This window comes from Kitasatospora sp. NPDC032121, assembly GCF_055580145.1.
In genome coordinates this window covers 173,015-230,685 of sequence record NZ_JBVILX010000013.1, presented here as the reverse complement: position 1 = coordinate 230,685, position 57,671 = coordinate 173,015, and the positions used below count along the sequence as shown (strand labels likewise).

General features: G+C 71.4%; 36 protein-coding genes, 1 tRNA gene, 1 pseudogene and 1 CRISPR repeat array (2 of these 39 running past the window's edge). Of the genes and pseudogenes, 27 read left to right on the top strand and 11 right to left on the bottom strand.

Going from position 1 to position 57,671, the window contains the following annotated elements; genetic code table 11:
- The 8 genes from ACZ5OX_RS27750 to ACZ5OX_RS27715 form a co-directional block, all read left to right on the top strand.
- Nucleotides 1-1,172, top strand: the 3' portion of a protein-coding gene (locus tag ACZ5OX_RS27750; protein WP_465633826.1) for an AAA family ATPase. 1,108 nt of this gene lie to the left of the window's left edge; only the last 1,172 of its 2,280 coding nucleotides appear in the window; its start codon lies off the left edge, out of view; it ends in the stop codon at nucleotides 1,170-1,172.
- Between the two features lie 261 nt (nucleotides 1,173-1,433).
- The gene (gene ald / locus ACZ5OX_RS27745; protein ID WP_392882756.1) at nucleotides 1,434-2,549 is read left to right on the top strand and encodes an alanine dehydrogenase; all 1,116 of its coding nucleotides are present in this window, start codon (nucleotides 1,434-1,436) and stop codon (nucleotides 2,547-2,549) included.
- A gap of 425 nt (nucleotides 2,550-2,974) precedes the next feature.
- Nucleotides 2,975-4,042, top strand: coding sequence for a ParA family protein (locus tag ACZ5OX_RS27740; protein ID WP_030245868.1), 1,068 nt, complete (start codon nucleotides 2,975-2,977; stop codon nucleotides 4,040-4,042).
- Nucleotides 4,043-4,083: 41 nt separating this feature from the next.
- The gene (locus tag ACZ5OX_RS27735; RefSeq protein WP_465633825.1) at nucleotides 4,084-4,704 is read left to right on the top strand and encodes a hypothetical protein; all 621 of its coding nucleotides are present in this window, start codon (nucleotides 4,084-4,086) and stop codon (nucleotides 4,702-4,704) included.
- Nucleotides 4,705-5,236: 532 nt separating this feature from the next.
- On the top strand, nucleotides 5,237-6,115 hold the full coding sequence (locus ACZ5OX_RS27730) for a segregation and condensation protein A (protein ID WP_465633823.1): 879 nt from the start codon (nucleotides 5,237-5,239) through the stop codon (nucleotides 6,113-6,115).
- A gap of 374 nt (nucleotides 6,116-6,489) precedes the next feature.
- Nucleotides 6,490-7,083, top strand: coding sequence for an SMC-Scp complex subunit ScpB (scpB, locus tag ACZ5OX_RS27725; RefSeq protein WP_465633847.1), 594 nt, complete (start codon nucleotides 6,490-6,492; stop codon nucleotides 7,081-7,083).
- 62 nt (nucleotides 7,084-7,145) lie between these two features.
- Nucleotides 7,146-8,417: a pseudouridine synthase gene (locus ACZ5OX_RS27720; protein ID WP_465633822.1), complete on the top strand. Its 1,272-nt coding sequence runs from the start codon at nucleotides 7,146-7,148 to the stop codon at nucleotides 8,415-8,417.
- A 424-nt stretch (nucleotides 8,418-8,841) separates the two neighbouring features.
- The gene (locus ACZ5OX_RS27715) at nucleotides 8,842-9,849 is read left to right on the top strand and encodes a helix-turn-helix domain-containing protein (protein ID WP_465633820.1); all 1,008 of its coding nucleotides are present in this window, start codon (nucleotides 8,842-8,844) and stop codon (nucleotides 9,847-9,849) included.
- Between the two features lie 237 nt (nucleotides 9,850-10,086).
- On the opposite strand, the gene ACZ5OX_RS27710 is transcribed toward ACZ5OX_RS27715, so the two are convergent.
- The 3 genes from ACZ5OX_RS27710 to ACZ5OX_RS27700 form a co-directional block, all read right to left on the bottom strand.
- A complete protein-coding gene (locus tag ACZ5OX_RS27710) occupies nucleotides 10,087-10,449 on the bottom strand; it encodes a DUF952 domain-containing protein (RefSeq protein ID WP_224284232.1) in 363 nt (120 codons plus the stop codon).
- Nucleotides 10,450-10,535: 86 nt separating this feature from the next.
- Nucleotides 10,536-12,083: a mucoidy inhibitor MuiA family protein gene (locus ACZ5OX_RS27705; protein ID WP_465633819.1), complete on the bottom strand. Its 1,548-nt coding sequence runs from the start codon at nucleotides 12,081-12,083 to the stop codon at nucleotides 10,536-10,538.
- A 3-nt stretch (nucleotides 12,084-12,086) separates the two neighbouring features.
- Nucleotides 12,087-14,288, bottom strand: a complete 2,202-nt coding sequence (locus ACZ5OX_RS27700) for a DUF4139 domain-containing protein (protein WP_465633818.1) — start codon at nucleotides 14,286-14,288, stop codon at nucleotides 12,087-12,089.
- Between the two features lie 422 nt (nucleotides 14,289-14,710).
- Here ACZ5OX_RS27700 and ACZ5OX_RS27695 point away from each other — a divergent pair, with 422 nt between their 5' ends.
- From ACZ5OX_RS27695 to der, 4 genes are all read left to right on the top strand, one after another.
- A complete protein-coding gene (locus ACZ5OX_RS27695) occupies nucleotides 14,711-15,796 on the top strand; it encodes a prephenate dehydrogenase (protein WP_402414644.1) in 1,086 nt (361 codons plus the stop codon).
- A 117-nt stretch (nucleotides 15,797-15,913) separates the two neighbouring features.
- Complete coding sequence (locus ACZ5OX_RS27690; RefSeq protein ID WP_465633816.1) at nucleotides 15,914-17,011, top strand: DUF4419 domain-containing protein; 1,098 nt, start codon at nucleotides 15,914-15,916, stop codon at nucleotides 17,009-17,011.
- A gap of 245 nt (nucleotides 17,012-17,256) precedes the next feature.
- Complete coding sequence (gene cmk, locus ACZ5OX_RS27685; protein ID WP_465633815.1) at nucleotides 17,257-17,970, top strand: (d)CMP kinase; 714 nt, start codon at nucleotides 17,257-17,259, stop codon at nucleotides 17,968-17,970.
- Nucleotides 17,971-18,158: 188 nt separating this feature from the next.
- On the top strand, nucleotides 18,159-19,613 hold the full coding sequence (gene der / locus ACZ5OX_RS27680; protein WP_465633814.1) for a ribosome biogenesis GTPase Der: 1,455 nt from the start codon (nucleotides 18,159-18,161) through the stop codon (nucleotides 19,611-19,613).
- A 292-nt stretch (nucleotides 19,614-19,905) separates the two neighbouring features.
- On the opposite strand, the gene ACZ5OX_RS27675 is transcribed toward der, so the two are convergent.
- Both ACZ5OX_RS27675 and ACZ5OX_RS27670 read right to left on the bottom strand, forming a co-directional pair.
- A complete protein-coding gene (locus ACZ5OX_RS27675; protein WP_465633812.1) occupies nucleotides 19,906-20,844 on the bottom strand; it encodes a hypothetical protein in 939 nt (312 codons plus the stop codon).
- Between the two features lie 193 nt (nucleotides 20,845-21,037).
- Nucleotides 21,038-21,883, bottom strand: coding sequence for a hypothetical protein (locus ACZ5OX_RS27670; RefSeq protein ID WP_465633846.1), 846 nt, complete (start codon nucleotides 21,881-21,883; stop codon nucleotides 21,038-21,040).
- 600 nt (nucleotides 21,884-22,483) lie between these two features.
- Here ACZ5OX_RS27670 and ACZ5OX_RS27665 point away from each other — a divergent pair.
- The 6 genes from ACZ5OX_RS27665 (at nucleotide 22,484) to ACZ5OX_RS27640 (ending at nucleotide 28,179) form a co-directional block, all read left to right on the top strand.
- Complete coding sequence (locus ACZ5OX_RS27665) at nucleotides 22,484-23,257, top strand: transglycosylase family protein (RefSeq protein ID WP_465633811.1); 774 nt, start codon at nucleotides 22,484-22,486, stop codon at nucleotides 23,255-23,257.
- A gap of 420 nt (nucleotides 23,258-23,677) precedes the next feature.
- A complete protein-coding gene (locus tag ACZ5OX_RS27660) occupies nucleotides 23,678-24,367 on the top strand; it encodes an alpha-ketoglutarate-dependent dioxygenase AlkB family protein (protein WP_465633845.1) in 690 nt (229 codons plus the stop codon).
- A 257-nt stretch (nucleotides 24,368-24,624) separates the two neighbouring features.
- The gene (locus ACZ5OX_RS27655) at nucleotides 24,625-25,494 is read left to right on the top strand and encodes an acyl-CoA thioesterase (RefSeq protein WP_449807993.1); all 870 of its coding nucleotides are present in this window, start codon (nucleotides 24,625-24,627) and stop codon (nucleotides 25,492-25,494) included.
- Between the two features lie 231 nt (nucleotides 25,495-25,725).
- Nucleotides 25,726-26,517, top strand: coding sequence for a DUF1684 domain-containing protein (locus tag ACZ5OX_RS27650; protein WP_465633810.1), 792 nt, complete (start codon nucleotides 25,726-25,728; stop codon nucleotides 26,515-26,517).
- Between the two features lie 208 nt (nucleotides 26,518-26,725).
- Nucleotides 26,726-27,970, top strand: coding sequence for an MFS transporter (locus ACZ5OX_RS27645; protein ID WP_465633808.1), 1,245 nt, complete (start codon nucleotides 26,726-26,728; stop codon nucleotides 27,968-27,970).
- A 135-nt stretch (nucleotides 27,971-28,105) separates the two neighbouring features.
- Nucleotides 28,106-28,179, top strand: a tRNA-Pro gene (locus ACZ5OX_RS27640).
- A 388-nt stretch (nucleotides 28,180-28,567) separates the two neighbouring features.
- On the opposite strand, the gene ACZ5OX_RS27635 is transcribed toward ACZ5OX_RS27640, so the two are convergent.
- From ACZ5OX_RS27635 to ACZ5OX_RS27625, 3 genes are all read right to left on the bottom strand, one after another.
- On the bottom strand, nucleotides 28,568-30,664 hold the full coding sequence (locus ACZ5OX_RS27635) for a hypothetical protein (protein ID WP_465633807.1): 2,097 nt from the start codon (nucleotides 30,662-30,664) through the stop codon (nucleotides 28,568-28,570).
- Nucleotides 30,665-30,698: 34 nt separating this feature from the next.
- On the bottom strand, nucleotides 30,699-32,672 hold the full coding sequence (locus tag ACZ5OX_RS27630; RefSeq protein ID WP_465633805.1) for a hypothetical protein: 1,974 nt from the start codon (nucleotides 32,670-32,672) through the stop codon (nucleotides 30,699-30,701).
- Nucleotides 32,673-32,857: 185 nt separating this feature from the next.
- Nucleotides 32,858-34,225: a tyrosine-type recombinase/integrase gene (locus ACZ5OX_RS27625; RefSeq protein ID WP_465633804.1), complete on the bottom strand. Its 1,368-nt coding sequence runs from the start codon at nucleotides 34,223-34,225 to the stop codon at nucleotides 32,858-32,860.
- A 261-nt stretch (nucleotides 34,226-34,486) separates the two neighbouring features.
- Here ACZ5OX_RS27625 and ACZ5OX_RS27620 point away from each other — a divergent pair, with 261 nt between their 5' ends.
- From ACZ5OX_RS27620 to ACZ5OX_RS27605, 4 genes and pseudogenes are all read left to right on the top strand, one after another.
- Nucleotides 34,487-37,768 (top strand): AAA domain-containing protein, encoded by a 3,282-nt coding sequence (locus ACZ5OX_RS27620; RefSeq protein WP_465633803.1) that lies wholly within the window; start codon nucleotides 34,487-34,489, stop codon nucleotides 37,766-37,768.
- Nucleotides 37,769-38,088: 320 nt separating this feature from the next.
- Nucleotides 38,089-38,766, top strand: coding sequence for a hypothetical protein (locus ACZ5OX_RS27615; protein ID WP_117490318.1), 678 nt, complete (start codon nucleotides 38,089-38,091; stop codon nucleotides 38,764-38,766).
- 38 nt (nucleotides 38,767-38,804) lie between these two features.
- On the top strand, nucleotides 38,805-39,902 hold the full coding sequence (locus ACZ5OX_RS27610) for a helix-turn-helix domain-containing protein (protein ID WP_465633802.1): 1,098 nt from the start codon (nucleotides 38,805-38,807) through the stop codon (nucleotides 39,900-39,902).
- A gap of 185 nt (nucleotides 39,903-40,087) precedes the next feature.
- Nucleotides 40,088-41,016: pseudogene (locus tag ACZ5OX_RS27605) on the top strand (phosphorothioated DNA-binding restriction endonuclease).
- A gap of 125 nt (nucleotides 41,017-41,141) precedes the next feature.
- Here ACZ5OX_RS27605 and ACZ5OX_RS27600 read toward each other — a convergent pair.
- Nucleotides 41,142-43,043 carry a DNA/RNA helicase domain-containing protein gene (locus tag ACZ5OX_RS27600; protein WP_465633801.1) on the bottom strand — a complete coding sequence of 634 codons (1,902 nt, stop codon included), beginning with the start codon at nucleotides 43,041-43,043 and terminating at the stop codon, nucleotides 41,142-41,144.
- Nucleotides 43,044-43,447: 404 nt separating this feature from the next.
- Here ACZ5OX_RS27600 and cas7g point away from each other — a divergent pair, with 404 nt between their 5' ends.
- The 4 genes from cas7g to ACZ5OX_RS27580 are packed head-to-tail and all read left to right on the top strand — an operon-like array spanning nucleotide 43,448 to nucleotide 50,303.
- Complete coding sequence (gene cas7g, locus ACZ5OX_RS27595; RefSeq protein WP_465633799.1) at nucleotides 43,448-44,638, top strand: type I-G CRISPR-associated RAMP protein Csb1/Cas7g; 1,191 nt, start codon at nucleotides 43,448-43,450, stop codon at nucleotides 44,636-44,638.
- Nucleotides 44,639-44,644: 6 nt separating this feature from the next.
- The gene (gene csb2, locus ACZ5OX_RS27590; protein WP_465633798.1) at nucleotides 44,645-46,117 is read left to right on the top strand and encodes a type I-G CRISPR-associated protein Csb2; all 1,473 of its coding nucleotides are present in this window, start codon (nucleotides 44,645-44,647) and stop codon (nucleotides 46,115-46,117) included.
- A complete protein-coding gene (gene cas3g, locus ACZ5OX_RS27585) occupies nucleotides 46,114-49,191 on the top strand; it encodes a type I-G CRISPR-associated helicase/endonuclease Cas3g (RefSeq protein WP_465633797.1) in 3,078 nt (1,025 codons plus the stop codon). The genes csb2 and cas3g overlap by 4 nt, the downstream gene beginning before the upstream one ends.
- Nucleotides 49,192-49,193: 2 nt before the next feature.
- Nucleotides 49,194-50,303: a type I-G CRISPR-associated protein, Cas3-extension family gene (locus tag ACZ5OX_RS27580; protein ID WP_465633795.1), complete on the top strand. Its 1,110-nt coding sequence runs from the start codon at nucleotides 49,194-49,196 to the stop codon at nucleotides 50,301-50,303.
- A 215-nt stretch (nucleotides 50,304-50,518) separates the two neighbouring features.
- Nucleotides 50,519-51,212: direct repeats of the CRISPR family, unit length 37 nt; unit sequence GTCGCTCCGCACCATCCCGGTGCGGCACCATCGCAGC.
- 2,358 nt (nucleotides 51,213-53,570) lie between these two features.
- Here the strand turns inward: ACZ5OX_RS27580 and ACZ5OX_RS27575 are convergent.
- Nucleotides 53,571-53,969, bottom strand: coding sequence for a hypothetical protein (locus ACZ5OX_RS27575; RefSeq protein ID WP_465633794.1), 399 nt, complete (start codon nucleotides 53,967-53,969; stop codon nucleotides 53,571-53,573).
- Nucleotides 53,966-54,820: an IS5 family transposase gene (locus ACZ5OX_RS27570; RefSeq protein ID WP_465633793.1), complete on the bottom strand. Its 855-nt coding sequence runs from the start codon at nucleotides 54,818-54,820 to the stop codon at nucleotides 53,966-53,968. Before ACZ5OX_RS27570 ends, ACZ5OX_RS27575 begins: the two co-directional genes overlap by 4 nt.
- Before the next feature lie 1,471 nt (nucleotides 54,821-56,291).
- Here ACZ5OX_RS27570 and ACZ5OX_RS27565 point away from each other — a divergent pair.
- Nucleotides 56,292-57,671, top strand: the 5' portion of a protein-coding gene (locus ACZ5OX_RS27565; protein WP_465633791.1) for a TIGR02677 family protein. 258 nt of this gene lie beyond the right edge of the window; 1,380 of the gene's 1,638 nt are visible here — the first part of the coding sequence; it begins with the start codon at nucleotides 56,292-56,294; its stop codon lies beyond the right edge, outside the window.

Below are 57,671 nucleotides of genomic sequence, written 5' to 3'. Positions count from 1 at the left end.
GGGCCGGTGAGCCCGTCGTGGCGGCCGCCGGCGCGGTGACCGAGTCGGCCGGTGACCCGGCGGCCTGGGTGAAGCCCGGTCCGGGGCCGGCCGAGCCGGTGCCCGTCCCCGACAACGACCCGCTGCTCGGTGCGTTCACCCTGGTGTACCGCGGACTGCCGGCCGCCCAGGCGCGGATGCTGCGCACCCTCACCCTGGCCCCGGCCCAGACCGCCGACCCGCGCACCGCCTCCGCCCTGGTCGGCTGCCCGGTGCCGGACGCCGCCGTGACGCTCGCCACGCTGGCCGAGCGGGAGCTGCTCGGCGAGGAGGCGCCCGCCGCCGACGGCACACCGCGCTACCGGGTGCCCGGGCGGCTCTACCCCCGGCTGGTCCGGCTGCGTGAGCAGGAGGACCGGCCCGCCGAGACCGAGCTGGCCCGGGCCCGGCTGCTGGAGCGGCTGGTCCGGCTCACCGAGTCGGCCCGCGCGCTGCTGGACCCGGCGGCCGGCCCCGCTCCGGAGCCGCTGCCCGCCCCGCTGCGGCTGCGCTCGGCGGCGCACGCCCGCGAGTGGTTGCTCGGCGAACGGGAGCTGCTGCTCGGGGCGGTCGCCGACGCGATCGGCCAGGGGGACCTGGACGGTTCGGCCGGGCGGCTGGTCACCGCGCTGCTGCGGACACTGCCGCTGACCGGGGCCGCCGCCCCCATCGACCTGTACCGGCTGCACGAGCTGGTGCTGACCGTCGCCGAGCGCAACGGCCGCCCGCGCCGGGCCTCGGCCGCGCTGCTGAACCTGGGCGACCTCCAGGCTTCGGCCGGCCGCTGGTCCCCGGCCGCCGTCCACTACCGGGCCGCTCTGGAGCACGCCCGCAGGGCCGACGACGAACCACTGTGCGCCCGGGCCCTGGAGAGCGCCGCCAACTGCCACCGGGCGCTCGGCGACGCGGTGCGGGCCGCGGACTGGTACGGCCGGGCGCTCGGCCTGCGGCAGGCCCTCGGGGACCACGCCTCCGAGGGCCGGCTGCTCGCCCGGGTGGCCGAGGCGCACACCGCGCAGCGCCGCTTCGACGAGGCGGACCGGGAGTACCGGGCCGCGCTCGCGGTGCTGCGCCGGGTGGGCGACGAGCGGGCCCTGGAGGCCGTCGGGGCTGCCCTCGCGGACCTGCGGGAACGCGCGGACGCCGCGTGGTGATGGGCGTTTCGGAGGTATTGTCGAAGATGCCCGGTTAAGACCCCTTCGGTGGGTAAGTCGTAGGGGAAGCCTACGAACCTGCCAATGCGCGCGGGAAAATTATTCACTTTGGAAGGCTGACACGCCGACTGGGCTTCATTACACTCGAACTCAGTCGCGCAGCGATCCCCGCCCCGGGCTGCCCCGGAGGCTTCCCCACGTGCGCGTCGCCCACCGGTCTTCTCCGGTCGGGACCCCCATGGCAAGAGGACGTGTTTAGCCGTGAAGGTCGGCATCCCCCGCGAGGTCAAGAACCACGAGTACCGCGTGGCCATCACGCCCGCCGGCGTGCATGAGCTGGTCCGCAACGGACACGAGGTCTACATCGAGGACAACGCCGGTGTCGGCTCCTCGATCCCGAACGAGGAGTACGTGGCCGCCGGCGCCACCATCCTCCCCACCGCCGACGAGGTGTGGGCCACCGCCGACCTGCTGCTGAAGGTCAAGGAGCCCATCGCCTCGGAGTACCACCGGCTGCGTAAGGGCCAGACCCTCTTCACGTACCTGCACCTGGCGGCCGACCGGGCCGGCACCGACGCGCTGATCGCCTCGGGCACCACCGCCATCGCGTACGAGACCGTGCAGCTGTCGAACGGCGCGCTGCCGCTGCTCGCCCCGATGTCCGAGGTCGCGGGCCGCCTGGCCCCGCAGGTCGGCTCGTACCACCTGATGCGCCCGGCCGGCGGCCGCGGCACCCTGCCGGGCGGCGTTCCCGGCACCCACCCGGCCAAGGCCGTCGTCATCGGCGGTGGCGTCTCCGGCTGGCACGCGGCCACCATCGCCGTCGGCATGGGTTACGAGGTGACCCTGCTGGACCGCGACATCAACAAGCTGCGCGAGGCCGACCGCATCTTCGGCACCAAGGTCAAGACCATCGTGTCGAACGCCTTCGAGCTGGAGAAGGCCGTCCTGGAGGCCGACCTGGTCGTCGGTGCCGTGCTGATCCCGGGCGCCAAGGCCCCGAAGCTGGTCACCAACGAGCTGGTCTCCCGCATGAAGCCGGGCTCCGTGCTGGTCGACATCGCCATCGACCAGGGCGGCTGCTTCGAGGACTCGCACGCCACCACGCACGACGAGCCGACCTTCAAGGTCCACAACTCGGTCTTCTACTGCGTGGCCAACATGCCGGGCGCGGTCCCGAACACCTCCACCTACGCGCTGACCAACGCCACCATGCCGTACGTGCTGGAGCTGGCCAACCGTGGTTGGAAGGACGCGCTGCGCCGCGACGCCGCGCTCGCCAAGGGCCTGAACGTGCACGAGGGCCAGATCACCTTCCCGGCCGTGGCCGAGGCCTTCGGCCTGGAGTCGGTCTCCCTGGAGAGCGTGCTCGCCTGAACACCCTGACCGCCCGGCGGTCGTTCGCCCCCGACCCGATCCCTTCGGGCCGGGGGCTTCGCCGTGCCCGTGATCAGCGGGTCGGCCGGCAACGTCGCTCTGTCGTCAATATCCGTCGGTCATGTCACCCGCCCGCAGAAACGTTGGGGCTGGTGACCCTCTCATCCCTTGACAGCGGCCCGCTCGATAGTCGACACATCCTGCCCACTACCGTGGATTGTGTTGCTGCGAACGCCTTGAACGGCCTAGAGTCGCAAACCGTCGGCATGCTGCCACGCTGACGAATCGACATAGAGTCCTGGATGCCCAAGGAGGTAAGACGACTTGTGAATGAGTCGACAATTGCTCCCGGGGGTGGTCAGCCAGGACTGGCGGAACTCACCGCCGGCCAGCCGAGTGAGGAGCCCGGGGCCCGGCAGCCCTCCGTGGGCTCGGCCGAGGTCGGCTCGGTCGCACTCCGTACTTTCGAAGCACGCCAGAACACAGCACAGGTGACCACGGTGACCGATCACGACGCCGACCTGGCGGCCTACGGCCTGGCCTACGGCGAGTTCGCCTACGGCGCCTACGACGACCCGGACGCCGAGTACGAGCCGGACCCGGAGTACGCCGCCACGCTGGCCCCCGACGCCGCGCGCCAGCGCCGCGAGCGGGTCGGCCCGACCGGCCGCCCGCTGCCGTACTTCCCGATCCCCGCGCCGGTCGCCGAGCACGGCCCCGCCCAGATCATCGCCATGTGCAACCAGAAGGGCGGCGTCGGCAAGACCACGTCGACCATCAATCTGGGCGCGGCGCTGGCCGAGTACGGCCGCCGGGTGCTGCTCGTCGACTTCGACCCGCAGGGCGCGCTCTCGGTCGGCCTCGGCGTCAACCCGATGGAGCTCGACGTCACCGTCTACAACCTGCTCATGGAGCGGGGCCTGACGGCCGATGAAGTGCTGCTGAAGACGGCGGTCCCGGGGATGGACCTGCTGCCGTCCAACATCGACCTCTCCGCCGCCGAGGTGCAGCTGGTCAGCGAGGTGGCCCGGGAGTCCGCGCTGGCGCGCGCCCTGAAGCCGCTGCTGCCCGACTACGACTACGTCATCATCGACTGCCAGCCCTCGCTGGGCCTGCTGACGGTCAATGCGCTGACGGCCGCTCACAGCGTGATCGTCCCGCTGGAGTGCGAGTTCTTCGCGCTGCGCGGTGTCGCGCTGCTGACGGAGACCATCGAGAAGGTGTGCGAGCGGCTCAACCCCGAGCTGCGCCTGGACGGCATCCTGGCCACCATGTACGACTCGCGCACCGTGCACAGCCGTGAGGTGCTGGCGCGCGTCGTCGAGGCGTTCGGCGAGCACGTCTTCCACACCGTCATCGGGCGGACCGTGCGCTTCCCGGAGACCACCGTCGCCGGCGAGCCCATCACGACGTACGCGACCAACTCGGTCGGTGCCGCCGCCTACCGCCAGCTCGCCAGGGAGGTGCTCGACCGGTGCCGCCCCGCCGAGTGAGTCTCCCGGGTGCCGACGAGCTGTTCCGGACCACGGGAGGGATGGCGCTGTCGCCCTCCCTCGCGCCGCGTCCGGCCGCCGAGGCATCCAGACCGGAGACCGCGCGGACCGTCAACGGCCAACCGGACGGCGCGGAGGGCGCCGAGTCCGCCCAGGGCACCCAGGGTGTACAGGGCGACCGGGGCGACCGGCAGGTGACGCCGGAGCAGCAGGCGGCCGGCGGGGTGCCGGTGGCCGCGCAGCCGCCCGTCCAGCGCTCCGGCCCGGCCGGGCCCGTGTCCACTGCGGGCACCGTGGGTGCGGCGGGCGCCGCCGCAGCCGGGAAGGGCGTCTCGGGCGGTCGCGGTGCCGGTTCCGCCCCGGGGCCCCGGACGCACCAGGGCGCCGCCGAGGAGCAGCCCGGTGCCGCCGGACGTGCCCGGCCGCGTGGCCGCGCGCCGCGCCGGCCCAGCGGGCGCGAGCGGCACGACGAGAAGATCACGGTGTACGTGTCCGCCGAGGAGCTCATGGACCTGGAGCACACCCGGCTGGTGCTGCGCGGGGAGCACGGCCTGGCCGTGGACCGCGGGCGGATCGTCCGGGAGGCCATCGCGGTCGTCCTGGCGGACCTGGAGCAGCGTGGCGAGGCCTCGATCCTGGTTCGGCGGCTGCGCGGCCGGTAGGCGGCCGGCGCCGCGTGGTGCGTTGTGTGCTGAGCGGTGCGCGCTGAGCGGTGCGTGCTGAGCGTCAGGCGCTGAGTGGTACGCGGTGTGGAGGGCGGTCGGCGGGTTCGCGTCGGGCGTCGAGGGGGGCCGCGGGCCCGGCGTGGGGAGGCCGCCGGTCGAGCGGTGGGGCGCCGGGTGTCGGCGGCAGCGGCGGACGCTGGAGGGGTCGGCGAGAGGCCTCAGGGGTGCGGGGCGGGGCCGGGATGGGCCTCAGGGCACCGGAGGACGTGTCGGGCGCCGCGGGGCCGTTCCTGGGGGCGTGGGGGGGCTTTTGGAGGGGTCTGCGGTCGGACGGTCCGTCCGTGGGGTAGTCGGCCCGTCGTCCAGTCGGACGGTCGGTTGGTCGGACAGTCGGGGCAGGCACGCGTGGCGAGGGCCCCGTACGGGCCCGTGGGTACCGGGTTGGACGTCCGGTCCGGGCCCGGCGGGACGGCGTGTCGGGTGGCCCCGGGGCGGGGCCGGCGGCCGGGACGGGTGAAGATGGACCGCCATGCCCAGTACCGCCATGCCCAGCACCGCCGAACCAGCCGCCACTGCCGTGAGATCGACCGAGGACGAGTCGCGGGGCGGCTTCCGGGTACGACTGGGCAACTTCGAGGGCCCCTTCGACCTGCTGCTCAGCCTGATCGCCAAGCACAAGCTGGACGTCACCGAAGTGGCGTTGGCCACGGTGACGGACGAGTTCATGGCGCACATCCGGGCGATGGGCCCGGACTGGGACCTGGACGCGACGACCGAGTTCCTGGTGGTGGCCGCCACCCTGCTCGACCTCAAGGCCGCCCGGCTGCTGCCCGTGGCCGAGGTCGAGGACGAGGCGGACATCGCCCTGCTGGAGGCCCGTGACCTGCTGTTCGCGCGACTGCTCCAGTACCGGGCGTACAAGCGGGCGGCGGCCCTCTTCGGCGAGCGCTGGGCGGCCGAGCTGCTGCGCCGGCCCCGGACGGCCGCCCTGGAACCCCGGCACGCCGAGCTGCTGCCCGAGGTCGTGCTCACCGTCGGGCCGCAGGGGCTCGCCGAACTGGCGGCCAAGGCGATGGAGCCCAGGCCCGCGCCGGTCGTGTACGTGGACCACATCCACACCCCGCCGGTGAGCGTGCGCGAGCAGGCCGGGCTGGTCGTGGGGCTGCTCACCGAGCTGGGCGAGGCCTCGTTCCAGCGGCTGGTCGAGGACGCGCCGGACGACCTGGTGGTGGTCGCCCGCTTCCTGGCGCTGCTGGAGCTGTACCGGGAGCGGGTGCTCGCCTTCGAGCAGCCGGAGGCGCTCGGCGAGCTGCTGGTGCGCTGGGTGGCCGAGGAGGGCCGGGTGGCGGTCGAGGTGACGGACGAGTTCGACCGGCCGGCCGGCGAGGTCAAGGAGGAGGAGCGGTGACGAGCGGCGGGAACGAGGGCGGGCGGCCGGTGCGGCGCCCGCTGGGGCTGCCGGGGCGGCCGCGGGCCGACGAGTGGCTGGAGCCGGTCTTCGAGCTGTTGCCGGAGCCGGTGGAGGCCGTGGGGGCGGCGGGGGTGATGGAGCCCGGGGTACGGGTGGGGCCCGGGGAGCCGGTGGGGCCCGGGGATCCCGGGGAGCCGGTGGGGCCCGGGGTGCGAGTGGAGCCGGTGGGGTCGGTCGGGTCGGCGGAGTCCGTGGAGGCGGCCGGAGTCGGGGCGGAGGTGTGTGTCGTGCACCAGAAGTCGGCCCCGTCGACTTCCGGTGCCGGGGGCCCCGCCGACGCAGGGCTGCGGGCCGACCTGGAGGCCATCCTGATGGTCGTCGACGAGCCGGTGGCGGAGGAGCGGCTGGCCGGGGTGCTGGAACGGCCCCGGGCCGAGGTTGCCGCGGCGCTGCGCGAGCTGTCCGCCGAGTACGCGGCCCAGGGTCGCGGCTTCGACCTGCGGCTGATCGCGGGCGGCTGGCGGTTCTACAGCCGTGACACCTGCTCCGCGGCCGTCGACCGGTTCCTCCTGGACGGCCAGCAGGCCCGGCTCAGCCAGGCCGCACTGGAGACCCTCGCGGTGGTCGCCTACCGGCAGCCGGTGTCCAGATCGCGGGTTTCCGCAGTCCGCGGTGTGAACTGTGACGGCGTGATGCGTACCCTGGTACAGCGAGGACTGGTGGAAGAGGCCGGATCCGAGCCCGAAACAGGTGCGATCCTGTATCGGACGACGAACTACTTCCTGGAACGGATGGGGCTCCGCGGCCTGGACGAGCTGCCGGAACTCGCTCCCTTCCTGCCCGAGGTCGACGACGTGGAAGCGGAGTCCCTGGAGGGCACGATGATCGCGGAGGCGGTCGCCGCCGCTGCCGCGCAGGCCGCGGACGGCAGTGGCGAGGCCGGTCGGGCCGGGCCCGATCGGTAGGGGGCGGTGAGGTCGGCCGAAACGACCGCACATCCCAGACGGAACGACGTACGGACACTTTGATGCGTAGCAGTGGCAACGGCAGGAACAGCAGCGGCGGCGGGAGCGGCCGCGGCGGACAGGGCGGGGGCCGGGGCGGCAGCTCCTACGGCGGCGGCAGCGGCAGCGGCCGCGGCGGCTCGGGCGCGCGCGGGGGTTCGTACGGCGGCGGGAGCGGCCGTGGCGGCTCGGGCGCGCGCGGAGGTTCCTACGGTGGTGGGAGCGGCCGTGGCGGCTCGGGTTCGGGCTCGTACGGTCGTGACGACCGGCGCGAGGGGCGCCGGGACGACCGTCGCGACGACCGGCGCTACCCGGACCGCCCGCTGCGGCCCGAGGAGCGCAAGTACGACCGCCCCGAGTACGGCGGCGGCCCCAACGCCACCCCGGCCCGTGGCGGCTACGCCGGCCGGCGCCCCGGCCCGGCCCCGCGTCCGCGTCGCGAGGGCCAGGGTGCCCCGGGCGACCCGCGCCGTCAGCCGCAGCGATCCCGCGAGCTCCAGGCCAAGATCGAGGACGCCGTCCTCGCCCGGCACGACAAGCCCGCCGTCAAGCTGCCCAAGACCTTCGGCGAGCCCGAGGGCGAGCGCCTCCAGAAGGTGCTGGCCCGGGCTGGCGTCGGCAGCCGCCGCGCCTGCGAGGAGCTGATCGAGCAGGGCCGGGTCGAGGTCAACGGCAAGCGCGTCACCGAGCAGGGCAAGCGGGTCGACCCGCAGAAGGACGAGATCAAGGTGGACGGCCTGACCGTCGCCACCCAGTCCTACCTGTTCTTCGCGCTGAACAAGCCGGCCGGCGTGGTCTCCACCATGGAGGACCCGGACGGCCGCCAGTGCCTGGGCGACTACGTGACCAACCGGGAGACCCGGCTGTTCCACGTGGGCCGCCTGGACACCGAGACCGAGGGCATCATCCTGCTCACCAACCACGGCGAGCTGGCCCACCGTCTGACCCACCCGCGCTACGGCGTGACCAAGACCTACCTGGCCGCGATCCAGGGCCCGATCCCGCGCGACCTGGGCAAGCAGCTCGCCCAGGGCGTGGAGCTGGAGGACGGCTACGCGCGTGCCGACAGCTTCAAGGTGATCTCCAACGTCGGCAAGAACTACCTGGTCGAGGTGACCCTGCACGAGGGCCGCAAGCACATCGTCCGCCGGATGCTGGCCGAGGTCGGCTTCCCGGTCGAGAAGCTGGTGCGGACCCACTTCGGCCCGATCGCCCTGGGCGACCAGAAGTCGGGCTGGCTGCGCCGGCTGACCAACCCGGAGGTCGGACAGCTGATGCACGAGGTCGGCCTGTAGGCCCTTCCGCTCCACCGGAGCCCCCGGACGCACGCGCTGCGGCCGGGGGCTCCGGCGTTGTCGGGGGGCGGGGTGTGGGGCGGGTGTGGGAGCCGCGGTGGGGTGGTGTGGGCCGGGGTGGGAGTGGCGCGCGGGCGTTCGGGAGCGGATGTCCACGTTTCGGACGAGTCGTGTGAGCCGGGACGCAACCGCTGGTCACGGCCTTGTCAGCGTCATGATCCGTGGCCGAGGATGGCCACCGGAGCACCACTCCGCCGTGTGGCGGGACTGCGCCAGTACGGGACCGCGTCGGCACGGGACCGCGTCGGTACGGGGCGGCGTCGGTACGGGGCGGCGTCGGTACGAGGCGGCGCGCGGGGTCGGGGTGGGGCCGGGCCGGCTAGACAGGGCCAACGGGAACGGGTGAGCAGGGGGAGAGGGCGTCGTGTCCGATGCAGCACTGGGACGGGCCGGCGGACAGGCCCTCGGCGCGCTGGGACTGGCGGAGCCGGACGGGCAGGTCTACGCGGCGCTGGTGGCCAACCCGCAGTCCACGGCGGAGGAACTGGCGGAGAGCTGCGGGCTGACGTTCCAGCAGAGCGTGCGCGCACTGGACCGGTTGGCGCAGCAGGGCATGGCCACCCGGGCGCCGGTGGACCGGCACCGCTACCTGCCGGTGCCGCCGGACGTCGCGATCGGCACCCTGATCGGCCACCGGGAGTCGGAACTGCGCTACGCCCGGGCCGAGATGCACCGGCTGATGGACGCCTTCCGGGAGGCCTCGCGGTACACCGACCCGGCGCACTCGGTGGAGGTGCTGACGGGCGGCGAGGCGATCGCGCAGAGGCTGGAGCACATCACCGAGACCAGCCAGTACCAGGTGCGCGGCTTCGACCGCCCGCCGTACATCCAGGACCCGGTGGCGCCGATGCCCCTGCAGCGGCGGCGGTTGCGCGAGGGTGTGAAGTTCCGGACGGTCTACGACCGGGAGGCGGTGGCCTGGCCGGGGCGGCTGGAGAAGAACATCCTGGTCGGCGTCGCGGACGGCGAGGAGGCGCGGGTCCGGCCGACGCTGCCGATGAAGATGATCATTTCGGATGACCGGATGGCGATCATTCCGATCAGCGTCGGCGACAGCGTGCTGGACGCCGCGTACGTGATCCACCCTTCGGCGCTGCTCCAGGCGCTGGACACGCTGTTCGAGGCGGAGTGGGAGCGGGCCGTGCGGTTGCAGGCGGAGACCGGCACCGGGGACGCCCCGTCGGGGCCGGAGGCCGACCACCGCAAGCTGCTGGGCCTGCTGGCGGCAGGGCTCACCGACGAGTCGATCGCACGGTCGCTCGGCTGGAGCGCCCGGACCACCCAGCGCCGGCTCCAGAGCCTGATGCGCTCGCTGGGCGCCACCACCCGCTTCCAGGCCGGGATGGCGGCCCGGGAGCGGGGGTGGCTGTAGGGAATGTTGTGACAATTCCTGGCGTCGCGACGGGTGCGGGGGCGTGGTTGTCCGCGGTGTTGCGACGGTCCGTGTGTTCGGCGGGAGCTGACGGAACCACGGGATCCTCGTGAAAAGTCATAACTTTTCCCGGGGGTTGTGGCCGTTCGCGGAGCCGTGGCGGTCCGTGTGTGCGGCGGAAGCCGCCGGAACCACGGGAACCTCGAGAAAAGTCATAACTTTCCCGGCCGCGCCCCGTCAGCTCCAGGGGCTGAGCGAGGCCCAGCGGCCGTCCGGGCCGCGCTCGACCTTCTCCAGGCCGACCACGGCGGTGCGGTTCAGCCGCCCGTAGATGTGCGGGAACAGCACGCCGGGAGTGGCCCCGGGCGGCGGGGCGCCGTGCGGGGCCTCCCACTTCACCATCGGCTCCACCAGTGATTCCTCGATCAGCAGCACCATCAGTGGGTCGGGGGTGTCGGCGAAGAAGGCGTTGGCCACCGCGAGCGCCGTCTGCTCGTCCGCCGAGCAGTGGATGAACCCGTCGGTGAGCAGCGACGCGGTGGCGTACGGGCGACCGGGGTCGGCCAGCCAGTCGTCCAGGGGAGCAAGGTGGAGGATCATGCTTCCTTTTCTACCCGTTGTCTCCGGTTTGGTCCTGAGCGGCCCTCATCGCCACGGCGTTGTCCGCCACCGACCGGCCGCAGCGGTCAGAGCCCGGCCACCTTGGCCGAGGCGGACACCTCGTACACCAGGGTGAGGGTGCGCCGGGCGCCGGGGGCGAGTGGGACGTCCCAGCGGACGATGCCCTCGGAGTCGAAGGAGTTCGGTGCCGGGGAGCAGTCCTCCTTGCGCAGCCGTACCTCGACCGCCGACACCTCGGAGACCGGAACCCGCTCGCGCACCGTGACGACCCGCTCGTCGCGCTCCTCCGGGCCGGAGAAACGGGACAGGTGCAGCCGGACCGTCCGGGTGGTGGTCTGGCGGCCGGTGAGGCCGCCGGTGGCCTGGCGCTCCTCGGTCTCCCGGATCACCCGGTAGCCGTCCGAGCTGCCGAAGGACAGTTCGGCCTCGGCGCCGGCGGCGGTGAAGCGCAGCTCCCCGCGGCCGGTGAAGCCGCTGCCGCGGACCAGCTCGACCGGGCCGGAAAGCAGCGGGTGTCCGGCCGCGTTGCGGAACCGGACCACCTGGGTGACCAGCGGGGACAGCTCCGGGGCGCAGGCGTACTCGCCGGTCGCCGGGCCGGTGAAGGAGCCCAGCGGCACCCGGTGCGCGCGGCCGTCGGCGGGCACCGTCGCGGGCGCGGGGGCGGGCAGCACCCGGACCTCGCCGCCGTCGTCCACGCCCGGCACCCCGGAGGCCGGGCCCAGGGTGGCGACCGCCTCCTCGCGCAGCTCGACCTCGACCGTACGGCGCTCCTCGTCGGTGCGTTCGCGTAGCACCAGGACGTCCTCGGCGACCGCGGGCGGGGCGGCGGCGAGGGCGGAGCGGGCGGTGGAGAAGGTGAGCCGGGCGTTCGTCCAGTCCTCGCCGGTGCGCTGCCAGACCACCGCCTCCGACTCCAGGCGCAGCTCGCCGTCGTCCAGGGTCGCCCGGTAGGAGGGACGCCACAGTGCGCAGGGCACCAGGTGGGAGACGGTCAGCTCGGCGGGGCCGGGCCGCGCCGCCTCGACGGTGAGCTCCAGGTGGGCGGTCAGCTCGACCGGTTCCTCCTCGGCCTCGTCCAGAGCGGTCAGGGCCTGCGAGCGTTCCTGCTCCAGGCGACGCAGGCGGGAGTGGGTGGCGCGCAGTTCCTCGCCGTAGCGCTCCCGCTCGGCGTCCACCCGGCCGAGCTCCCTGGCCCAGCGGTTGGGTTCGAGCTCGCCGAGGCCGGCGCCCTCGCCGATCTCGCGCAGGAGATCGGCGGACAGCTGGGCGAGCAGGGCCAACCGGGCCTCCAGCCGGGCCCGGGTCTGGTCGGCCAGCCGGGTCTCGGCGTCCAGCCGGTGCAGCCGGTGGCGCAGTTCCGAGTCCTCCGGGCCGGGCGGCAGCGGGGCGCGCGGGGCCCAGCTGCGCACCAGCCGGGTGTCCAGCACGCGGACGCCGTCGGTGGCGGACTCGGCGCGCAGGGTGCGGTCGACGGCGAGGGCGGTGAGCGGGCCGAGGCGCAGCCGCTGCACGCCCGCGGCGAGCCCGACCGTCCTGACGCGCTCGACCTGGCTGCGGTCCTCCAGGCAGGTCACGGCGGTGACGGGGAGGGGAAGGGTCTCGACGGTCATCGCTCAGTTCCTCCGGTTTCCGCCGACGATGGCCTTTCCGGCCGGGATCTTGATCAGGTAGCCGCCGTCCAGTTCGGTGCGGCCGCCCGGCGGCAGGTCGACCCGCCAGAGCCGGGTGCTGGGCGGGCAGTCCGGGGTGGAGACGGTCGGGGCGTGCCAGTCGGCCCGTTCCTCGATCCGGATCTCGGCGTCGGAGGTGACCGGCACCCGTTCGCGGACCTCCACCGTGACGGCGCGTCCGAGCCGGTTCGCCAGCAGGACGTGCACCCGGTGGTCGAGGACGGTGCTGTTGCCCTTCAGCATGCCGGTGGTGGACTCGTGCAGCTCGGTGCGGCGCGCCACCTCGATGCTCTCGGTGACGCCGATGCCCAGCCGCCGGGTACCGCCGGGCGCCAGGGTGGGCAGGGCGGCGGTCAGCAGGAACTCGTCGTCCACGGTGACCTCGGCCGGGCCGGCCAGGACGGCCTGGTCGGTGCGGTTGGCGAGCACCAGGGTCGCGTACACCTTCTCCTCGACGGCGGGGACGGTGACGTACTCGGGCCGGACGGCGAGCGGGATCTCGCCGACGGTGACGGTGTGCCAGGTGCCGTCGGACGGGATGTCGGCGGGGGCGGCGGCGTCGAAGCGGTGGTCGAAGGAGCCGGCCGACTCGCGGGGCGGGACGGCGTGCCGGGGCAGGGCGAGGTCACGGAGCCGGCTGGTGCCGCCGGCGCCGGGCGGTGTCCAGAACGCCTCCGCGCGCTCGGTCCGCTCGGCGCGGGGATGCAGGGTGCCGCGCCGGCCGGCGGGCTCCTCGGGGCCGGCCAGGACGAGGTCGGGGTAGTCGAGCAGGGCGGCGTCCGGGGCGAGGCCGGCCTCCGTGGGCGGGGGGCCGCCCGGGGCCTTCGGCAGCGGCGCCGAGGGGGCGCCCGGGGCCGGGGGCGGTGGCGGGGCGCCGTAGCCGGCGAAGCCGCCGGGGGCGCCCGGGGGCGCGGGCATCGGCTGGTCGGCGCTCAGCAGGCCGCCGCCGTACGGTCCGGCGGCGGGGGCGATCTGCTCGTCGGCCGCGAAGGCCTCGGCCCGGGGACCGCCCGGACGGGCGCCGCCGAGACGGGCGGAGCGGGCGGTGGCCGGGACGGGGGAAGGGGTCGGGGCCACGGCGGCGGCTGCGATCGGGCGGTACAGGTCGAGATGGGGCGCGCGGCGCGGCGCGGGGCGGTCGGAGCCGGCCGCGTCGTAGCCGGTGAAGAGGTCGGTCAGGCCGGCCGGGGGCTCCCGCCAGCCGGAGGGCGGCGGGGCGGGCTGGCTGCGGCCGATCCGCAGCGAGGCGAGCCGGGGCAGGTCGGTGCGGCGGTCGAGGTCGGCGGTGGACAGGGCGAGGCGCACGCCCGTCCAGTCCTCGCCGGTGCGCTGGGCGACGGCGGCGCGCAGGACCAGGTGGGCGGTGTCGGAGCCGGTCCGGTAGGACAGCCGGTAGGCGGGCACCCAGCGGGCGGCGGGGACGCCGTACTCCAGTTCCAGGTCGAGGTGGTCGCTGCCGGGGGCGGCGCCTTCGGTGGTGTCCGCCGTGGTGGCGTCGGAGGTGCCTGCGGTGGTGAGGGTGAGCAGGACGGTGGTGCTTGTCCCGACCGCGTCGGCCCGATCGGCCGTGGACGCCCGCTCCAGCCGGTCGGCGGCCAGGTCGCGTTCGTGGTCGGCGAGTTCCAGCTCCTGGGTGAGCTCTTCGGCGCGCTCCTGCAGCCGGGCCAGCCGCTCGTCGACGAAGTCGGCGAGCTCCAGCCAGGCGTCGGCGGGCGTGCGGCGCAGCGGTTCGTCGCGTCGGCGCTGCGGCGGGACGGCGCGCAGCGCGGCCGTCTCGGCGATCGCGGCCAGGACCAGTCGGAGGCGCTCGGCGAGCGCGCTGCGACGCTCGGCGGCCTCGTCCAGGGCCCGCTGCAGTTCCGGTAGTTCGTTCGGTTCGCGGAGTTCGGCGAGTCGTTCCAGCCGGGCCTCGGTGACCGCGGCGCCGGCCGGTCCGGCGAGCACCCGGGCGCGCAGCGAGCGGCCGTCCAGGGCGGCGGGCAGGCCGGTCAGCCGCAGCCGGCCGTCGGGCGGGAGCGGGGCGGTGGTCCGTCGGCGGCACACCGCGCCCTCGGCGTACACCACGACGGAGTCCAGGACCGACGGGTGGGCCGGTACGGCCGGCGGTTTCGACTGCCCGCTCCGGCCGCTGTGCTGATCGTCCATGCGCAACCCCTTCGTTCGCGTGTCGCCCGCCGCGTGGCGCTCGTCGTTCGTCGCTTGTCGCTTGTCGCTCGTGCGTGCCGTTTGTTACTCATCGCTTGCCGCTTGCCGCTTGCCGCTTGCCGCTTGACGCTGGCCGCTGGTCGTGCCGCGCGGGTTCGGGCCTGTCCGTTGCCTTCCCCCGGGCGGCCAGTCTGCCCGGCTCGGGGGCGGGCGTCGCAGGATTTCCGGTGCGGCATGAGTGCACTGTGTGGGACGGGGGCGGGCCCGTCGCGGTTGCCAGTGCCGGAAGCTGCCGGACCGTCGTCCCGGTTGCCGGGCGCCGGGTGGGGACTTCGGCGCGGTTGATGAGGGAGGATGGGGCGCGGGTGCTCCCGGACGGTTCCGGCACCTGTCGAGAATCGTGATGAGGAGAGCGACCCGCCATGCGCACTGCCGTCGTCGTCGGCACCGGACTGATCGGCACCTCCGCCGCGCTCGCCCTGACCGCTCGCGGGCTGACCGTCCATCTGGAGGACGCGGACCCCGACGCGGCCCGCACCGCCGAGTCGCTCGGCGCCGGCACCACCGACCCGGTCGACGGCCCGGTCGACCTGGCGATCATCGCCGTCCCGCCCGCGCTGGTCGGCAGCGTGCTCGCCGACTGCCAGCGCCGCAACCTGGCGCACTGGTACACCGACGTCGCCAGTGTGAAGGCCGGACCGCGCAGCGAGATCGCCGAGTTGGGCTGCGACACCGTCCACTACATCGGTAGTCACCCGATGGCCGGCCGCGAGCGCTCCGGTCCGTTGGCCGCGCGCGCCGACATCTTCGAGGGCCGCCCCTGGGTGCTCACCCCGACCGCGGACACCGACACCGAGACGCTCAACGCCGCGCTGGAACTGGTCGCGCTCTGCGGAGCGGTGCCGATCGTGATGGACGCGGCCGAGCACGACCGGGCGGTCGCCCTGGTCTCGCACGCCCCGCAGCTGGTCTCCTCGCTGGTCGCGGCCCGGCTGGAGAACGCCGACGAGACCGCCATAAGGCTCTCCGGCCAGGGCGTGCGCGACGTCACCAGGATCGCCGCCTCCAACCCCGGCATGTGGGTCGACATCCTCTCCGCCAACGCGGGCGCGGTCGCGGACGTCCTGGAGGGGGTCGCCCGCGACCTCGGCGAGACGGTCACCGCGCTGCGCGCGATGGAGGCGGTCGAGGAGAGCGAGCGCCAGGCGGGCGCGGCCGGGATCGAGGCGGTCATGCGGCGCGGCAACACCGGCCAGGCCCGCATCCCCGGCAAGCACGGCGCGCCGCCGACCCGGTACGAGACCGTGGCGGTCGTACTGGGCGACCAGCCGGGCGAGCTGGGCCGGCTGTTCGGGGAGGTCGGCGACGCCGGGGTCAACATCGAGGACGTCGTCATCGAGCACTCGACCGGGCAGCAGGTCGGCTTCGTCCAGCTGTCGGTGGCGCCGACGGCGGTGAAGCGGCTGACCAAGGCGTTGCGGGCGAGCGGCTGGAGCGTCCGGGACTGAGTCGCCGAGCCCGGGGCGGACGTGTCCGGGGCAGACGTTTCCGCGGTGGGGCGTTCCGGGGTGGGGCGTTCCGGAGAGGAGCGTTCCAGGGAGGGGCGTTCCGGGGAGGGAGCGGGTGTGATCATCGACTTGCCGTTGGGGGAGACCAGGCACAGGTTCGCCGGAGACCTGGTGGACCTCGGGAACGAGCGGTTCCTGCGGGCCGTGCTGGGCGGAGGGCACCTGATCCGCCACCGCAGCGTCGAGGTGATGTACGAGCGGCTCCGGCCCGTACCGCCGTACCCGGACTTCGCCGAGCCGGAGCCGACCTTCAGCCTGCTGCTGCGGGCCGCCCACGCCGCGTTCGCCGAGCACCTGCCGCTGAGCCTGTCCCCGGACGTGCTCTGGTACGCGGTGGTGCACGAGGTCGCGGTGCACGTACGGATGTACCCGCCGCGCTACCGGGCGCTGTTCGGCGCCGTCGGCGGGCGGCGGGGCCCGATCGTGGTGCGGGACGACACCCTGGCTGGGCCGACGGCGGGTTGGTCGGAGCCGGACTGGTCGCGATCGGTCCGACTGGTGCGGGAGCCGCTCGCGGCGGCCGTCGGCGCGGAACTGGTGGATCTGTTCCGGCCGGACTTCTCCACCACGACGCCGGACGACGCCTCCTCGGCGCTGGTGGCGCTGATGGACGTGGTCAGTCCGTACTACGACTTCCGCTGGGAGACCCGCTGCGGGATCCCGCGGGTGCGGCTGGAGGGCACGGCCGGGGACTGGGCGCGGCTGGCGGCCGGGGTGGGCGCGCTGGCGCGACGCTTCGGCTGGCTGGCGCCGTGGTTCGCGCAGCTGCGGCCGGTGGTGGACGAGATCGCCGCGACGGCGGCCGGCGGTCCGGTGGACGAGGAGTTCTGGCGCTCGCTGTTCAAGTGGCGAGAGATGTCCGGAGGGCCCCGGGTGACCGGTTGGCTCACCGCCTTCCTCGCCCACACCCAGACGCCTGACGGGCCCAGGCTGCGGCGCTCCTTCGACTGGCGGGAGGCGGCGGGTCGCGAGTACCACCAGGGGGCGTTCGAGGTGAACGACTTCCCGTCGCACCTGTCGAGCGTGCCGTTCGTGTGGGAGGTGCTGGGGCGGGAGGTGCCGATGGTGCTGGTCGGCGGGGTCCTCGGGGTCGAACGGGACGGGGAGTACCTGCGGCCGCGACTGGGGACGGCGGTGCTGGAGGCGGCGGGGTAGCGGCCGGGGATGGTGGGTACCGACTGGTCGGGATGGACTGATCAGGGACGACTGGTCGGTGCGGGACTGATCAGGGTCGATTGGTCGGGGCGGGTCGACTGGTCGGGGTCGGGGGCCGGGTCGACCGGTCGGGCCGGACGGCGCGGAATGGGTCACGTCGGCGGTCCATTAACCTTGAGTGGAGACAATCCCGGCCGTCAGCCTGCCCAGGCTCCGGTTCCCATGCTCAGAGAGAGGTTCGCCCCGTGGACACTGCCGACCGAGCGCACGCCCCGGTCGTCGTCGCCATCGACGGACCCTCCGGCTCCGGCAAGTCGACCGTCTCGCGGGTGGTCGCCGCCAGGCTGGGCCTGAGCTTCCTGGACACCGGCGCCATGTACCGGGCGATGACCTGGTGGATGCTGGCCAACGACGTCGACGTCGACGACCCGGAGGCCGTGGCCGTCGCGTGCGGCAAGCCGGTGATCGTCTCGGGCACCGACGCCGACGGCCCCACCATCACGGTGGACGGCCAGGACGTGTCCGGCCCGATCCGCGGCCCCGAGGTGACCGCCAAGGTCAGCGCCGTGTCCGCGGTGCCGGCCGTACGGTCCCGGCTGGTGGAGCTCCAGCGCGGCTGCGCCGAGGTCGCCGAGCGCGGCATCGTCGCCGAGGGTCGGGACATGGGGAGCGTGGTGTTCCCGGACGCCACCGTCAAGGTCTTCCTGACCGCCTCCGAGGGGGCACGGGCCGCCCGCCGGGCGGCCGAGCTGCGCGCCAAGGGCGTGGACGAGGCGACCATCACCGCGATGGCCGCCGACCTCGCCCGCCGCGACGCCGCCGACTCCTCGCGGAAGACGGCCCCGCTGACCCAGGCCGCGGACGCGGTCCTGGTGGACACCAGCGACCTCACCCTGGAGCAGGTGATCGACCGGATCGCCGGGCTGGTGGAGGAGCGGGCCGGACTGTCCGCGGTCTGACCGGCTGCCGCCGGTCCGATCAGGACCGGTCCGACCGGCCTTCGGGCCTTCGGGCCTTCGGGTCGAACAACGAGTGAACCGCGGGCCGTCGAGGCGCCGCGGAGACAACCAACGCGCTGCCCCGAGCGGGGCAGGTACGCACGGCACGCCCCTGGGAAGGGCCGGGCCGGGAAACGGAACAGACGAACATGACCGCAGAGCACGCCGCCACCGGCCACGGTGAGCTGGACGCCGCCGACTACGCCGAGTTCATGGCGCTCGCCGCCGAGGAGGGCTTCGACCTCGACGGCTTCGACGCCGTGGACGGTGCCGAGCACGTCCGACTGCCGGTGCTGGCCGTGGTCGGCCGCCCGAACGTCGGCAAGTCGACCCTGGTGAACCGCATCATCGGCCGCCGCGAGGCCGTCGTCGAGGACAAGCCGGGCGTCACCCGCGACCGGGTCACCTACGAGGCCAGCTGGAACGGCCGCCGCTTCAAGGTCGTCGACACCGGCGGCTGGGAGATCGACGTCCTCGGCATCGACGCCATGGTGGCCGCGCAGGCCGAGCTGGGCATCGAGCAGGCCGACGCGGTGCTGTTCGTGGTGGACGCCACCGTCGGTGCCACCGACACCGACGAGGCGCTGATCAAGATCATCCGGCGGGCGGGCAAGCCGACCGTCCTGTGCGCCAACAAGGTCGACGGCCCCTCCACCGAGGCCGAGGCGGCCTACCTGTGGTCGCTCGGCCTCGGCGAGCCGTACCCGGTCTCCGCCCTGCACGGCCGCGGCTCCGGCGACCTGCTGGACGCCGTCATGAACGCCCTGCCCGAGGCCCCGCCGCAGACCTTCGGCGACGCTGCCCCCGGCGGCCCACGCCGCATCGCGCTGATCGGCCGGCCCAACGTCGGCAAGTCCAGCCTGCTGAACAAGGTCGCCGGCGAGGAGCGCGTCGTCGTCAACGAGCTGGCCGGCACCACCCGCGACCCGGTCGACGAGATGATCGAGCTCGGCGGCAAGACCTGGAAGTTCGTGGACACCGCCGGTATCCGCCGCCGGGTCCACCTGACCGCCGGCGCCGACTTCTACGCCTCGCTGCGCACCGCCTCCGCGCTGGAGAAGGCCGAGGTCGCGGTCGTCCTGATCGACGCCAGCGAGACCCTCGCCGAGCAGGACACCCGGATCATCTCGATGGCCGTCGAGGCCGGGCGCGCCGTCGTCATCGCCTACAACAAGTGGGACCAGCTGGACGAGGAGCGCCGCTACTACCTGGAGCGCGAGATCGAGCGCGACCTCGTCCAGGTGCAGTGGGCCCCGCGCGTCAACGTCTCGGCCAAGACCGGCCGGCACATGGAGAAGCTCGTCCCGGCGGTCGAGACCGCGCTGGAGGGCTGGGAGACCCGCGTCCCGACCGCGCGCCTGAACGCCTTCCTCGGCGAGCTGGTCGCCGCCCACCCGCACCCGATCCGGGGTGGCAAGCAGCCGCGCATCCTGTTCGGCACCCAGGCGGGCATCCGTCCGCCGCGCTTCGTGCTGTTCGCCTCGGGCTTCCTGGAGGCCGGCTACCGGCGCTTCATCGAGCGCCGGCTGCGCGAGGAGTTCGGGTTCGTGGGGACCCCGATCTCGATCTCGGTGCGGGTCCGGGAGAAGCGCAAGAAGAAGTAGTGGAGCAGGAGCGGTCGGTCCGCTGATCGACCGACCGCCGGCCGGAGGGCCTCGCCACGGTGGTGGCGGGGCCCTCCGGCGTTTCCGGGCTCGGCCGGGGTGCCCTCGTGCGGCTCCCGTCCGGGTCTCCAGGGTTCCCGCTGGCGGTTCCTGTCCATGGTCCCTGCTCGGGGTTCCCGTTCGCGGCTCCTGCTCGGGGTGCGGGCCGGGCGTCAGCGGTGTTCGGCTCCTGCTTGGGGTGCGGGCCGGGCGTCAGCGGTGTTCGGCTCCTGCTCGGGGTGCGGGCCGGGCGTCAGCGGTGTTCGGCGGTGGGGCCCGGGGGCAGGGAGAGCATCTGGCGGTGGCGACCGCCGCCGCCGGGCGAGGAGGGGGCGGGGGCGAGGCCGGTGGCCGTGCCCATCACCGGGGCGGGCGCGGGTGGCGTCGGCGGTACGGGTGCCGGCACCGGCAGCGAGTGCGGGGCCGCGCCCAGGTAGCCGGCCGCCACCCATCCCTGACCGTTGGTGAACTGGGCAGCAGGGACGGCGGGTTGGGCCTGGACGGGTGCCGAGGTGGTGTGGCCGAGGCCGTCGCTGGTGGGGGCGGTGGGCTCGGGACGGCCGGCGGAGTGGCCGTGGCGGTGGTGGCCGGTGCTGTGGCTTCCGATGTGGCTTTCAGCGGTGTGACCGCCGGTGTGACTGCCAGGGTGACTGCCGGGGTGGGGGTTGGTGTGGGTGCCGGTGTGACCGCCGGGGTGGGGGTTGCTGTGGGCGCCGGTATGACTGCCGGGGTGGGGGTTGGCGTGGGCGCCGGTGTGACCGCCGGAGTGGCCGTGTTGCTGGGCGCTGGTGTGACTGCTGGTGTGCCCCCGGTCGTGCCCACCGGTATGACCGGGCTGCTGGCCGCCGGTGGGGCCCGAGCCGTGGCTCTGGGGGCCCGGAACGAACTGGGGCAGGCCCGGCACCTGGCCCGCGAGGGTGTGGAACGCCTGCTGCTGGGGCGGGTACGAGCGCTGTTCGCCGAGCAGCGGGTAACCGTCGCGGACCGCGAAGCCGGTGAACTTCAGGTCCTCCTCGCCCGAGCGGTCGCCGGGAAGGGCACGGAAGAGGCGCCGGTACTCGGAGTACAGCTCGTCGTAGATCGGCGTGGCGGAGTGCGGGTGCTCGGCGTCGTACGAGGGGCGCATGCCCGGGATCGAGCGCGAGGCGGTGGCGGACCGGCCGGGGGACGCGGAGACGTCGTAGCTGTACACGTAGGGGCCAACGAGCGAGAGGGGCGGGGGATGCGGGGCGCGGGAGTGCGGGCGCACTCACACGCCGGGGCGTGGAGGGGGCGGGTGCGCCGGGCGGAGTGCAGGCACGCCGGGGCGCGGCGGGCACGCGCCCGCCGGAAGGCGGCCGTGGGGGTGGGCGGCCGCCTTCCGGCGGGTCGGGCGCGGAGGCGGATCAGGTACCGGCGAGCGGGAGGGAGGCGGCCACCACCTGACCCAGCGCCACCGCCCGCTCCAGCGCCTGGCGCAGCAGGTCCTCACGGGGCTGCCGGCCGACCATGCCGGCCGGCACGGCGTACATCGTCACCTCGGAGAGCTGGCTGGCGGCCATCCGCCAGGCGTCGGGGACCTGGAGCGGCTGGTGGGCCTGCCACCAGCCGGTGCTGCCGCCGGCCGCGGCGGGCTGGAGGACCGCGTGCAGCTTGCCCATCGCGACCAGGACGGACCAGCCGGGCAGCTGTTCCGGGGTCTCGTCCAGGTCCGTGACCGGCTGGAAGCCCGCGTCCTGGAGCAGGTCGAGGAACTCGTCCTCGCCCGAGGTGCTGCCGGGGCGGCCGACCGGGCCGGTCGGCTCGACCACCAGCGAGGCGTGACCGACCTTGCCGTGCAGGACCAGTCCGCAGGTGATGCCGAGGATGGCGGCCTGGCCGGGGGCGCTCGGCTGGGTCGGGGCCGGACCGGCGGGCGGGGCCGGGGCCGGGGCGGGGGCTTGCGGTACGCCGGCGGGGACGGCGAGGTCCGGGCCGCCGGGCTGGGACTGGCTGATGCTGCGGACGGCACCGGCCAGCTGCTCCTCGGAGACCGGTACGACCTGGGAGGGGATGCAGCGGGCGTGTGCGAAGGCGAGGACGGCCGTCTCGTCGCCGACGAACAGCACGGTGCTGGTGGGTTCCACGTGCGTGTCGCCGGGGGTCCGGCAGGAGGTGCACTCGTAGCTGTCGGGGGCGCGGTCGCCGCCTAGCAGGCGGTCGGCCTCGTCGTCGCCGATCTCGGACCGGACCTCGTCGCTGACGTCGAGCATGCGCGGCACAGGGTCTCCTCGGGTGGGTGTGGATGGGGTTCGGGGGCGGACACGGGGAGGTCGTCATGCCCAACGGGCCCTTGTGTCAGGCGTCACGGGTGCCCGTCAAGGCTGACGGGAATTGCGTCGGATCCGACCGCACGGCGTGTTCTCGTGGTCGCAATCTGTCGATGTCGGTGTCAGGACTGCCGGAATCAAACAGTGAGGTGAGTCACGCGGCCTGGATGTTTGATCTAGGAATCGATGGCTAAAGCGGACATTTCGGGCATGATTGCCTGGTTGTTACCCTCGGTAACCGTTGGCTGAGCTGGGCAGACCGCCGAGGTTTTGGTTTCCGCACCGACCGGCTCGTAGCTTCTTCGTCGGCGCAACGAGCGCCACCCGGGTTCACCCCCGACGCACGGCTCCCCGGTTCGCCGGGCGTGGCTGGTGCCCGCCGACGCGATCGCTCGAACAGGTCGCTCGGCGAGCGGCTGGGTGGCCGGGGCGGCAGCGGCACGTCCGACACGTGCACGGCCGTCCGACGGACGCGGCAAGCGATCGCGGCCCTCCCCAGGGCCTGGTTCCGCATGCCCGCCCGGGGCTGTCGAGAGGAACCCCATGACCTTCCGTAACGAGACCGCCGCTGCCACCACCTCCGCCGCCACCAAGCGCAACCGCGTTCGGATGGCCGTCGTGGCGGGTGCCGCTGTCGCGGCCCTGCCGGTGGCCGGCCTCGTCACGGCCACCTCGGCCTCCGCCGCCTCCGTCGCCACCTGGGACGCCGTCGCCCAGTGCGAGAGCGGCGGCAACTGGGCCATCAACACCGGCAACGGTTTCTACGGCGGTCTGCAGTTCACCTCCAGCACCTGGGCCGCGTTCGGTGGCACCGCCTACGCCCCGCAGGCCAACCTGGCCACCAAGGCGCAGCAGATCGCCGTCGCCGAGAAGGTCCTCGCCTCCCAGGGCCCGGGTGCCTGGCCCGTCTGCTCCGTCAAGGCTGGTCTGACCAAGGGCGGCGCCCCGGCCGCCGTCGACACCTCGGCGGGCTCGACCGCCGCCAAGCCGGCGCAGGCCCCGAAGGCCGCCGCCAAGCCGGCCGAGGCCCCGAAGGCCGCCCCCAAGGCCCAGGCCGCGCCGAAGAACGACGCTGCCGCGCCGAAGACCGACGCCCAGAAGCCCGCGCCGAAGGCCGACCAGGGTGCCAAGTCCTGGAACAGCTCGAACGACGCCAAGCCGGCCGACAAGGGCAGCTACACCGTCAAGGCCGGTGACACCCTGAGCTCCATCGCCGCCGCGCAGGGCCTGGACTGGCACGACCTGTACAAGAACAACGCCAAGGTCATCGGCGGCAACCCGGACCTGATCTTCCCGGGCCAGGCCCTCAGCATCTGAGGTCTCGCCCAGCACTCGAGGCCCCGTGCGTAGCCGGTATCGGCTGCTCGGGTTTCACGGTGCCGGTGCCCGGTCGGGCGCCACTGTGTCGACGTGTCGATGTGCCGAGGCGTTCGGCTCCCACGGCCGCTTCTCCACCGTGCGGGTTCCCCCGCGGGTCGGGGGAGCGGCCGTCGGCGTTTCGCGGCTTCCCGCGATGCTTCGCGGCGTCTCGTGGTGTTCGGCGATGCTTCGCGGTGTTCGGTGCTGCTCTGCGGTGCTCGGCGTGGTGCCCGGGTGCCCGGCGCCCGAGTGCCCGGGTGTCACCGTGGCGGCGTCGCCGGCCTTCCTGCGGGCTGGAGTTGGGACTCCCGGGGTGTGCCCGCCGTCGGGTAGTGGGGCTGGGCCCGGGCGGTCGCGGTGCGGGAGGATGGTGGGGTGATCCAGGGCGAGTTGTTCAGCGACCCGGACGGGTTCCCGGGCGGGCGCGATCGTTCCGAGCCGGCCCCCGGCGCCGTTCTGCTCCCCGGTTGGCTGGACCTCGACGCGCAGCGCCGGCTGGTCGGTGCCTGCCGGGAGTGGGCCCGTCCGCCGGCCGGCCTGCACGCCGTGCGGATGCCCACCGGCGGGATGATGTCCGTCCGGATGGTGAGCCTCGGCCTGCACTGGTACCCGTACGGGTACCGGCGGGTCGCCGAGGACGGCGCGCCCGTCAAGCCGTTCCCGTCGCTGCTCGGGGACCTGGCGCGCAGGGCCGTCGCCGAGGCGTACGGGGCCGCGGTGGGGGAGATCGCGGGCGCGGCGACGTACGCGCCGGACATCGCGATCGTCAACCACTACGCGCACGGCGCGAAGATGGGCCTCCACCAGGACCGCGACGAGCGGGCCGACGCGCCGGTGGTGTCGCTCTCGCTGGGCGACGGCTGCGTCTTCCGGCTCGGGAACACCGAGACCAGGACCCGGCCGTGGACGGACCTGGAACTGCGCAGCGGGGACCTGCTGGTGTTCGGCGGCCCGGTCCGGTTCGCGTACCACGGGGTCGTGCGGACGCTGCCGGGGACGGCCGATCCGGCGCTGGGGCTGACCGGGCGGCTCAACATCACGGTGCGGGAGTCGGGGCTGGGGGAGTAGCCGAGGAGGGTTTCCCTGGGGGCGCGAGGTCGTCCCGTCCGCCACTGGTTCGCCGGTTCACCGACTTGCCAGTTCGCCGACTCACTGACTCAGTGACTCGCCGACTCGCGGACTCGCGGACTCGCCGACTCGTTTACTCGTCTACTCGTTCGAGTGAACTGGGGGTTCCGGGCCGCTGTGCGGGAATGACCAGGGTCGCCGGAGAATTCGAGTGAGCTGGAGAATTCGTTCGGAGTCAGGAGAGGAAGCGTGCGCGCATGAGTACCCCCGTCGACGATCTTGTCGATCTGCTCGACCTCGAGCAGATCGAACTCAACATCTTCCGTGGGCGCAGCCCCGAGGAGGCGCTGCAGCGGACGTTCGGCGGTCAGGTCGCCGGGCAGGCGCTGGTCGCGGCAGGGCGCACGGTGGATGACGAGCGCCCGGTCCACTCGCTGCACGCCTACTTCCTGCGCCCCGGTGTCCCCGGTGTGCCGATCGTCTACCAGGTCGACCGGATCAGGGACGGCCGCTCCTTCACCACCCGCCGGGTGCTCGGCATCCAGGGCGGCCGGTCGATCTTCGCGCTCACGGCCGACTTCCACAGACCCGAGGAAGCGGGCATCGAGCACCAGTACCCGATGCCGGCCGTCGCCGCCCCCGAGGGCCTGCCGAGCGCGCTGGACGAGGTCGGCTCCCGGCTCGGCGAGCTGCCCCCGTTCATCAGCCGCCGCCAGCCCTTCGACATCCGGTACGTCGACCGGCTGCGGTGGAGCAAGGAGGAGCTGGCGGGAGTCGAGGCGCGCAGCGGCGTCTGGCTGCGCACCAACGGCCCGCTGCCGGACGACCCGCTGATACACGTCTGCGCCCTCACCTACGCCAGTGACATGACGCTGCTGGACGCCGTCCGGGCCCCGGTCGAGCCATTGTGGGGCGAGCGGAACTTCGACATGGCCTCGCTCGACCACGCGATGTGGTTCCACCAGCCGTTCCGGACGGACGACTGGCTGCTGTACCAGCAGGAGTCCCCGATCGCGCACGGCGCGCGCGGCCTGGCACGTGGGCAGATCTTCGACCGGCACGGCCGTCTGGTGGTGTCCGTGGTGCAGGAAGGGCTGTTCCGTCCGCTGAAGCGTCACGACGGGTAGGTGATGCCCGTGGCCGGTGTCGCCGTGCCCGGTGCTGGTGTGCCTGGTGTTGTCGGGCCCTGTGTCGTGCCGACGTGTGTTGTGCCCCGTTTCGGTGCGTTGCCGCCGTGTTGCGGTTTCGGCGGTTTCGAGCCGACGGGAATGATCCGTCCGCGTGGACGGTGTTGTGGATGACCGAGACGGACGGCCCGAACGGCGGGCCGTCCACGGACAGACCGGGAGGGTGGACCGATGACGGCGACGGCCGCGGAGGACTGGAAGCACTGGAGCGACGGTCGGGCGGCGTCGGTGAGCGCGCCGCACGGCCAGCTCGCACTCACCGGCACGCACTGGCTGGAGCCGGAGCCCGCCGAGATCCCCGGCCTGCCCGGGCGCTGGTGGGCCGACGCCGAGGGCGTCCGGGTGCGGGCGGAGGCGACCGACGGCATCACGGTCGACGGCGCCGGCGCACCGGTGGACGGCGACGTGCTGCTCCGCCCGGACAGCGACCCGGCCGCCGACACCGCCACCCTGGGCGCCCTGCTGCTCGTCCCGATCGAACGCGAGGGCGAGCTGGCCCTTCGGGTCTTCGACCCGGCGGCACCTCGGCGGACCGCGTTCGCGGGCATCGCCGCCTACCCGTACGCGCCCGAGTGGGCGGTGCCCGCCGTCTTCACCCCGTTCGAGGACGGTGACGCGCAGTCGGTCGTGGTCCCGAACGCCGACGGGCGGGAGCGCCCGCTGGCCGTCTCCGGGCAGATCGCCTTCACCGTGGCGGGCGAGCACCGCACCCTGACCGTCAGCAGGTCGGGCGAGCGGCTCAGCGGTGTGATCGCCGACGCGACCAGCGGCATCGACACCTACCGCTTCCGCTTCATCACCCTGCCGGCACCCGACGCCGAGGGCCGTACCGTCCTCGACCTCAACCGGGCCTACCTGCCGCCGTGCGCCTTCTCGGACCACTTCATCTGCCCGTTCCCGCCGCCGGGCAACCGGCTGGACTTCGCGGTGGAGGCGGGGGAGAAGCAGGTGCTGAGCCGGTAGCGAGCGGGGGCGGGGCCCTGCTCGCGGCGGGGCCCGGTGCGAGGGCGTCCGGGGGCGGAGCGGAGCATGGGGGATTATGTCGAACAATCAACATTCCACCCCGTCCTCCTCTCCCTCGCCCGCTTCGCCCCCTCCGTCGTCCGTCGCGGAGCCCGAACCCGAACCCCAACCCGATCCCGGGCCGGGGGACGGCCCCGGGCCGGAGGCAGTGGCCGGTGCGCCCTGGTACCGGCGGGCGTTCGCCGACCTCAGCCCGCTGCGCGACCACCCGGACTACCGCCGCGTCTGGGCCGGACAGGCCATCTCCTCCATAGGCCAGCAGATGACGGCCGTCGCCGTCTCCGTCCAGGTCTACGACCTGACCGGCTCCGCCTTCGCGACCGGGCTCGTCGGCATCTTCTCCCTCGTCCCGCTGGTCGCCTTCGGCCTCTACGGAGGCGCCATCGCCGACACCGTCGACCGGCGGCGGCTGGGCCTGATCGGCTCGACGGGCCTGGCAGTCGTCTCCGCGGTCCTGGCCGCGCAGGCGCTCGCCGGCCTCGGCCTGGTCGCCGTCCTGTACGCCGCCGTCGCCGTCCAAGCCGGCTTCTTCGCGATCAGCTCGCCCGCCCGCTCCGCGATGATCCCCCGCCTGGTGCCCAGCCACCAGCTCCCGGCGGCGAACGCCCTGAACACCGTCAGCATGAACCTCGGCCTCACCGTCGGCCCGATGCTCGGAGGCGTCCTGATCGGCGCGTACGGCGCCCAGGCCGCCTACCTGATCGACACCGTCGCCTTCACCGCCACCCTCTACGCGATGTGGCGCCTGCCCGCCATGCGGCCGCTCGGCGAGCGCAAGGGCCGCGCCTCCGTCCTCGACGGCCTGCGCTTCCTGCGTGAGCAGCCCAACCTGCGCACCAGCTTCCTCGCCGACCTGGCCGCGATGGTCTTCGGCATGCCGCGCGCCCTCTTCCCGGCCATCGCGATCACCTTCTACGGCGGCGACGCCGGCACCGTCGGCCTGCTGGTCTCCGCCCCGGCCGTCGGCGCCCTGGTCGGCGCGCTCTTCTCCGGCTGGGTCGGCCGCGTGCGCCGCCAGGGCCTCGCCGTCCTCGCCGCCGTCGCCGCCTGGGGCCTGGCCATCGCGGCCTTCGGCGCCCTCCACAACCTCTGGCTCGGCCTCCTGCTGCTCGCGGTCGCGGGCTGCGCCGACACCATCAGCATGATCTTCCGCAACACGATGATGCAGGTCGCAGTCCCGGACGAGATGCGCGGCCGCCTCCAGGGCATCTTCATCGTCGTCGTGGCCGGCGGCCCCCGCCTCGGCGACTTCGAGTCCGGCACCGTCGCCGCCCTCACCAGCCCCGCCACCTCCGTGATCACCGGCGGCCTCGCCTGCGTCGCCGCCGTCCTCCTCCTCGCCGCCCGCCGCCCCGCCTTCCTCGCCTACGACGCCCGCCACCCCACCCCCTGAACCACCCAACCCCGAACCTGGCAGCGAGCACCCCCCGACGTGCTGTATTGTTTTCCACGTCGCCGGGACAACCGGAGACAAGGTCGAGAAGCCCGCAGCAGAGCCCCCCAGGCCCCGCTGAAGGCGCCGAGACTACGGGACGTGGCGCAGCTTGGTAGCGCACTTGACTGGGGGTCAAGGGGTCGCAGGTTCAAATCCTGTCGTCCCGACAGTGATGTCGGAAGGCCGTTGGCCGGGAGAAATCCCAGGTCAGCGGCTTTTTGCATGATGCATCGTCAGTGAAGTGAGTCACTGCGAACACCCCTAAACGATCTTGCTGGGGACCAGTTGGGGACCGGCGCTCGCCGGTGGTGATCGGGGAGTCGCTCCCGAGGGCCGGTATCCCCAAGACCCGCCTTGGGCGAATGGGGGTACTCGGGTGCGTTTTTGGTCGTGATCATTCTGGGAAGTCACCCTCGCCGCATGGTCTGACTCGGCAGGACGTACCCGGTGATGCGAAGGCAACGTCCTTAAGTGGATTGCGTGTTCAACGAACCACACCTGTCGATCGGCGAGCATAGGCTTGGCGGACTCGGCGAGTCCAAGATCTTCGGGGTCCTACGAGAAGTCGCTCGGCGTGTACCGGTTGCCGGTAACCACGGCGGCCACCACCGCGCGGTCGACCGTGGCCTTCGGCGGGCGGTGCTTGGCCACCCAGGTCACCTCGTCGATGCGCGGCGTTCCCACCTTCTCCTTCTCGGTGAGGTCGAGGACCAGGAGCTGACCGAAGGGGACGTTGGTGTTGCTGTACTCGGCGGCCTGCGCAAGGTAGTGCCGCTCCAGGTAGGCGCGTTCATTGTTGTTGTGGTTCTTCTTGATCTCCGTCAGATACCGGCGCGATCCGAAGTGGACGAGGACATCGGCGCGGCCCAGCGCGGAGTTGATCGGCTCGACCTGGACGAGGTTGCTGATCTGGCTGCTGAGGAGCCAGTAGTGGAAGTGCTGCTGCAGGTCCTCCTCCAGCGGCACGAGGTCGCCCTGGGACTTGTCGAAGCGGCGCCGGTAGTCGCGGATCTTGACCTTCTTCCCGTTGGCGTCGTACCGGCCGTCGCCGAAGGCGGTGGAAGTGTCGAGGTCGGCCGCGGCCTTCAGGAACAGAAGCGTCTGCTCGACGAGGACCCCAAAGGTTCGGCGGGTCTCCCCGATGAAGTCCGGGAAGGCGCTCAGCTCCTCCATCACCTTCCCGAGCAGGGGAACGACCAGCGGGTCCGACTGTCGAAGCCGGGTGAGGTCGTCCATGTAGGCGAGGCCGTCGATCGTTTTCAGCTCGTCGTCGCTGACCTTTGCTGCGAGGCCGGACGTGAAGCCGATCCCGAGTTTCCTCACTGCAGTGGGCGCGAACCTGTGGGCGCGCTCTTGGTCGGCCTCTGCGTCCTCGCCGGAGCTGCCCGAGGAATCCGTTCCGCTCTCCCGCCGTGCCCGTGCGCAGGATGCGGCCACCTGCTGGTCGACGCGTGCGAGCAGGCTGGAGGCGGTCGCGTGGTCCAGCCTTGCACCCGGGTGCCGCTCCGGACTCGCCACCGCGCGGCGCAACTGGCAGAGCAGTGCCTGCTGCCGCAGGAACGCGTCCTCAACAGCCGGCTCGACGAGCATCGCCAGGCCGCTGCCGTCGCGGGCTCCGACGGGGCAGACCGTGCGGGCCGACTGGTAGGCGCTCAGCACATGGTCGAGGGCCTCCCACGGTTCCATCCACACGTCGTCCTGGAGGAGTTCGGCTGCCCGCTGCAGTTGCAGGACCAGATGCCCCCACGCCACGTCTGCTGCCGCCTGGGGTTTCATCCAGGCAGGCTGGTGCATTCCCCAGTTCCATGCGCTCTGCTGTTCCAGAGCGGATTCCAGGCGGTCAGAGGCCCCGCGAAGGTCCTCGGTCCGCCCCGCGGTGAAGGCCAGAAGGGATTCGCACACCGCCGCGTACGCCTGCGCGTCGTGGCGGGCTTCCTCGGCCGCGTCGGCCGTCTGGAACCAAGTGAGGGCGGCTTCCACGTTCTGGCTCACGTCGGCGACGGTTCGGGAGCTCAGCGCCGAACGCAGCCTGTCGTAGCCGAGTTCGACGAAGGCATCGACGTCTCCCGCCCCGCCTTCGGCCAGCCTCTTCAGGAGGCCGCGAAGGGTCTCAGTGATGGCTTGCTCGTCTTTCGACCAGCGGTCCAGCCCCAGGCCGATGATGCGGGGAAGACGCTCTGCGAAGTCCTCGGGGGTGTCGGAGCCGTCGAGGTCCTCAAGGGCGCCCCACACCTTGATCGGACTGACGGCGTCGGACACCGCGAGGCGGACTGCCCCTTCCAGTCGCGCCGCGGCGACCATGGGCCGCGAGTTCACCAACTGGTCCAGACCGGCCAGCAGGGCGCCGTTGAGGGACTTGGCGAGCCCTTGGATGGCCGCGGTGCTGTTGAAGAGCTGTTCCAGGGCCGCGATCGTATGCAGAAAGCTCGGCTGCCTGGCAAACCCGATCGGGAACTGCGCGACGGCCTCCGCCCAGCCCTGCTCGCCGTGGTCGAAGACGTGGGTGATGGCCTCGGCAAGCAACGGCGCCTGGGGGCTGGCAGCGACATCCGCGACCTCGGCGAGTACGACCTCGTTGGAAAGCCCGATGCTGTCGAAGCTGATCTCGTGGCCCGAGGCCGCAAGATCGTTCAGCCGGTCCGCAAGTTGCATGGCTCCTCTCCCTTCGATGGACATCGTCGCCTGGTCACCACATGGGCCTGCCTTCGGGGGCCTCGATGATGTGCCCGTCGTCGTTCAGCACGTCGTGGACGAGGTCGGAGTCGACGGTCGTGATCAGAACTTGGAGGTGGTTCTCCTCCGCCAGCGCGGCCAGTTCCTGGAGGAGGGTGTGGGCGTCGAGGTCCTGCACTTCCTCGGCCTTGGGGCTGTCAATCATCAGGAGGCCAGGGTGTGTCGAGATGCCGTGGGCCACACCCACCCGCAGGAGGGCGATCACCACGGCGATGCGCAGGCGGAGCCGCTCGCCGGGGCTCTGCTTGCTGAAGTAGTCCGACACTCCGCCGTCCTTGATGACCTTCAGCCGGGCTGCGCGGTTGATCTCCACGGCTTCCAGTGAGGTGATGCCGAAGCGGCGCCCCAGTTGGGCGATCTCGTTGTTGACGTCCTGGAAGAGCCTGCTGGCCGCGGCCTTGGTCTCGGCTTCGAGGACCTCGGTGCCGGCCTTGAGGACCTTGATCGTCCTGCTCTCGTCCGGATCGTCCACGATGCCGGGCGGTTCGGGGAGCACGGACAGGGCCCCCTCCAGACGCAGGACCGCCTCCTGTGCCGTCAGGCGCTGTGGAAGCAGCGCCACGGACTGGGCGCCTCGCAGGCGCTCCTCCACGGCCTCGAGGGCAGCCGTGAGCCGGGCAAGTTCACTCTCGGCCTTCTCGAGGGCCTCGCGCGCCCCGGTCTCCGCGTCCTTGGCGTCGGCGAGCCGCTGCTGCGCCTCCGCCGTGACCTCTTCTGGGCTGTCGTCGTCTCCGGTGACCGGCCTCGCGCACACAGCGCAGGAGTGGTTGTCGCGCTCCTCGAGGCGCCGGTCCTCGGCGATCGCCTGGTCGCACCGCGGGCACGCCTTGGGGTCCAGCCCGTGGAACAGGAGCCGGGCCGTGACGCTCTCGGCCACATCGTTGAGGCGCTTCTCCTCACGCTGCCTGTGGCCGCGGCTCCTCCGGTGCACGCGCATGAGCTCTTCCCAGGTCTCCTGGGCATCGGCGACAGCACGCGCGAGCCGGGCGGCCTCGGCGGCCAGTTCGGTGAGGGACTCCTGCTCGTCCAGCGGCGGGAGCGCCCTGAGCCGGCCGCGAGCGGCGGCGAGATCGGCCTCGACCTGCTCCCGTTCCGCTTTGCGGGCGCTGTATGCGCTCTCCTCGCTGGAGCGGCGGCGCTTGGCGGCACCGTCCCTGAGGTCGTAGGCGGTCTTGACCCGCGTCAGCGCTGCGGCAGCCGGCAGATCGAGGAACACCTGGAGCAGACGGCCGGCCAGCCCGCCGAACGTCTGGTCTCCGAGGAGCACCTTGTCACCGCCGGCGGGCACGTAGATGGCGCCGTAGTACGACGACCACCCGTGGGTCTGGGTACTGGTCTCGTTGTGGCTGTTGACCAGGGGCTGGAGGTCGAGTCTGCCCATCATGAACGCCTGGACCTGCTCGGCGAAGCTGTCCGCGCCGCCCGCCCGGATGAGCGGTGTCACATCGCGCGCCGGATCGGGACGGCGCACCGAGCTGAGGCTCCTCACGTCGGGGCCGGTCAGGATCAGTCCGGAGACGACTTCACCGTTGGTGATGTCCAGACGGAAACCCACCGGCTGGCCTGCCACGACGGCGTCGAGGTCCAGTTCTCGGATCCACTGGCGCACGCCGCTCTGCAGATCGCGCGGCGTCCCTCTCAGGCACCAGGTGATCAGCTCCAGGACGCTCGTCTTGCCCTTCAGGTTCGAGGCGACCAGGGCCGTGAGTCCTGCGGGGAAGGGGAGCGTGGTGTCGAAGGGGCCGGGTTCCAGGGAGCCCGTTCGAACGCCGGCGATCCTCAGCCGGTGGACTCGCAGCCCTCGCGGCCGGGCCGGCGTGTGGGTGAGTGGGAGCGCGTAGGTGCCGAATACGTCCCGGACCTTCTCCACAGTCTCATCTGCGGCTGCCGCGATCCTCACATCAAGGGCCGTCTCGGCGTTCGTCACTGGTCCCCCCTTTTAATCCGTAGGCCTGCCGATTTCGTTCGGGGCCCGTTTTCCGGTCCGCCACCCTTCATGACCTGGCCTTTCTGTTGCCTGTTGAGGTATGGCTGGGAGGTTGGTCTGTCGTTGATGGGTCGCGGGTGGGGCGCGCGTGGGGCGTCCGAATCAGGTGGCTGACCGTCAAAGCATCACACTGAGCGACGTGTTCCTGGGTCAGACGAGACTCTCGGTCGGGCCGTCGTGTGCCGTCTGCGCGGCGTGGGCTGGTATCGGATGCCCCGGGAGAGTTTTCGGGCGGCGTCGATGACCACGCGGGCCGTCGCCTCGGCGCTGAGATGGGCCGTCACGGGAAGTACTGACGTGTACGTGTCGGCGGTGGTCATGATCGTAGAGTGCCCCAACTGGGCCTGGACGACCTTGAGATCGGACCCGCCGGTCAAGGCGAGACTCGCCGCACCATGGCGCAGGTCGTGCAGCCGGACGGGCGGCAGGCCGCTCTTGCGCACCATGTTCTGGAAGACGTGGCCGATGTAGTCCGGGCGCAGCGGACGTCCGTAGGTGTCTGTGAATATGTAATCGGACTCATTCCAGTCAATTCCCGCTGCGATTCTTTCCTCCTTCTGCTGGTTACGGTGTGTGTTCAGCGCGTGGATGGTGCTTCTGTCGAGCGCGATCGTTCGCTCGCCAGCCCGTGTCTTGACCGGGCAGACTTCGAGCCGTCCGTTCTCCCGCTGCTGTAGTTGCCGGGCGACCGTGAGCGTGTGGCCCGAGGCGTCGAAGTCCGACCAGTGGAGCCCAGCTCCTTCACCGCGGCGGAGGCCGCGTAGGGCGTACAGGTGGTAGAGGGCGTACAGCCGATGATCACTCGCGAACGCGAGGAACGCGGCGGTCTGGACGGGTGTCCACACGGCAACGGGCGGGCGCTCGCCTGTCCGTCTCCACTCCGCGACGCGGTTGTCCGTCCAGACGACCGGGTGTGGTCGGGGTGCCCTCGGCAAGTCCATGTGGCGAGCCGGGTTGGTGGTCAGCAGCTCGCTGCGCACCGCGAGGTTCAGGGCGGCACGCAGTGTCGCCTGCACGCGGCGCAGCGTGCTCGCGCTGACCAGTCGGCCTGTGCTCTGGCGCCGGCGGACGATGGTGCTGAAAGCCTGCTGGACGGTGTCGGTGGTCAGCTCGCACAGCAGCTCGCGGCCGAGCAGCGGTATGAGGTACTGCTCCAAGTGCTGTCGGTAGCCGCGGGCGGTCGACGGTCGCAGATGCGGTTCGACGATGACGTACCAGCGCTGCAGCCACTGCCCGGTCGTGAGCAGCCCACCATCGTGGACGTGATCGTGGTCTTGCAGGCGCTTGAGCGCGCGTTCGGCATCAGCCCGTGTGCGATAGCCGCCTCGACGCAGCCGGGACCGGTGATCGTCGACGGCAGCTCTCCTCGGCATTGCGAGGTACCAGGATCCGTGGCCACGGTGGGGAAGGTCTGGGCAGAGGCTTCCGAGTTGCCTGCCGGTGTGAGGATTCCGGCATCCGCATCGCTTGTAGATGGTTCCGGTGCCATGCATGACGTCCTCCTTCGGGAGTGCAGGTGAACGCATGGCCAGTGTGGACCCGCGTGCCGATAGGGTGGTCGGCGCTTGGGCCTTGATCAGCGGGCTTCGCCAATCTGTGCGGATCTGGTTGGCTCAGTGGCGTGCACGGCCCCGCCCGTGGAAGTGGAGGGCCGGGAATCTTCGCAATGCTCCTATGACGAACCGTCCTCGGTGGTAGGACATAGGCGATCGAGGACGTGCTCTGGGGGGACTGTGGGCTGGCGCGAGGAAGCGGTGACGGCGGTCGATTCCTGGCTCGCTATGGAGGGCGGCACCGGTCGGAAGCCCTACTGGCGGGTTCTGGGTCGTGCCGTCGCCGCCGGCCCGGGCGAGTACGCCGTCGATATCCGCGGCCTCACCATCAACGCCGACCAGCTCCAAGCCGACAGCCTCCGACTTGCAGAACCGGACGAGAACACGATCGAGGACGGCCACTCCGTCCTGGACGTTACCCACGACGGCACCGCCCTGCGCATCCGCGTGCCCGACTTCGCCGACCTCGAAGATCCGTGCCTCTGGCTTCACCAGCAACCTGCGACGTTCCTCATCAAGTCCCTGCGCGATGGCATCGCAGGCATCACCGACGACGGCCTGGCCGGCCTGCTCGCCCGCAGTGAACCCGGCGGGCGACTCTCACCGCACGGATTGCCCGCTGGCACCCTCCTTCCGGCCCAGGACCTCGCCTACCGTGCCTGCGTCGGTACCGGCCTGTGGCTCGTCTGGGGGCCGCCCGGCACGGGCAAGACCTCGGTCCTCAAGCGCGCCATCAGTGACCTGATCGTCGCCGGAAAGCGCGTGCTCCTGGTGTCGGCGACGAACATCGCCGTCGACAACGCTCTCCTCGGCGTGGTGAAGGAACAGCGCCACTCTCCCGGGCAGCTCGTCCGCGTCGGCCCACCCCACCTGAAGCAGATCGCCGACGACCCCCAGGTCTGCCTTCCCCTCATGGTGCGGGCGAAGCTCACCGCCATCGACGAGCAGCGCGAAGCCGTCGCCGCCGAACTCAGTGCCCAACAGCAGCGGGCCCAGCACCTCGCAGCGCTCACCCTCCGCCTCGCCGGCTTCGACGCCGATCACTACACCCGGCAGCGTCGGCGCCTGGACGACCCGGCCCACGCGGTGGAGCACCTCACCGCGCAACTCGCCGCGTGCTCTGATCAGCATCGTGACCTGCAGCCCGTGCTCGCGCAGGCCGAGGACCGAGCCGAACAAGCCCGGCACCAGCGAGACAACGCCGCCGGACATCGCGCCGCCTGGGCCGAGATCGACGCGCTGGAAGCCGAGGCCACCGAGGTCGAAGCGGCCGCCACCAGCGCTGAAGCCCGCGCACTCCTCGCATACCAGGAACTGGCCGAGGCGCAGCAGGCTCTCGACGACCTCGAAGCCAAGAAGGGTCTGGCCAAACTTGCGGCACGCGCCGCCATCGCCGCCGCCGAGAAGCACCGTGACGCCACTCTCGCACGCCATCAAGGCACCTTCGATACGGCCCGGCAAGCCCGTGCCCTCGCCGACCGCCACCGCCTCCAGACCCACGCCACCGTCACCCGGCTCAGCCGGCAGATCCCGCTCACCCGCGACGACCTCGCCGCCATCGACACCGAGCTGCACCTGGCCGACGCCTCCCTCCGCCAGACCCGTGACGCGGAGGAGGACGCGGCCGCCCGGATCGTCCACCTCGACGAACAACTGCGCCTCACCCGCGCTGCCTCCGAGGACGTCAAGAAGGCCGAACGCCGAGGACACCCGGCCACCCACCGCGAAGCCCAGGCCCTGCGGCCCCAGGTCGCCGCCGACGCCACCCGCCACCCCGTGCTGATCAAGCAGCACCGCGAACTCCACGAACAGTACGAACGCCTGGCCCGCGACGCGCAAGGCCAGATCATCCGCGAGGCCCGCCTCGTCGCCACCACCCTCGCCAGATTCCGCACCAACCCGACCGTCTTCGAAGGCCCCTACGACGTCGTCCTCGTCGACGAGGTCGGCGCCGCCACCCTGCCCGAAGTCCTCCTCGCCGTCGCCAAGGCCAAGACCACCGCGGTCCTCCTCGGCGACTTCATGCAGCTCGGCCCCGTGCTCCCCGAAGCCCTCAAAAGCAGCCAGCGCCCCGACATCCGACGCTGGCTCCTCACCGAGGTGTTCGACCACTGCCGCATCGACACCCCAGCCGCCGCCCGCGCCAACCCCGGATGCATCAGCCTCGACGTCCAGCACCGCTTCGGCCCGGACGTCATGCGCCTGGCCAACACCCTCGCCTACGACGGCCTGCTCACCGGCGGTCCCACCGTCCACGCCCGAGCACGCGCCAAGGCGCAGGACGACGCGGAAATCGTCATCGTCGACACCGACGGACTCGGAGGCCTCGCGCAGATCCACCGCCTCGGCCCCTCCAGCGGATGGTGGCCTGCAGGCCTCCTCCTCGCCCGCACCCTCGTGGAACTCCACCGCGCCGACGGAGACACCACCGGCATCGTCACCCCCTACGGGGCACAAGCGGAAGCCACACTCGCAGCCTTGCGGGACATCGAAGGCGACTCCGGGCTCCTCGCCGAAGTCGGCACCGCCCACCGCTTCCAAGGCCGTGAATTCCCCGTCGTCATCTTCGACCTCGTCGAGGAGCAACACAGCCGCGGCATGTGGATGGCCCAGGCCTCACGCCGCCCAGGCAGCGGAGACTGGGCCAACAACGGCGTCCGCCTGTTCAACGTCGCCACCACCCGCGTGCAGAACCGCCTGTACCTCATCGGCAGCCGCAGCCGCATCCTGGCCGCACCCCACGACACAGCCCTCGGCGCTGTCCGAGGGCTCGTCGAGGCTGGCGCAGTCCGCACCATCCGAGCCACCAGCCTCGTCACCCCACTCGCAGCCGAGGCGCCCGGGCTCGGCCCGGTCGGTGCCCGCCTCGCGGACATCCTCAGCCGGCACGTCGAAATCGCTGACGTCCAGGACGAGGTCGCCTTCTACAAGAACTTCGCCGACCGCCTCGCCGCGGCCAAGCACTCCCTCTGGATCTGGACCCCATGGGTCGCAAAACGCGTACGGAGCCTTCTGCCCGTCCTGGAGGACGCCGTACGACGAGGCGTGCAGGTCACCGTATTCGTCCGGGACCAGAGCGACCAGAACCAGCAGAGGTTCACCGAGTACCTGGACGAGCTCAAGGCCGTCACCCCCTCGGTGATCCCCGTCAACGTCATGCACCAGAAGATCGTCGTCATCGACGAGCAGACCGTGCTCCTCGGCAGCCTGAACGCCCTCTCCCAGAGCCACTCCCGCGAGATCATGCTGACCGTGCGAGGCGCCCACTTCGCCCGCAAGATCCTTGAGCACGAGCACGCCGAGGACTTCGCCCGCCCTCCGAGATGCGTCGGCTGCCAGGGAGACCAGCTCGACCTCAGGCGAGGCAAGGCCGGCTGGTACTGGCGTTGCTACGACAGGACCTGTCCCGCCCGCAAGGGTGACCGAGGGTGGACCATCCCAGTCCAGTTCACGACGTCCAGATCCAAGCGCGGAAATCGCTGAACGGAAGCGCCAGCCCTCCATGGCCTCCCCGGCGCGGTCCCGGAAGTCGCAACCGTTCGACGTTGGCGCTGTTCATCGAACGAGCCTCGAGCCAGCCAGGGACCTGGTCGCCCTCAGGCCCAGGGACCCGAGGGCGACCACTGCTGCCCGAGCGTGGGCCGTCTCGGCTGACTCTTCGACAACTGCGCAGGTCAGCTCGCTTGATCCGCGATGTGTGACAACAGCCGATCTTGCGAAGCCACTTGAGTCAGAGTCACGCGCTACTCTTATAAAAACTCGCCCGCATGTGTGGTGCGATTCTTATAAGACTCGGAGGGTTCGTGCTCCTCAACGCTGCTCTCGGCAACCCGGACGACAGCACACGACTGCTCGCCGACATGGGCCTGCGCCCTGAGTACTTCGACCGTGCTGTCCGCATGGGGGAGCGGTCCCGCGAACAATGCACCAGCGACGACCCGAAGAACGCCCGTGGAACCCAGGACTACCTGGCCCGCGTACGGGAGCTCCGCTTCCAGCTCCGCACCGAACTGGGCTGGAAGCGATACGACCCGCAGCAAGCGCCACTGATCGTCAACCCCGAGAAGACCATCTGCATCGGAGTCCTGCTGGGAGATGCCCGCACCGGCCTTCCGGGCAACCCGCAGCCCCGCAGCCATCGTCCCGCTGGCGTCACCAAGGAAGCCGCCATCACCCGCAACCAGCACCTGCAGCAGCTCTCCCTGTTCACCCCCGCTGCCGGACCCGACGAAGTCCACCTGGACGACGACGAGTACGCCAACCTCGCCACCTGGTACCTCCTGACCCGCCGCATCGAGGGCCGTAAATCGAACATCGTGGAGATTCGCAGCGAGCTCTCACTCCCGGACAGGGTGGGGCCAAAGGGGCGAATCGACAGCTGGAGGGCCCGAATCCTCCTTCCCGCCGTTCGAATCAAAAAGATCCAGGACTACACTGGCGATCAAGCCGCAAGCTACGTGGTAGACGTCCAAGAGCGGTGACAGCGAGCACATCGACCAGCTAAGGATGACGAGGAGCGATGATCAATTCCTCGCGCATCGTCGTCGCCCGCAAGCGGCGCGGCTACACCCTCAACGACCTCGCAACTCGTGCGGGAATCAGCCTCCAAAGCTTGTCGAACTACGAGCGTGGGCGGACCGAACCAACTGCCGAAAGCCTCGCGCAACTGGCGGCCGCCCTCGACTTTCCCGAGTCCTTCTTCTATCAGCCGGACCTGGACCCCATCCCACTCGAAGCCGTCTCCTTCAGAGCCCGCAGCAAGCTCGCCGCCGGCCCACGCGAAGGAGCGCTCGCGGCGAGCCGGCTCGCCCTCGAACTCCACGACTGGATCGAAGACCGGTTCAGGCTCCCCGCCGCGGACGTACCGACACTGGGAAAGCCGGACCCCGAGACCGCAGCCGAGATGGTCCGCGCCCGCTGGGGCCTAGGCCACACCCCAGCCGGCAACATGGTCCACCTGCTCGAATCCCACGGCATCCGCGTCTTCTCCCTGCCCCCCGAATACACGGACGTGGACGCTTTCGCTACATGGCGACACGGCGTCCCGTTCGTCTTCCTGAGCACACTCAAGACGCCAGAACGCGGTCGCTTCGACGCCGCGCACGAGCTTGGCCACCTGGTCCTGCACGGCGAAGACCGTTCACTCGTCGGCCCCCAGGCCGAACAGGAAGCCAACGCCTTCGCCAGCGCGTTCCTCATGCCACGCACCAGCGTGCTCGACCACATGCCCCGCTCGCCCCTCGTCTCACAGATCCTCCAGGCCAAGCCGATCTGGAACGTGTCCGCCCTCTCCCTCACCTACCGCCTGCACGACTTGGGCCTCCTCACCGACTGGCAATACCGCCGAACCGTCATCGACCTCGGAGAACGCGGCTACCGTACCGGCGAACCCAACGGCATGCCCGTCCGTGAAAGCTCTCAGCTCCTGGACAAGGTCTTCGCGAACCTGAAAGCCAAGGGTTGTGGGCTATCGGACGTTGCTAGAGAGCTTCACGTCACGCCCAAGGAACTGAGTAGCTGGGTGTTCGGTCTCATCGTGACCAGCAGGAGCGGCAGCAACGAGCGGCCAGCCAGAGAAGGTGGCGGCACCCGCCCGAAGCTGACCCTCGTGCGCTGAGACCAGTGACCGACTTGAACGTCCGGTGAACGGGCCAGTGATGTTGGCGCCGGTAAGGCCGGGGCGGACGTCCTGGTCGAGCGCGGGCTGTCTACCAGGTGCATAATTCGGGCGGGGCTCGGGCAGCGCCCTGTGGGGGCTTGCGGCTGTGGTCGTGTCCGGGTTCCGGAATACGCTGTGCGGTCATGGACTGGCTGGAGCGGGTGGCGAAGCTGAGACGGTGGACGAACAACGACGTTCGGGCGCCACACAAACCGTTGCTCTGCTGTACGCGCTGGGCAGCTTCCAACGCAATGCCGACGGCGAACTGAGGTACAGCGCCGTCGAGGAGGAGCTGAAGCGACTGCTCGAGGAGTACGGGCCCGCCCATCCGACAACGCCCGCGTACCCGTTCCATCATCTGGTCAGTGACGGCGTCTGGGAGGTCAGGACCGACCAGGGGCTCGGGAGCCCGGGAAGTGGAGTGCGGGTTCTCCGCTCGAGCGGCGCGACCGGCAGGCTCGCGCCCGAGTTGCGAACGGCTCTGCGGAAGGAGCCGGCGCTCCTGGGCCGTCTGGCGCGGGTGCTCCTGGACTTCCACTTCCCGCCGTCACTGCACGCCGACCTGTGCGAAGCCGTCGGCCTCGACCTGGACCCGGTCGACACCGAGGGCGTGTCCGGCACCCTGGGCGGAACAGAGCGGGTGGCGCGACGGCAGCGAGACCGGCGCATGCGTGAACTCGTCCTGACTGCCTATGAGTTCCAGTGCGCCTTCTGCGGCTACGACGGCATGCTGGGCGCGAGCTCGGTCGGCCTGGAGGCGGCGCACGTGCGCTGGTGGTCGTACGACGGGCCGGACGAGGTCGACAACGGCCTGTGCCTGTGCTCGCTGCACCACAAGCTCTTCGACAAGGGCGTCCTGGGCCTGGGGGAGGGCCGTCGCATACTCGTCTCGCGGGGCTTCGTCGGGCGCAGCGAGGCCAGCAGGCAGCATGTGCTCGCCTTGACCGGACGGCCGGTCATCGGCCCGCAGGCAGGGATTCCATCGGTCGCGGGCCGACACCGGCAGTGGCACGCCGAACAGGTCTTTCGGGGCGAGGCTAGGGAGCCCCTGACCCCGGCGCATACGGGCTGACAGCGGTGCACGGTCGCCGATCCATCAGCGACCGTGTGCTATCTGACTCCGTTCCGGGCGGCCCGTTCCCGACCGTGCAGACCGGACGACACCCGTGCGCCTCGCCAGGAATTAGCGAGTGGTCATCAGCCGTGGCGGCCGTGCCCCACCGCGATCCGTCCTGCCGTCTGCCCGGCGACCAGCTCCCGCAACTTGGTGCGCGTCTCCGGATCCGTCGAGTACACGACCGTGCCGATCATTCCTCGCGTCAGCAGCACCTTGTAGGTGTTACGGATCAGCCGGTCGATGTCGGTGTCGGAGGTGGACTTGCGGAAAACAGGGTCCTTGGACGCCGTCCGGTCGGTGACCCAGCGGTCGGTGCGCCAGATGAGGTCCGGCCCGAGGATCACGCCGCTCCAGTCGTACTCGAAGCCCTGGGCGGTGTACACGCAGCCCACCTGGCCGAAGCCGGCCGGGTCGGTGGCCCACAGCGCGGCGGGCGGGGCACCGGCGATCGAGCGGTCGCCGTACACGTTCCACGGCCGGGCCCAGTCACCGATGTGCACGTCGAGAGGGAGCGGGTCCCCCGGGGTGACCTTCGTGGTCCACTTCCAGCAGTACCCGGCCGACATACGGGCGCCGTACCCCTCCGCGCGCCGGGCGTCGAGGAACGCCTCCAGCTCCTGAGGGCTGTCGACGACCTCCAGGGCGACCTTGCCGTCGGGTTCCCAGCCAACAGGGCCACCGGGCTCGAGACCCAGGAGGCGCACCACCCAGTGCAGGTAGGCGTCGCTGCCTCCGCAGCGGAACTGGCTGTCCAGTTCGACCACCTGGCAGTCCAGGCCCTTCACGGCGGCGGCAGCCCGGATCTGGGCCACGGTGCCCATCTCGCCTGGCCGGACGACCTGGTGCTCGTCCAGCAGGAACACCGGCACCCGGGCGGCGTCGATCAGCTCCTCGATCTGGGGCTTGCCGGTGCGCTGCGCGGCCCGGGTGTAGCGGTTCGCCGACGTCTCCCGAATCCGGTGGGCCTCGTCGCAGATCAGCACGTCCAGGCCGTTGCGTTCGGCGGTCATGAAGCTGTTGAAGTACTTGAACAGGTCCTGCACCTGCTTCTTCCGCGCCCCGGCCATTCGACGCATGGTGGTGGTGAACGAGCTGGAGCCGGTCGCGTGGAGGGCCGTGACGCCACGCCGGTACAGATCACCCAGGAGGGACAGCGCGATCACGCTCTTCCCGGTGCCCGGGCCGCCTGTGATGACGACGACCTCCTTGTGATCGGACCGCTGCGCCTGGCGGACCGCGCGCAGCACCAGCTCGTAGGCGACCCGCTGCTCGTCCAGCAGGACGAACTGCTCGCGCTCGCGGACCTCTTCGGCGGCCACCGCCATCAGCTGCTTGGACGGGGCAACCTTGCCCGCAAGCAACTGGTCCGCAGCCTCGGCGCCGGAGACCGGCTTCAACTTCGAGCGGAGGTACTGGACGAACTCCCCGCGGCGCTCGGTGGTGAAGAGCCGGCCGCGCTCGTCCTGCGGCACCTCGTACAGGCCCTGGACGCCGAACTCCGTCGCATTGTGGAGGAAGGCCACACCGGACAGCCGCTCGGGATGCGCGGCGAGCGCACCGTTGAAGGAGATCAGGTAGTCGCAGTAGCCGCGAACCTGCTCGATCGGGTTCAGCACCGGCCGGGTGTACGCGTCCACCCGGCACAGCAGCGGCTCGCCATCCTCCGGAAGCGCACTGCTCCACTGCTTGAGCTCGACCACCACGTACGACGGCTCGCCCGTGGCCGGGTGGATGCCGGCGAGTATGGCATCCGCCCGCTTGCTGTTCAGCGGCAGCGAATACTCGAGGAGCACCTCCACCATGCCGAGACCGGCGTCCAGCAGCGCGTTGGTCAGGACCGGGATGCTCCGCTCCCAGGAGCGCACCTCGGACGGGCTGGGCTTGTGGCCGTGCTTGTGAACGAACTGGTCGATGAGACGCACGAACAGTGATCCGGCCAGGCTCTCGGCGGCGACCGCGGACGCGGAGTCGCGGAACAACAAGACATGCTCCCAGGCAGCACGAAGTGACTCGTGCGGGTGGGGGCGTGTCCCTGAAGGGAAGCCCGGCGGGCCGCGCTGATGACTGGCCAAACTTACAACGGGTGGTCTGAGCACGTACTCGAACGCCTGAGGAATGGGCCAGAGACTTCCATTGGTGTCAGGTAAGGACACGGAGGCACACGCGGTCAGCTCACCGTCTCTGCTGGTGATGCCTGCAGTGCTGCGCCGGCAGCACGAGAGCTCGGAAAGATCACTGCCGCCGGCCTCCTGAAGCCGCCGGATTTTATCTCAACTATCCTCTCAGAAAAAAGATCTGATGTTTTGTCACTCGAAAGAGTGAGGACTGTCGGTGGGGCCTGCTTCGATGCGAACTGTCCGAGAGGTTCTGCCCAAGGAGGGTTTCCATGGAGGCGTTGTACGAGCGGCTGGCCGAGGCGGCGAGCGGGCTGTCGGCGGACGGTGCGATCCGGGTCGTGGCCCAGTACGAGCCGGTGGCCGGCGTGGGGGCGCCGGTGGCGCCGCCGACGGTGAAGCTCAAGGAGAGCGACGGTCCGGGCCAGTTGTTCGAGGACCGGTGGGTTGGAAGGGAGCGCACGAGGGTGGTGCTGCTGGACCAGCGGCAGTCGCAGGCGAACCGCTGTGAGACGGCGCTGCTGGAGGCTGTCGACCTGGGGGAGGCGGTGGTGCCGCACCTGGCGCTGCACGTGAGCGCGGAAGGCCGGGACCTTCGGATGACGAACCTGGACGCCCCGCACCGCTCGCGCGACGCGTACTTCCGGGACGCGCTGGACGAGGCCGGGGTGAAGTTCGACGACACCGACACGGGCCGGGCGCTGCGTGAAACGGGGACGGGGGACGTGCGGGCCTTCCTGGAGTCGGCGCCGTCGGACCTGGTGTTCGGCATCTGGGACTCGCACCGCAAGCGCCGTGTGCAGCTGAAGGTGCCGCGCACCTACACCTCGGAGCTTGTGGGCCTGGAGCCGCTGTCCGGGAGGCGGGCGGCGGGGCGCTTCGACAAGTGGAACTTCCCCGGAGACAACGTGGAGTTGACCGCTGACGGCTGGAGGCCGGTGGAGGGCACGGGGAAGAAGGGCAAGGGGAAGATGCTCAAGGCGTCGGCGGTCGGGCACGGGATGATCCCGCCGGTCGAGGGCATGGGCGGGGTGACGGTGCGGGCGATCGAGCGGAACGCGACGCTGGCCATGGCGGGACTGAGGGCTCTGCGCTTCGGCGACGCACCGAAGGAGTACGTGCGGGCGGCGAGGGCTCTGCTGGCGGCGCTGGCGCTGCTGGGGGACCGGCTGGCGTTCGCGGCGCCGGCGGTGCGGCTGCGGTCGGGTTGCGACCTGCTGCTGGTGTCGGAGCGGATCGAGTGGGTCGGGCGCGGGCGTGAGGGCGTGGCGGTGACGGAGCCGCTGGAGCTGGACACGGCGGCGCAGGCCTTGGAGCTGTTCGAGTTCGCGCGCTTGCGGGCCGAGGAGGCGGGCCTGGTGTGGTCGAAGGAGCCGGTGCGGCTGCGGCCGAACGCGCAGGTGCAGCAGGCGATCGAGCGCTCGTTCCGCTTGGAGGGCATCGGCGAGGCGGAAGGCGAGTAGAGCGTCATGCCTTTCCACATCTCGGTGGAGCTGCTGGAGCCGCTCTACCAGGCGACTGCCATGGACGGCGAGCGCGCGGAGTGGCCGCCCCACCCGGCCCGCCTGTTCTGCGCGCTGGTCGCGCACGCCGACCTTGAGGACGCCGCGCACCGGATGGCGCTGACCTGGTTGGAGGCGCAGGAGCCGCCAGTGGTTACGGTGCCGGCCCGGCCGATGGAGGCGGAGCACCCGCGCGCGGCGTGGGTGGTGACCAACATCGTGGACCCGGGAAAGGTGACCCACGGCCTGCTGCCGGGACGCACCGCCGGTGGTGTGCCGCGAGCGTGGGCGCAAAAGACGCTGTCCGGTACGCGGATGGTGTTCAGCTGGGCTGCGGAGCCGGGGGAGGAGCTCGCCCCGGTATTGAAGGAACTCGCGAGCCGGGTGCCGTACTTCGGGCGCTCGACCGGGGCCGGGCTGCTGGATGCCTGGTGCGGTCCCGACGAACCCGGTGACGAGGATGGGTGGCGGCAGAGCTGGAGGCCTGCCGCCAGCGGGGAGTACCCGAGGGGCTCGCGGCCGATCCGGATCCCCTACCGCGGCTATCTGGCGTGGCTGGAGGAGGCGTTCGAGGAGCAACGGTCGTCCTGGAGCCAGTCGGTCACCCACCACTACCTCGACCCCGACCACACCGACCGGGACGAGGCTGCGGTGGCGGAGGGGCCGTTCGATGATCTGCTGACGTTCTCGTTCGCCCCGGGCGTGGCGCTGGATCCGCGGTGGACGCTGGAGCTGACCGGCCGGCTGCGGAGCATGGTGCTGGGCACGTTGGAGGCGATGGGCCACGACGTCGAGGCGATGACCACGGTCCACGGTCACAAGAACAGCCCGGACGGCCCGCGACCGGTCGCCTACCTCGCGCTGCCGTTCGCCGGCCACCACCACGCCGACGGGATGCTGCGCGGCCTGGGCATCGCCCTGCCCCGCGAGATGCCCAGGCAGGACCGCAAGGCTCTCCTCGCCGCCCTCCTTCGCCACGAGGGGGGCTTGCGCTGGATCCGGTTCGCGGACGGGGAACCTCTGGACCTCGTACGGGTCAGTCCCACCGACCACGACCAGTGGCCGCAGACCGTCCAGCCGGGGACGTGGCAGGAGCCCTCAAGGGTGTGGGCCACGGTGCTGCCGATGGTCCTCGACCGATTCCCCAAGAAGTACGAGGAAGCCGCATGGGCGGACTCGGTCGCGGCCAGCTGCGTCGCGGCCGGGCTGCCCGAACCGGCGCGGGTGCAGGTGAGCCCGCGGGGTGGTCTCGTGCCCGGTGCGCGGGGCGTGGACGGGTTCCCGGTGCGCCGCAAGGACGGGGAGAGGCCGCTGCCGAGCTGCCACGTGCGCCTGACCTTCCCGGTCCCGGTGACGGGGCCGGTGGTGCTGGGCAGCAAGAAGAACTTCGGCCTGGGCCTGTGCCGCCCGGAGCCGCACTTTCAGGAGGACGACCAGTGACGGGCACCGAGCGGCCGCCGGTGATCGAGACGGCCGAGTTCCCGGCCTTCTTCCGGGAGGTCCACCACCACACCCACTGTCCCGACGGGGCCGTGACCGCGACCTGTGACGGGTGCGATGGCTGGGCGCCGTTCCCGTGGCAGAGCGCCTACCTGGACGCCGTGGCGGGCGGCGCGGACTGGCCCGACCTCGACGTCCCCACCGCGCTGGGGAAGACGACGTTCATCGACATCTGGCTCTTCCTCCTGGCCTGGGAGCACGCCCGCGGGCTGGGGCGCGAGCACCGGACGGTGCCGCTGCGGCTGTTCTTCTGCGTCGACCGGCGCCAGGTGGTCGACCAGGCCCACCAGCACTCCACAGAGCTCGCGGCGGCTCTCGCCGAGGCACCCCCCGGTTCGGTGCGGGCGAAGGTCGCCGCCGCGCTGCGCGACCTCGGCGGCGAGTCGCCGCTGGAGGTGGTGCGGATGCGCGGCGGCACCCGGTGGGAGTCGAACTGGGTGCGTAGCCCGGCCCAGCCGCTGGTGGTGACCTCGACGGTGGACCAGTACGGCAGCCGTCTGCTGTTCCGCGGTTACCACATCTCCCCCCAGCGCGCCCCGATCGACGCCGCCCTGACCGGACATGACGCCCTGCTCGCCCTGGACGAGGCGCACCTGTCGAAGGCCCTGCTCGCGACCGCCGCCGACACCGCGCTCTACCAGCAGACAGCGGGGCGCGGGGAACTGGCGGCCCGGGCGCTTCGGGCGGTGAGCCTGTCAGCGACCAGCGCCACTAGCGACCGGCCCCGCCTGGGCATCGGTGACGCCGACCACGCCCACCCGATCGCCGGGCGCCGGATCGCAGCCGAACGCCACGTGACGCTGCTCGACGCCGGCGCCTGGTCGAAGAAGCCCGCGGAGGCGTTCGCCCTGGCTGCCGAGACCGGCCTGGCCGCCGTCCTGCCCGTCCTGCGGCTGCCCGCGGTCGCGGTGATCGCCAACACCATCACCCACGCCCGCGCCGCCCACGAAGTGCTGGCTCGGCGCATCGACGTGGACGTGCTGCTGCTGACCGGCCGCTGCCGGCCCGCGGAGCGCGACCTGCTCGTCACCGGCCCGCTGGCCGAACTCCTCGACGGTGTCAGCCGGGACCGTGAGCGCCCCCTCGTCGTGGTCAGCACCCAGACCCTCGAAGTGGGGATCGACTGCACCTTCGGGGCGATGGTCAGCGAATGCGGCGACTGGGCCTCCGCCTTGCAGCGTCTCGGGCGCCTCGACCGCCGCGGCGAACTCGGCCCCGTGCCCGCGATCCTCGTCCGCACCCACAACCCTGATGACCCGGACCGCATCCCCGTCTACGGCCCGGCCGCAGCCCACACCTGGCAGTGGCTCACAGGGAAGGCCTCCACCCACGACACCCAGGAGCCCGCCGAGCTGACCCCCCACCTCCTGGACGGCCTGGTCCTCAACCCCGCCGCCCTGCCGGGTCTGTTGGACGGCACCGACACCGCGCCGCTCACCCGTGCCGGCGAACACATCCCCCCGGTCCACGAGGTGCGGCTGGGCGCCTTCGCCCGCACCAGCCCCAGCCCCGTCCCCGACGAATCCCCCGCCCCCTTCCTCCACGGCCTCGACACCGGACAGCCCGAAGTCCAACTCCTGTGGCGCGCCGACCTCCCCACCGACACCACCGACCCCGAGACCCTCGCCGAACACATCCGCACCACCCCCGTCCACACCGCCGAAACCCTCGCCCTACCCCTCGCCACCGTCCGCCGCTTCCTCACCCAACCCCGCGCGACCCCCGACACCAGCGACCTCGAAGGACCCGACGCCGACACCACCCCCGAACCCCGCAACCCACCCACCCGCCTGCGCACCATCGTCCTCCAACGCGAGACCGACGGAACCTGGACCACCCCGCGCAGTGTCGGGGACCTGAAGCCCGGCGCCACCCTCGTCCTGCCCACCACCGCCGGCGGCCACGACACCTACGGCTGGACCGCCGACCCCGACACCCCCGTCCCCGACCTCGGCGACCACCCCACCGACAACACCCGCACCCCGCTACGCCTGGACCCGGCCGTCCTGGCCAGCACCACCGGCACAGCCCCCGAGCAGTTCACCCCGATCATCAAGCAGGCCCACACCGACCTCACCGCAGACCCCGACGACCCGGACGCCGTGAGCACAACCGACACGGTCCGCGCCGCGATCACCAGCCTGCTCAACGCCCTGCCCACCGACACCCCGGCCGACGGCCCCGGCCGACACACCCCGGCGCTGCGCCGGCGTCTGGAGGACCTGCTGGAGGTCACCGAGTGGCGCACCGGACGGTCGGCTGTGGCCGGGGTGGTGCTGATCGACCACGGTGGTCCGGGCCGGATCACCCTCGTCCCGCCCCGGCTCGTCGACGCCGGCCGCTACCGGGTCGCCGTGGACGACGAGGACCCGGACAGCAGCAGCCTCACCCGCGCCGTCACCCTCAAGCGCCACCATGAGGCCGTCGGCGAGCGCGCCCGCGTCTTCGCCGAGGCCGTCGGGCTGCCCGAGGACCTGGTCGACGCCGTCGTGCTGGCGGCCCGGGCTCACGACTGCGGGAAGCACCACCCGCGGTTCCAGTGCATGCTCTGCTCCGGTGACCGCCTGCTCGCCGAGTCCCGGCCCGAACCCCTCGCCAAGTCCGGCATGGACCCCGCCGACCGCGCCGCCCGCCGACGCGCCGCCCGCCTGGCCAACTGGTCCAAGGACCTGCGCCACGAAGCCCTCAGCGCCGTTGCCGTCCACACCTGGCTCGCCACCGACCCCGCCACCGCCCGAGGCCTCGACCACGACCTCGTCACCCACCTCGTCGCCGCCCACCACGGCTACGCCCGCCCGATGCTGCCCGCCTTCGCCGACCCCGAACCGGTCCTCGTCGAGTGCACCATGCCCGACACCACCACCGTCACCGTCTCCAGCACCGTGATCGGCACCGACTGGATGGGCCCACGCCGCTTCCGCGCCCTCAACCGGCGCTACGGCTTCTGGGGCCTGGCCCTCCTCGAAACGGTCCTGCGCCTCGCCGACATCGCCTGCTCCGAAGAAGGCAGCTGACCATGCACCAGCTCGAACTCCCCGCCCTGCGCTCCGACGACCCGCTCGGCTTCCTCGCCGCCCTCGGCATCCTCGAACTCACCACCGCCGCCCTGCCCACCGAGCCGTACCTCCACTGGAAGGGCCCGGCCGGCGCAGCGGTCCTCAGCACCGACCAACCCCTCACCCTCGACACCCTCACCGGGCTCCTCGCCAGCCACCTCCCGCCCAAGCCCGCCAAGACGGCCCGCACAACCGGGGACCCCGCAGACGCCGCCGAGACGGAGGACGGAGAAGGAGAGGACGCCGACACAACCGACACCGAGGGGGAAGTCTGGGACTCCTTCCCGCACGTCCCCGGACTCCTGACCCGACCACGCGAGAACGCCACCGCCCCCAACGAAGCCCTGCGCATGCGCATCGATACCACGCACCAGACGCTGCGCGAACTCGCCCGCTCCGAACGCGAGACAGGCGACCGCCACGCCCGCTGGTTCGCCTCCCTGGCCAACGTCATGTGCTTCGAAGACACCAAACCCAAGACCGGCAAGAACTATCCGGAACCCGAGGAAGAACCGGGCTCCGCCACGGTGCGGCGCACCCCCGTCACCCCGCTGATCGCCGCCGCCGGCCAGATGACCATCACCGGCCTGATGCAGAAAGCCGTCCTCGGCTGCCACAAAGACCCACGGCAGATCCGCTCGGCCCTGGACGGCTGGCGCCGCATCTCCGACTATGCCTCCGCCAACTTCGACCACCGCTCCCTCGGCGACGCACACACCAACTCCGAAGGCAAGCCCTACCAACGCGGAGCCCCCGGCCCCACCTGGCTCGCCCTCCACGCCCTCGCCACCTTCCGCCTCACCGCCACCGGCCGCACCCAAGCCGCCACCAGCTGGGACACCACCGACAGCCGCGGAGCCCTACGCTGGCCCGCCTGGACACCCCCACTCACCACCACAGACGTGACCGTCCTCCTCGAACACCCCGCCGTCCGCGCCACCGAACCCGGCACCACCCGCAACGCCGGCATGCTGACCAACCTCGGCGTCACCGCCCTCTACACCGCACCCCGAACCGGCCTCAAACAATCCAACGGCCCCCTCGCCGCCAGCCGCCACCTCTGGCCCTGAACCCAACCCCCGGCCACCCCTTTAACGCCCGCACCTTGACAACTCCACAGCGCCAACACCGAGAAAGCCGTCCCGGCCGGACACGACTTCGGAACCACAAGCACACACGAGAACACCCCATCGCGCCGAAGCGAGAAGTCCGAATCACCCCAATTGGCACCCACGTATGCACGGCAGCCAACCCGCCGAACCACCAGGCCAGCAGCTCAACCGCCGTCGCTCCGCACCATCCCGGTGCGGCACCATCGCAGCGTGTCGGTGTCATGGGCCCAGCACCTGACGGACCACGTCGCTCCGCACCATCCCGGTGCGGCACCATCGCAGCACCTGGCCGATGGCGGACAGGCGTCCGGAGACCACGTCGCTCCGCACCATCCCGGTGCGGCACCATCGCAGCTCAAAAAGCTTCCGGCCGTGAGGGCAGTCATCGTCAGTCGCTCCGCACCATCCCGGTGCGGCACCATCGCAGCGACAGGTGTCGAGGTCTCAGCGGGCAGCGATCGCTGCGGTCGCTCCGCACCATCCCGGTGCGGCACCATCGCAGCACTGCCACCCCCGGCATCCTCGGCGCCTCCGTAACCGTCGCTCCGCACCATCCCGGTGCGGCACCATCGCAGCTCACGCGGTTCGAGCTCCTGGACTCCCCGGGCACGTCGCTCCGTACCATCCCGGTGCGGCACCATCGCAGCGAGAAAAGCATGAGCGGCGTCGCGGCGGTGGCGGACGTCGCTCCGCACCATCCCGGTGCGGTACCATCGCAGCCATTCGACCGCGAGCAGGCGGGTGATCCGCTCGACGGTCGCTCCGCACCATCCCGGTGCGGCACCATCGCAGCGTCTTCCCGCCGATCCGGCACCTGGCGGATAACTCCCGTCGCTCCGCACCACCCCGGTGCGGCACCATCGCAGCTCCTCTGGCGCCTTGGTGACTAGCCAGACCACCGCGTTCCTCCGTGCCCCACCGGCGCGGCACCATCGCCGCAGGTCCTGCTGCTGCGCGCCAGCCACCATGTCGGTGGCTTCTCCGCACGCCAGTGCGGCATCATCGCAGCCCGGCCTCGACCATGCCGTGCACACCCATGACCAGGGGTCGCTCCGCACCATCCCGGTGCGGCACCATTGCAGCCAGTGGGACACCGGCCGGAATAAGTGCGTGATCGGCCGTCGCTCCGCACCATCCCTCTGCGGCACCATCGCAGCGCGGACTGGTCCAGGTCGACTTCGAAGGTATTCGCCGGTCGCTCCGCACCATCCTGGTGCGGCACCATCGCAGCCGGGTCAACACGATCCGACCGCGAACCCTGATGTCCCTCCGTGCATCCTTGGCGCGACCCCATCGCAGCATGCGCGTCGCCTTGGCGATGGAGCAGATACTCTGGCCGCTCCGCACCACTTCGGTGCGACCCCATCGCAGGGCCTACGACATCGAAGAAGGCACCTGGGTGGAGGGCGCTCCGCACCATCCCGGTACCTCGCAGCAGCGTTGACGTGCACAGCCGACGCAGAGCGTCGGGGTTTCTCCACACCTCACCGACGCGACGGTATCGAAGCCGGTGCACGAACGTGCCGATTGCTAGCCAGTGTGTAGTCGCTCCCCACGTTCCCGGCGCGGCACCATCGCAGCTGCATCACGTCGGCGGCCCGCTGCAGCCATTCCTCGTCGCTCCGCACCATCGTGGTGCGGCACCATCCCAGCCCGTTCGCCTTGGAGTGCGTGATCTCGTCACCCTCGTTTCTCCGTACCGTGCCGGTGCGGCACCATTGCAGTGTCCCGCCGCCCGGCGGCGTCGCGTCCAGGCGCACCGTCGCTCCGCACCATCGCAGCGTGTTGCCGGGGACCGCCTTGGAACCGGGCGGCAGGTCGCTCCGCACCGTCCCGGTATGGCACCATCGCAGGACTGTGTCCCAGTTGGCGATGACCAGTGCAACGAGGGGCCGCTCCGCACCATCCCGGTGCGGCATCACCGCAGCGCGGACAGCATCATCGGGACGCGCGAGCCTTCGCTTCCTCCGAACCCTGACGGTTCGGCACCGCCGCCGCGGGGCTTACGTCGGAGGACAGGGCTCGCCGGAAGCTGGCCCTCGCCACACTCCTGGTGCGACATCATCAAAGTGGTTCGCAAGCTCTGGTTCTCCCACGGCAGCTTGGTGTGGGAGAACCACAACTTCCACGCCGCCGACCCGGTTCGGGTGACCGACGCAGGCCTCTCCGCACGTCGCCAGTGCGGCTCCATCGCAGTAGCGGGGCCAGCATGCCGCCGCGCTCCCCGCCGTGGCGTCTCCCGCACCACCTCGGTACGGCACCATCGCAGCAGCGCGTGGGCGATCAGGCTTCGCATCACGGCCAGCGGCTGGCCTACACCATTCAATGCGGCACCACCACAACGGCAACGCTGTCGAAACCTGAGCCATGCCGCGGGCGCTGCTCCGCACCACCCCGGTGCGGCACCATCGCAGCATTCAGCGCGCCGACGGCATCCTGACCGACCTTCAGTCCCTCCGCACCATCCCGGTGCGGAACCATCGCAGAGCCGGGCTGAGCACCGTTCCGGCCTGGCACGAACGGTCGCTCCGCATCATCTCGGTGCGGCACCATCGCAGCTACCCGGCCAGTGCCAGCTCGGCGGGAGATCCGGCGGCCGCCGTCCCGGTGCGACACCATCGCGGCACCTACGAGGACGGCTCCGGCGAGCCGGACGAGCCCGTCGCTCCGCACCATCAGGGTGCGGCACCATCGCAGTATCCAGTTGATCGTGGCGTTCCAGCCGTTGACCGCAGTCGCTCCGCACCATCCCCGTGCGGCACCATCGAAGTTCCTCCACGTCCAGGGAGCAGAGGACCAGGAACACACGTCGCTCCGAGCCATCCCGGTGCGGCACCGTCGCCGCGACTGCTCCAGCTTCGTCCAGTACTCGCACTGGCCGACTTCTCCGCACCTGCTGGTACCGGCACCATCACAGCTACGCCTAGGAGAAGCTGGACCTGACCGTCTCCGGGTTCCTCCGCGCCTCACCGGCGCGGCAGCATCGCAGCCTCGGCAAGGGCAGGGCGAAGGGCCTCGGCAGCGTCGTTCGTCCGCACTCCACCGGGTGCAGCACCATCACAGTTTGGAGGGGATAAGCAAACGCGCCGGCCACCTTCGGGTCGCTCCGCACCGTCTTGGTGCGGCACCATCGCAGCGGGCAGCTGACGTCGGGAGCGCTTCGAACGCGGGTCGTGGCTCCCCACCCAGCTGGTGCGGCACCATCGCAGCCCCCTTTAGAGGACGTTAAGTCCGTTTCTGGTAACGGCCGCGTCCGGGTTGGTCGAGGAATCCCTGACGGACGAGTCGTCCCAGGCGGGAGCGGGTGACGTTGATCGAGGGCTCGTCGGTGGGCAGTGCGAGGAGTTCGTGAAGGTCGCGAACCTGGAAGACCTGTCCGGGGTACTCGTTGAAGGCGGTCACGATGCGCTGGTAGACGGTGGCGGGCTCCTCGGAGGCTTGTGCGTGGTCGGGCGGGGCGAGGCTGTCGATGACCTTGCGGGTGGTGACGATCTCGGCGAGGCGGGCCTCGACCTCGGCCAGGGCACGGGTGAGTTGCTCGATCTGTTCTCGCAGGCCGTCGGCGCGTGCGGTGGTCTCGTCGTGTTCGGCCTGCAACAGTCGCAGGAGTTCGGTGACGTTCACGCGGCCAGCCCCACCTCGTCGCGCCAGGCGGGGCTGGGGGTGGTGAGGCGGCGGAGCATGCCGGCGGTGGAGGCCCAGTAGACGCGGGAGGCGGCGTTGTCCAGCCGGTGGTCGTAGTCACGGGCGAGGCGCCGGTGGAGCATGAGGGTGCCGTTGACCTGCTCGACCACCCACCGCTTCGGTTGCGGAACGAAGCCCTTGCCCTGGGTGTCGGGGTTGCGGCGGACCACCTCGACGGTGATCTCCTTCACCGCCCCGTGGATGATGACGGCGTCCTTGAAGCCCTGGTCGACCAGGACCTTTTCCAGGCGCATCCCGCATCGTTCGGCTGCCTGGTCCAGCAGGGCGATGCCGGCCTCGTTGTCGTGCGCGCTCGCGGCGAGGATCACCACACCGATGATCAGGCCCAGCACGTCGACGGCGAGTCCCCGCTTCCTGCCAGGGGTCTTCTTGTTCGCGTTCAGTCCCGTGGTCTCCTTCGGCACCCCGGCCGCCACGCGCACGGACTGGGTGTCGATGATCACCAGGGACGGGTCCTCTAATCGTCTGGCCCGCTCCCGCACCTGGCAGCGCAGGATCTCCTGGATCCGCTGGTCAAGGCCGTCCTGGCGCCACAGGCTGAAGTAGTAGAACACTGCCGACCAGGCCGGAAAGTCGTGCGGCAGGAGCCGCCACTGGCAGCCAGTCCGGTTCTGGTACAGCAGCGCGTTCACGACCTCGCGCAGGTCGCAGGAGCCCGGGTCCCCGGTCGCCGAGCGCGACACCCGCTCCTGCTTCCAGGCGGTGACCAGCGGCTCGATCAGCGCCCACTGCCCGTCGGACAAGTCCGTTGAGTACGGCATCCGTTCCATGCCCCAACAGCATCATGCACACGACACGCGAGTCAGCCTGAACGACTCCGTACACACGAACGGGCGACACCAGATCATCCAGAAACGGACTTAACGTCCTCTTAGGTCGGTGGCGTTGGGCTGAATTCAGGCGGACCCTCCGCCCACCTAGTGCGGTGGCACCATCGCAGCGTGTTGCCCTCGACGGTGCAGATCCATTCGTTGTCATCACTCCGCACTGCCCCGGTGCGGCACCATCAAAGCACCGCCGAGCAGTCGCAGGACGTGCTGCTGGATCAGCGCTCTGCACCATCCCAGTGCTGCACCATCACAGCCCCATGTCTTCTCCGGGCCCGCCGATTAGGGCGGCGTCGCTCCACACCATCCAGGTGCGGCACCATCGCAGCTCCGCGCCGGCGACGAGGACGTCCGCAATGTGCTCAGTTGCTCCGCACCGTTTCGGTGGGGCACCGTCGCAACGAGGGATTCAGACATCGACGATTGAACCGCGATTCGGTAGATCCGCACTACCGTCGCAGCATGCCCGCGCCCATTTTCGAGGTGCTGCCCACCAGGAGTCGCTCCGCACTGTCCCGGTACGGCACCATCGCAGCAACATCCTCGGCCCTGTGTGGACATCCGTCCTGGAGTCCCTCCGCACCATCCCGGTGCGGCACCATGACAGCGAGGTCGGCGAGTACGACCTGTGGATGAGTATCCCGAGTCCCACTCCTCTGTATTCGGTCGCCCACCGAACGTAGCTGAGGGGTCGCAGCGGAAGGGGTATCGGTGGGGACTTGCCGGGGACCACGCGTCGTTCACCACCGTCTCTGAGGCGCCTTTCGGTGAACGAACAGCGCGGGCTATCTATCGTCTGACGTGCAGCGATGGCTATCCCCGGGCGACTGGGGGTCAAGGGGTCGCAGGTTCAAATCCTGTCGTCCCGACAGTATGTCGGAAGGCCGTTGGCCGGGAGAAATCCCAGGTCAGCGGCCTTTTTGTTGATGGTCCGACAGGCGCTGGGCGGCTGTGACGCCGCCTCTCGCGCATCCGGAGGTACCGCGGCGGGTCGTCCCTGTTGCCGTCGCTGCCGGATGAGGACCTGCAGGAGCTGCTCGGCGGCCACAGCATCGGGATCGCCCACCCGGACGGCGACACGTTCATTGGTGTGCCGCCATCCGTCTACTGACCAAGGCTGACCCGCAGCAGGTACGGCCGTGGCTGTCTTGGCGGAGATGCTCTACATCCCGGCTTCGAACGAGAGGCTCAAGCACCAGGTCACGCACTCGGCGTCCCGTCGTCCCCGACCCCGTCGGCGACGACGGGTTGGCCTTCATGTTTGAGCTGTCGGCTCGTAGTGCGCGGTGAGCCGTCCGATAGACACCTGGCCGCTGTGCCAGGTCGCAGGAGCTGAACCCGGCAGCCCCAGCAGAATGATCGACTTTGAGGGTTCGGGGCTGGGGCGTCGGCGGTATCTCGTAACCTCGAGCCTATGGACCTCCCAGTCCCGCAGCGCGCGGACGAACTTCCTGACTCCGCGACCTTGCCGCCACCGGCCGATGGTGGTGTCTGGCAGCGCCTCATCGCCTACTCCTATCTGAGCGCTCCCGAGCGCCTTGAGTACGTTGCCGTCATGCGGGTCTTCTGCTCGACGCTGCTCGCGGACCTCGCCGTGCCGGACGTGGTGGCCAGGCTCGGGCAGGACGCGGCGTGGCGCGGGCAGGCCGACGCCGATGTGGTGACGGCGCGGCTGGAGCAGCTGGTGAAGTGGGGGAACCTGCTGCGCAGCAGTCACACGGTGAAGGCCGCCAGCATTGCCGAGTACCAGCGTTCACGCGCTCGGTACCAGCTCTCGAAGCTCGGCGAGCAGGTGCAGCGCGATGCCGAGGAGGTGCTGGCGAGTGCTGATGCGGCTCGCGAGGTCAGCAGCGAGCTGCTGGCCCTGGTCGACCGCGGGTTGCGGGAGATCGCCGACGCCGTGCGCCGAGCGGGGGGTGCCGATCCGCAGGAGGCACTGGAGAAGGTCAGCACGCTGTTCGTTCAGTTCGCCGAATTCGCCGAGTCGGTGCGGGACTTCTACGCCTACCTTGGGCAGGTACTGGCCCGGTACGACCTGGACGGTGCGGAGTACCAGGGGTTCAAGGAACTGCTGCTGGACTATGTGGAGGCGATCACCGAGGAGGTCGCCTTCCGGTCGCCGAGGATCGCGGCGACCCTGGGCCGGCTCTGGCCGGACCTGCCGGAGCTGCTGGAGCTGATCGGAGCGCACAACACGGGGCTGGGTGCGTTGGCGGACGGCCTGTCCGAGGTCCGCGTGCAGCGCAGCCGGGGACGCGAGCTCGCGGACTGGGAGGCGTTGCGCGACTGGTTCGTGGATTCGGGCGGGCGGGGCAGTCAGGTGGACCAACTGCGGGACGCGACGCTGCGTGCGCTGCAGTCGCTGCTGGCCAACGCCAAGCGGATGCTGCGCTCGGCGGCAGGGGAGATGTCGCGCCGCCGGGATCTGTTGCGGCTGGCAGCTTGGTTCGACGCCGCCGACCCGGAGGAGGCGCACGACCTCGCGGTGGCGGCGTTCGGGCTCTACAGTGCAAGGCACCTGGGCCTGGCCCCGGACCCGGACAGGACTGTTCCCGCCTACGTCAGCTGGTGGACCGGCCCGGTCGTCGAGGTGCCGGTGGCGCTGCGGGAGCGCGGCAGCCGGGCGCCGCGCGGCCGTGCGGCCGCTGTGGAGGACCATTCGGAGCAGAAGGCCCGGCTGCTCGCGGCGGCCCACGAGCAGGCCGCCGCCCGACGGGAGGCCGCCGACGAACTCCGAAGCGCTGTCGGCCGGTTCGGCCAGGTGCGGTTGAGCGCCGCTGCCATGGCGCTGCTG

Excerpts from the sequence above, each read along its gene's own strand:
- ACZ5OX_RS27735 (WP_465633825.1), top strand. The coding sequence starts at position 4,084 with ATGGCGCTGTCGCCCTCCCTCGCGCCGCGTCCGGCCGCCGAGGCATCC.
- ACZ5OX_RS27730 (WP_465633823.1), top strand. The coding sequence starts at position 5,237 with ATGCCCAGTACCGCCATGCCCAGCACCGCCGAACCAGCCGCCACTGCC.
- scpB (WP_465633847.1), top strand. The coding sequence starts at position 6,490 with ATGGTCGTCGACGAGCCGGTGGCGGAGGAGCGGCTGGCCGGGGTGCTG.
- ACZ5OX_RS27720 (WP_465633822.1), top strand. The coding sequence starts at position 7,146 with ATGCGTAGCAGTGGCAACGGCAGGAACAGCAGCGGCGGCGGGAGCGGC.
- ACZ5OX_RS27710 (WP_224284232.1), bottom strand. The coding sequence starts at position 10,449 with ATGATCCTCCACCTTGCTCCCCTGGACGACTGGCTGGCCGACCCCGGT.
- ACZ5OX_RS27705 (WP_465633819.1), bottom strand. The coding sequence starts at position 12,083 with ATGACCGTCGAGACCCTTCCCCTCCCCGTCACCGCCGTGACCTGCCTG.
- ACZ5OX_RS27700 (WP_465633818.1), bottom strand. The coding sequence starts at position 14,288 with ATGGACGATCAGCACAGCGGCCGGAGCGGGCAGTCGAAACCGCCGGCC.
- ACZ5OX_RS27695 (WP_402414644.1), top strand. The coding sequence starts at position 14,711 with ATGCGCACTGCCGTCGTCGTCGGCACCGGACTGATCGGCACCTCCGCC.
- der (WP_465633814.1), top strand. The coding sequence starts at position 18,159 with ATGACCGCAGAGCACGCCGCCACCGGCCACGGTGAGCTGGACGCCGCC.
- ACZ5OX_RS27670 (WP_465633846.1), bottom strand. The coding sequence starts at position 21,883 with ATGCTCGACGTCAGCGACGAGGTCCGGTCCGAGATCGGCGACGACGAG.
- ACZ5OX_RS27665 (WP_465633811.1), top strand. The coding sequence starts at position 22,484 with ATGACCTTCCGTAACGAGACCGCCGCTGCCACCACCTCCGCCGCCACC.
- ACZ5OX_RS27655 (WP_449807993.1), top strand. The coding sequence starts at position 24,625 with ATGAGTACCCCCGTCGACGATCTTGTCGATCTGCTCGACCTCGAGCAG.
- ACZ5OX_RS27650 (WP_465633810.1), top strand. The coding sequence starts at position 25,726 with ATGACGGCGACGGCCGCGGAGGACTGGAAGCACTGGAGCGACGGTCGG.
- ACZ5OX_RS27635 (WP_465633807.1), bottom strand. The coding sequence starts at position 30,664 with ATGCAACTTGCGGACCGGCTGAACGATCTTGCGGCCTCGGGCCACGAG.
- ACZ5OX_RS27625 (WP_465633804.1), bottom strand. The coding sequence starts at position 34,225 with ATGCATGGCACCGGAACCATCTACAAGCGATGCGGATGCCGGAATCCT.
- ACZ5OX_RS27610 (WP_465633802.1), top strand. The coding sequence starts at position 38,805 with ATGATCAATTCCTCGCGCATCGTCGTCGCCCGCAAGCGGCGCGGCTAC.
- cas7g (WP_465633799.1), top strand. The coding sequence starts at position 43,448 with ATGGAGGCGTTGTACGAGCGGCTGGCCGAGGCGGCGAGCGGGCTGTCG.
- csb2 (WP_465633798.1), top strand. The coding sequence starts at position 44,645 with ATGCCTTTCCACATCTCGGTGGAGCTGCTGGAGCCGCTCTACCAGGCG.
- ACZ5OX_RS27580 (WP_465633795.1), top strand. The coding sequence starts at position 49,194 with ATGCACCAGCTCGAACTCCCCGCCCTGCGCTCCGACGACCCGCTCGGC.
- ACZ5OX_RS27570 (WP_465633793.1), bottom strand. The coding sequence starts at position 54,820 with ATGGAACGGATGCCGTACTCAACGGACTTGTCCGACGGGCAGTGGGCG.